We start from the raw sequence: 57,671 nt of genomic DNA on the forward strand, positions 1-57,671 counted from the left end.
TGGTTGAAATATTATTTTGATTATTAATGCTTTTGAATAGTTTGAATGCATGATTTGCACGCTCTTTACCATACATGCTAACAAATTGCTGACGCACAAAATCCAATTCTCTTTGATCTTGTACACCATCAGCTTTTATGACGATAGATGCCAATATAAGTAAACTCACTTCAAAATCACCAGATTGTGTTTGCTGATGTTGTCTCGTTTGTCTTGTAGAGTTTACTCTTCTATTTTGTTGTCGCTGGCCTTCTTCTAAAAAAGGGCTGCCTTTACCCTTAGATAAGGAATCAACAAAACTCCCTAATGCCACTCCAATAATAGCCCCTATTGGGCCTCCTAAAGACCAACCTAAAGCACCACCTATCCATTTTGAAACACTCATGTAAGTATATAGATTTTAATTATGACCAAATATAATATTTGTTAGTTGATTGATTCATAATTTTGTTACACAATTGGTATCTTTGCAGTCTAAAATTGTTAATTATTAAAATTTAAAAATATGTATCCAGCAGAATTAGTAAAACCAATGCGCGAAGATTTAACAAATGTTGGTTTTGAAGAATTACATACTTCTGAAGCTGTTGATGCTGCTTTAGCAAAAGAAGGTACAACTTTAGTAGTTGTAAATTCGGTTTGTGGTTGTGCAGCAGCTAATGCACGTCCAGGAGCGAGAATGAGTTTACAAAATGATAAGCGCCCTACAAATATAGTAACTGTGTTTGCAGGTGTAGATAAAGAAGCTGTAGATACAGCTCGCGGTTATATGATTCCGTTTCCTCCAAGTTCTCCATGCATGGCTTTATTTAAAGACGGTGAATTAGTACATATGCTAGAGCGTCACCATATTGAAGGACGTCCTGCAGAGCTTATTGCAGAAAACTTAATAGATGCTTATAACGAGCATTGTTAAAATAGATTCTTAATAAGGAAAATTTAAACCACGAATAATCGTGGTTTTTTTGTGCATATTACGCGCAACCTATTCATCAATTTTCCATCTTATAAAAAAAGACTTATGAAACTGTATTTAAAAACTGCATTCGTTTTTACCTATCTTATTTTGTTGGTTATTGCTGGCTGTTCTTCTAACGATAATAATGCACCAACTTACGAAAGTGAATTAGCTCAACTTAGTTTGCTAAAGGCAGATATTGAAACTTTAGCCAATGCTTCGGTTTGTAATGAAAATTTCGAATGTAAATTCATTGCCTTAGGAAGCAAACCTTGTGGAGGACCATGGTCTTATTTAATATATACCACCTCAATTGATGTAGAACAATTACAAGCTGCTATCAAAGACTACAACCAAAAAGAATCCGATTTCAATGTAAAATGGGGTATAGCTTCAGATTGTGCACTTACTATACAGCCAACTGGTGTGACCTGCGAAAATAACACCTGCGTCCTTGTGTATTAAGTCTTAGTTTTACTTATTTTTGCGCATGCAAAAATTGTTATCATACCCTTTAACCTTTATTTATGCGCTGTGTTTCTTAATAACATTGCTCATATTTCATCCTATTCAATGGATAGGGTTTAATGTTTTTGGCTATAAAGGACATAAAAAGTGTGCAGATTTAATGAACATCTGCTTAATGCGTTGCCTTCATATTTTAGGCACCCGATTTACATTTAACAATGTACACCATATTGAAACAAACCAGCCTCTTATTGTCGTTTGCAATCACCAAAGCATGTACGATATCTCACCACTGTCTGTTTTCTTAAGAAAATATCATCCAAAATTTATTAGTAAAATAGAATTAGGTAAAGGTATTCCTAGCGTTTCATATAATTTACGTCATGGAGGTTCTGCTTTAATTGACAGGAAAAATCCGCGACAATCCTTACCTGCTATTATGAAATTTGGCGAATATATTGAAAAAAATAAACGCGCTGCGGTTATTTTCCCAGAAGGAACAAGAAGTAAAGATGGGCATCCAAAACCATTTCAAACAAAAGGTTTAGAAATTCTATTTAAGAAAGCACCATCAGCTTTAGTGGTTCCTATCTCTATAAATAACTCCTGGAAAACAGTTCGTTACGGAAAATTCCCTATGGGTTTAGGAACTCATATTACTTTTACTGTACACAAGCCTTTAAAAGTTAGTACCTTTGCTAATAAGCAAGAACTTATAAATAATATTGAAACCACTATTAAAAAACATATACACCCTTAAAAAAATTATAGATGTCGTTAAAGAATGTTAGATTAGAAGTGATGAAGTTTTTGGAAAAAGACGTCGAATCTTTAATTGAAAAATACTTAATTCCTATTGAAAAAATTTGGCAACCAACCGATTTTTTACCAAACTCTGAAGGAGATACTTTTTTTGAGGAAGTCCGCGAAATAAAGGAGCTCTCTAAAGAATTACCTTATGATTTTTGGGTTGTTTTAGTTGGTGATATGATTACAGAAGAAGCATTACCAACCTACGAATCATGGTTAATGGATGTTGAAGGTGTTAATCAGGTAGACAGAGAAAATCCTTGGGCCAAATGGGTACGCCATTGGACAGCTGAAGAAAATCGTCATGGTGATGTACTTAACAAATACTTATATCTTTCCGGACGAGTAAACATGCGCGAAATTGAAAAAACCACACAATATCTTATTGCTGATGGTTTCGATATAGGGACAGATAGGGATCCTTACAAAAACTTTGTTTATACCAGCTTTCAAGAGTTAGCGACCTACGTTTCTCACAATCGTGTTGCTAAAATTGCAAAAGAAAAAGGCAACAAACAGCTCTCTAAAATGTGTAAAATTGTTGCTGGAGACGAAATGAGACACCACAATGCGTATTCTGAATTTGTTGAGCGTATTTTTAAAGTAGATCCTAGCCAAATGATGATGGCATTTCACTACATGATGAAACAAAAAATAACGATGCCTGCTGTTTTCTTAAGGGAATCCGGAAATAAAATTAGTACAGCTTTTGACGAATTTTCTAATACTGCACAACGTATAGGTGTTTATACATCGAATGATTATGTGGAAATTCTAGAAAAATTAATTGCTCGTTGGGAAATTGACAAAATTACAAATCTTACCGACGAAGCAGAAAAAGCTAGAGATTACCTTATGAAGCTTCCTGCTAGAATGTATCGTTTAGCAGAACGTATTAAAATACCAGAAAATTCGTTTCAATTTAAATGGGTTGAGCCAGCAATTATAAAATAGCCAAATAATCATTTCGCGAGAATATTGATTTCTAAGAATAGCATAGAGAAAGATTATATCAGTCGGATAAATCTGATTTTAAAACATATAGAAAATAATCTTGATTCTGAATTGTCATTAGATTCTCTTTCTGGTTTAGCACTCTATTCGCCATTTCATTTTCATAGAATTTTTAAAGCCATTATTGGAGAAACACTTCGTGCTTATATTATTAGAAAACGCATTGAAAAAACAGTCTCTGTATTACTTCATAAAAGACATGTAAGTATCACAGAGCTTTCACTACAATATGGTTTTAACAGCAATTCTTCTTTTACTCGAGCATTTAAAAAGTTTTATGGCATGAGTCCTTCTGAATTTCAGAAAAAGAACCCAAATAAATTTAGCAAGATACGTAAAGCTGAAAGCAAGAATGGGCAAGAAAATTTAATTTCGGAAAAATACATTTGCAACATTAATAATCATTTAAATTGGATTAAAATGAATGCAAATATCGAAATTAAAGAAATTCCTGAACTAAAATTTGCCAGTATCACTCATTTTGGAATACATGGTGTAGAAGATGTATTTAACAGATTAGTAAAATGGGCAAATGCAGAAGGTTTGATAAAAAATCCTGAAACCAAAATGGCAAGAATTTTTCACGACAGCTTTAAAATAACAGACCCAGACAAAGTTCGTATGAGTATTTGTGTTTTAACAAATAAGTCTTTTTCTTTAAAAGAAGATATAGATACTGGAACCATTAAAAGTAGTAAGTGTATCGTTGGTCGTTTTGAAATAACGACTAACGATTTCGAAAAGTCCTGGAGCAGTCTCTTTATCTGGATGAATGAAAATAGTTATAAAAAAGCCGAAGAGCCTCCTTTTGAAATATATCATAATGACTTTCGCGAACACATAGAGAACAAATGTATTGTTGATTTACATATCCCCATTGAATAAAACAATTCGGTTTGTGAATTTAATTCCTTTCATAATCGAAAGGAATTTTTATTTTTAACTCATTATGACTTCAGAAAAAATTATACAAAAAACCATAGCCTTTGTTAAAACACAATTAACAGATGCAGAAGGCGGACATGATTGGTTTCATATAGAGCGTGTTTATAAAAATGCTCTGTTAATTTCTAAAAGTGAACATGTAGACATTTTCATAGTATCTCTTGGAGCCTTATTACATGATATTGCCGACAGTAAATTTCATAATGGAGATGAAACCATTGGTCCAAAAATAGCTCGTGAATTTTTATTTAAATTAAATGTAGATTCCATTGTGATTGAAAACGTTATAAAGATCATTGAAAATATTTCCTTTAAGGGAGGTCATGAAACTCAAAAATTTCGTTCTCCAGAACTAGACGTTGTACAAGATGCAGATAGACTAGACGCAATAGGAGCCATAGGCATAGCACGTTGTTTTAACTATGGAGGTTATAAAAACAGAGCGCTTTATAACCCTGATGTCAAACCCAACCTTAACATGAGCAAAGCAGAATACAAGGCTTCAACCGCACCAACTATAAACCATTTTTACGAAAAGTTACTTCGCTTAAAAGATAAAATGAATACCAAAACTGGAAGACAAATAGCTTTAAACAGACATACATTCATGGAACAATATCTTAAACAGTTTTATGATGAATGGAATGGAAATGTTTAACTTATTACTGGATGATATGTTTTATTTCCTTTCTGTATTGTGATGCGCTTTTACCTGTTATTTCGTTAAACTGTTTGTTAAAATGTGAAAAGTTATTAAATCCACATTCAAAACAAACATCCGAAATACTCATTTGACTCTCATTCAATAGTTTTGTTGCATGCACGACTCTATATTCATTTACTAATTTGGTAAATGTTTTTCCTGTAATACGCTTGAAGTATCTACAAAATGCAGGAACTGTCATACTTACTTTATCTGCGATTTCGTCTAAACTAATATGATTTTGAAAATTCCTATTAACATGTTTATAAATCAAACCTATTTTACCACTATCCTGTGGTTCAGCTTCAAAAGCAAACCCATCGGCATTTAAAATAATATAATCGTCTGTTTTTGCTAAATAATTCAATATTTCTAAAAATTTTAAAACCCTATCAAAACCTTCATAATCTAAGAGCCTTTCAATTTTTGGCCCTATAATCTTTTTTGTTTCCACATTAAATCGAATTCCCTTTTTTGCCCTATCAAATAATGATACTATTAATGACATCTCTGGAATATCTACAAAATCATTTCCTAAAAAGTTAGATTTAAACTGAACTGTTGTTTCTGTACCATTTGCTGTTAATCGGTCTGTAAAACCATTGTGCGGCAAATTAGACCCTATTAATATAAGTTGACTGTTATTAAAGTAAGACAAATGAGTACCTATATGTGTTTTTCCTTGTCCTTTATTTATATAAACTAGTTCCAATTCTGGATGAAAATGCCAAAAGGCATTATACTTGTCAACCTTAACCAAGTGTTGTTTAACTAATATGGAACTTCCAAAACTAGGGCTAAGTTTTTCTAAAGTAGGTTTTTTATTAATCATAGTATAGAGCGATTATGAAGCAAAATTACTACATATAATTTTTAAAAACCTATATTCAATTATCATAATTATATGCTATTTTAACTTTACATAGATTTAACATAGTCTTAACAGATAAAATAGCATACAAATTGGTCAAATATGATGTTTTACACCTTCTTCTTCCGACATACCTTTGTGGTGTTAAACGATGTAAAATTCAAATTATGAAAAACGTAATTAAAACAATCGAAAAAAACCTATTATTAGTAACAATGATATTGTTTGCTGTAATGATAGGTAACGCAACTGAAATTTCTTCTTTTAATGTTGAAGGAGATCTTAAAGGAACTGCATTAACAATTAATAATGTAAAAAAAGGAAATCTTTTATCTATTAAAAATCATAACGGTATCATAGTATATAAAGAACTTATTCAATCAACTGGTTCTTATACAAAAGGATTTGATTTAACTGAATTACCTAATGGAAATTATTTTTTCGAGGTAGATAAAGACCTTCAAATTGAAACAATTCCTTTTAGTGTAGAAAATAACAAAGTAGTTTTCGATAAAACTAAAGAAGCCGTTATTTTTAAACCTTATGTAAGAGAAAAGGACGACTTAGTTTACATATCAAAACTTGCCTTAAACTTGGAACCATTAAAAATAAGAGTTTACATACAATATGATGGTGCATTTCAATTAATACGTACAGAAGAAATTGAAGGTCTTAAAATTGTAAAAAAAGTATATAAACTTAAAAAAGGAAATTACAAAATAGTACTCAATGCAAATGACAAGGAGTATACGAAATTCATTAACAATTAGTAAGTTAATGTCTTATTTAGTTTGTTTAGTTTAAATTGGTAAAAAGTGAGCTAGCAACGGCTCACTTTTACTTTTTTTAACAATTAATTCACAAAATATATGAAGTCCCTTATTCTATCTGTGATAAAACGTTTAAAAACAAAATCTAATTTGAGCATCAAAAAATATTTTTTTAATATTGTTTGGAGCACAGTACACGCAACGATTTTATCAATAATCATCGCAAAAATAATAGGAACACCTGTAATATCCTGGCTCACAGTAATTTTAATTTACGTCTCTTTTTATTGGATTACTACAGACATATTAATAAAAAGGATTATCAATGAACAATGAGGTTGATTGATGGTATTGACTACTAATTAATTTAAAATAGTTTTAATTGTCCATCTTTAAATTCTTCGTGTAAATTCAGATTAAGCTTAGGCATAGTTTTATTCTTAAAATGCTTTAGTCTTGCTAGTTTAACAAGGTTATTAATTTGTTCTGCAATTTTTCCTTCGCCTCGCATTCTTGTTCTGTATCGAGAATCGTTTAAACTACCGCCATGGCAACTTTCTATTTGGTGTAATACTTTTTCGGCACGATCTGGCATAGTTTTATAAATCCAATCTTTAAAAATTTCGCCAATAGCACCATTTAATCTTACAATAGTATGAGCAATTGACAGAGCACCATGCTCTGATGCTGCTTTTGCTAAAGGCAATATTTCATGACTATTTATAGACGGAATAATGGGAGCTAACATCACATTTACAGGAATTCCATTTTCACTCAAAACCTTGACTGTTTCTAAACGCTTTTTAATACTTGCTGTTCGCGGTTCTAAAACACGCCTTGTATCTTCTGATAGTGAGGTAATTGACATATTTACACCTATCAAGTTATCTTCAGCCAGAGCTTTTAAAAGATCTAAATCCCTAAGAATCAATGCGTTTTTTGTGATAATACCTACTGGGTGTCTGTATTTTAAAAACACCTCTAAACATTGTTTGGTAATTTCAAATTTTTTTTCTGCTGGTTGATAACAATCTGTATTTCCAGACATAACAATAGGATGTGCTTTCCAGTTTTTCTTCTTTAATTGTACTTCTAATAGTTTGGGGGCGTCCTTTTTAACCAAAATTCGGCGCTCAAAATCTAAGCCAGCACTATAACCCCAATATTCATGACTATTGCGAGCATAACAATAAATACAACCATGTTCGCAACCTTGATACGAATTCATTGAATACGTCATACCAACATCTGGACTCTCAACTTTATTGACTATCGTTTTAGGAAATACTTCCAGATATAGTGTTTTATTTTTATCGCTTATCTCACCTTCTTTATGGCAAAATTCAAGAAAGTCGTCGCGCATTTCGTGGCTCAATTCGAAGAAACGATTAGGGACATTGAGCTGCGCACCACGTCCTTTTATGGCAGATTTTAGGTTCATTACAGTAAAATTAAAGGTTGAATGCGCTTTGAGTAGCTCTTTAAAATTACTTATAAATTCTATTCAAAAGTGTTAAAGCAAAAATAGGTTATTAACAAACTCGATACGTAGAGATTCGATTGTTAAAAAGGTATAAATCACGCTTGATTTTTTGAAAAAATCGGCTAACTTCGTTTAACGTTGCATATAAATCATTAAAATGGATTCATATACTTGATAACATTAGCAACAATTTGAGAAATGTCATAACTTACTGAATTGCAATGATTATTAAAACATAAATGAAAGAAGGTTTAATAAAAGATACTTACGAATTAATCATAAAGGAAATACAAACAGTTATAACCGCTTCTTATATTATTTCTGTTGGAATAGGTATGCTTTTTAATTACCAAAAATATTCAGAATTTGATATAAACATATTTGATTATTCAGACGTATTTGACTTTCTGATTGCACCTTTTTCTGATTTTTATATACTCTTATTCGCTACAGCTTCAATTTTAATTGTTTCTATATTAATTAAATTGGACACGTTATGGAAAAACAAGTGGCCGAAATCTTACTCGAAATTGAATTTTGGATGTGATAAAAAATCTTGGTTTAAAACATACAGAATCGTTCTATTTATAATAAGTTTTGTCCTTTATTTATATCTCTCAGCTGATTATTACGGAAGGTATGCAAAGAATAAAATAATTAATAAGAATGACATTTCAATAAAATTAGCAGACAATGAAATTAAATTAGGAAAATTAATTGGAAAGACGAAAGATGTGATTTTCATACTTAATGACGATAGCGTTTATGCATTACCTATTTCTTCATTAGTTAAGGAAATAAAAATAAAATAAAACTTTTTTAAAGATAAAACTCCTATTCCCCAGGAAAATTAGCCTTTCGTTTTTCTAAAAATGCCGTTGTTCCTTCTGCAAAATCCTCGCTACCAAAACAATTACCAAACTCCTGAATTTCCGTATCGAAACCATTAATACCATCTTTAAAATTCGCATTTATAGCTCTTATAGCAGCACTAATAGCAACAGATGAATTACGCGATATTTTACCAGCTATTTTTTCGCATAAAGGAAGTAATTCTTCTAAGGTCGTTACATGATTTACCAAGCCATCATTTAACGCTTTATTAGCGTCAATCATTCCTGCGGTCATGATAAGCTCCATGGCTTTCCCTTTTCCTATCAATTGTGGTAAACGTTGAGTTCCACCATAACCAGGAATAACGCCAAGAGACACTTCTGGCAATCCCATTTTGGCATTATCGCTTGCCGCTCTAAAATGACACGCCATGGCCAATTCCAATCCACCCCCAAGAGCAAAACCATTTATTGCTGCAATAACTGGCGTAGATAAATTTTCAATAAAATTGAACAGCAATTCTTGCCCTTTAGCTGCTAACATTTTGCCTTCTTCAATGTTGTAATTCGCAAACTCACTAATATCAGCACCTGCAACAAAAGCCTTTTCTCCACTACCAGTAACAATAATAACTTTTACATTTTTATCTAAATCAGCTTCTCTAAAAGCTTCATGCAACTCGCTAATTGTTTCTTTATTAAGCGCATTTAACTTCTTAGGACGGTTAATAGTTATAGTCGTAATACCGTTATTCTCTTCAGATAGTATATTATTGTAACTCATAGTTTTGTTTTAAGTTTATTGAATAGCAATTTCAAAATCATCATATCCGGGAACGCAACTCGTATCATTACAAGTCATAAATTCAATTTCACCTGTAACCTTCAATGCCTTTTTAGTTTTTAGCTTAATACGTTGTTTAAATTTCGCAGAATTTTCAAAATATTTAATCTTCAACTCAAAAACGGGATCGAAAGCAGTATGCCCTTTGTCTTCCGTCATAGCTCCTACCAACTCATAATCATCACTGTCTTCAAAAATAAAAACCGTTGGTAATGGCCCGCCTTTAGGTACTTTCAACGAATACAGATGATAATTCGGTTTTATGGTTGCATCTATAATTAAATCATATTCTAGATTAGACACTTTTTTTAGACTAGTTGACCATTTTACAGGATCCAAAATTTGAGAATATCCTACTGACGATATTAAAAAAACTAATACAAATACTTTTTTCATTTTATAAAATTTATATACAAACTATTCTTTAGGAAAAGTCACTGTAAACGTAGTGCCTTTATCCCTTTCTGATTTAAATGCTATGGTACCTTTATAAGTTTCCACAATGTTTTTTACCATCGCTAAGCCAAGCCCCATCCCGCTCGTTTTTGTTGTAAACTTAGGCTCAAAAACTTTATCCTTATTTTCTTCAGATACCCCCGAACCGTTATCTGCAACTGTAATAATCACATCATTATCTCTTGTCGCTACGTTAATAACAATCCTTGGTAGTTGATTTTCAGGCATCGCTTGAATACCATTTTTAACCAAGTTAGTAACCACTCTAATTAACTGTGTTCTATCAAATTTCGCAATGATTTTTTCGGATTCGGCAGTAAAGAAAATATAATCTTCATTAAAAATATCTAGAGCAAGCTTTACAATTTCTACAACATTTAAAGTTTCATTTTGTTGTGCCGGCATTTTTGCAAAGTTTGAAAAAGCCGATGCGATAGAACTCATGGTATCTATTTGCTGAATCAATGTTTTACTGTACTCATCTAACTTTGAGTGAATATTTTCATCATTGGAATCAAATTTACGTTGAAAATTTTGCACCGTTAAACGCATGGGCGTTAATGGGTTTTTAATTTCATGCGCCACTTGTTTTGCCATTTCCCTCCAAGCTTGTTCACGCTCACTTCTAGCTAATTGCACAGCACTATCTTCAAGTTCGTCAATCATACTATTATACGAATTCACCAAAATAGAGATTTCCTCACTCGTATCATTAACCTCTATTTTCTTATTACGCTTTTCTAATCTTGTCGTATTAATTTTATCACTAATTGCTTTTAATGACTTTGTAATGTATTTAGAGAGTACAAAGGCAATACCAATTGCCATAAGCAATACAAACATAAAGGCAAACCCTATACGCTGTAAAAACTCGCTTAGCTCTTCTGCAAGAAAGTCATCTTTTTCTAAATAAGGTAAATTTAATATGGCTATGGGCTTAGATTTCTGATCCGTAATATAAGTATAAGACGATTGGTATGTCTGCCCATTTTCCTTATGTTTATCTACATGTCTATGTGATGCCCTATGTGAAATCGCATTTAAAATTTCTGCATTAATACATGTATCTGCAATATTATTTAAATCTCCTTTAGATGATATTAATAAAGTCCCATCTAAATCATACAAATTAATCTGAAGCTTATGTATATCAGCGATATTATAAATTTCTTCTTTGAAAATTAATGGAATGTTTTCAGTCTTTACCTCCCAAGTATTCTGCTTACCATTTAAAACTCTTTTATGGTGTTTCTGAATGTTTTGCTCTTTACGTTCTAATCGTCCTTTATGATAATCTGCACTTTGTTCCTTGTATTGATAAATAGCTACAGCTGCAATAAGTATAGATGCTAATAGCACCAATAAAATCATAGCAATAAAAATACGGGTACGTAAAGAAAGTTTTTTTAATTTCATTAAAAATATTGTGCCTTTTAAAAGTTCAATAAATATAGCAATAATCGAACCAAAAAAAGAGTGACAATTCCTTTTTGGAATTTGATTATTTGAGTTTTAAAGTTAAGCGTTAGGGTTTTTAGTTCTAATATTTTTATAAACCTTAAAACCTACCATGATAAGAACTCCTAAAACAAGAATACCTACAATACCCCAAATCCAATTTATGGCACTTTTTAAAATAGCTAAAAAAACAACGGCGAAAAGAATAAACGTTGCACCTTCATTCCAGATTCGCATAAAACTTGATGTTTTCTTGACGACATCATTTTGAAGCTGCTTATAAAACAGATGTGTTTTAAGATGATATATAATTAACAGTACGATAAAAGCTAGTTTTACCTGCATCCAATCTTGATAAACAAGTGTTGGGTTTAAATAAAATAGTAATAACCCAAATAGTAAAGCAAGAACAGCTGATGGCCATGTAATTATGAACCACAGACGTTTAGCCATTAGTTTTAGTTGTTTTCCTAGTATTTCTTTTTCTGGTGATGGCTTATGAAATGCTTCTATTTGATACACAAATAGTCTGGGAATATAAAATAACCCCGCAAACCAAGTAATAACAAAAATAAGATGAAACGCTTTTATATAATAGTAATATTCCATAATCAAATAACTTCAACAGGTGTTTTTGTCCATTCGGTAATCCAATTTGAAAGCAAATCAACAAATTCATCATCATCGTTTAAACAAGGAACAGTTGTAAAATCTTTACCTCCCATTTCATGAAAAATCTCCTGACCTTCCATTGCTATTTCTTCAAGGGTTTCTAAACAATCACTAACAAACGCAGGCGTTACGATGGCCATGTTTTTTATGCCTTGCTTACCCAAACGCTCAATAGTCCTATCTGTATAAGGCTGCAGCCAAGGATCGAAGCCTAATCGTGACTGAAAAGACGTAGAGTAAGTCCCTTCTTTAAACTTTAATTTTTCAGCAACCAGTCTGGTTACTTCATAACATTGATGCCTGTAGCAGAACTCATGTGCTTTTGATGGTGTTGCACAACAACTGCCATCTATTTTACAATGTGACTTGGTAATGTCGCTCTTTCTTATATGACGTTCTGGAACACCATGATACGAAAACAATAAATGCTCATAATTTTTGCCTTCCAAATGATGTTTTATTGAATTAGAAAGCACCTCAATATAATCAGATTTATTATAAAATGCAGGAACCGATTCTATTTTTAAATTCGGAAAATATTGCTGACGAAGCTCTTCGGCTAACACTGTAATAGTTTCGGTAGTTGCCATAGCAAACTGAGGATACAAAGGAAACAACAGAACTTCATTTACGCCTTTATTCACTAATTCCTGAAGTCCTTTTTTTATAGTCATACTCCCATAACGCATGGCTAATGCAACAGGAATATCTATTTGCTTTTGTATTTTACTCTGGAGTCTTTCCGAGAGTACTATTAAAGGAGAACCCACATCCCACCATATTTTTTTATAAGCTGCCGCCGATGCCTTAGGACGTGTCTTTAAAATAATACCCTTAACTAATAATGCTCTGGCTACAAACGGAATATCAATTACCCGTTCGTCCATTAAAAACTCGCCCAAATATTTTTTTACATCTTTTGGTTCTGGGCTGTCTGGAGAACCAAGGTTGACTAATAAAACTCCTTTTTTCATTAAATAAGCTTCTTTTTTACGAAGATAATGACATTACATATTTTTTTGGCGTTGTACCGTATTTCTTTTTAAAAGCAGCAATAAAATGACTAGAGGTGCTATACCCAACTTTATGCCCCACTTCATTCACATTATCATCTCCAGATTCTAGTAACTTTCTAGCAACTTCCATTTTGTAGTCAAATAAAAAACTAAATACGGAATCACCATAAATTTGTTTGAATCCTTCTTTTAACTTTTTAAGGTTCAATCCTATTTCATCAGCCAATTCCTGTAAGCTAGGTGGTTCTGCCATGCGGGCAATAACAATCTCTTTAGCTTTCCTTATTTTAATGACATTTGTTTCATCCACTAAAAATGGACACTGCTCAATATCAGCATCTTCACTTCTATTAAAATATAAACTTAAAAGCTCGAGTGCCTTTCCTTTATAATAGAGGTTTTTAATGGACTGATTTAGGTTATAATTTATCAATTGATTTAAAACAATGGCCATTGATGGTGAAATAACGCCATCTTTATAATATTTTTTATCCTTATTATCATCACTTAAAAACGTAATATAGTCGGCTTCCTGAGAAAACAGTCCGTGAAAGTTTTTGATAGATATTAAAATCGAAACGATCCATGAGTTTGGATCCACTTGCAAATTTATCGGTAAATCACGTTGAGGGTTATATAATAATAATGAATTCTCTTCCAGAATGTTTAATATGTACTTCCCTTCATTAAAAACAAACCTACTTGACCCTTTTACACAAAAATGAAACTGAATATAATCACTATCTATTTCTTTAGCAAGAGATTGTACCTCACTAGATTCATTCTTATAAGTAAGAACCAAAGCTCCATCATCTACTTTTGTCTCGTCAAAAGTACTTTGAGCGACACTTTTATTATTGTTCATTTCATCTTTCATAGCAATTTTATTTAGATTCATTCTAAATTAATTAAGTAAAACATGCCTAATTCTCTACAAAAATATGACATTTATCATATTATTAGAAAAAACATCGATAAAAAACCACAAACGATACTAAAAGTTCTTTGAGCGTTATTTTTTTATACCCATCCATTATACATTTGTTTTCAAATATCAGGTATCAGCATGCAAAAATATAATATATCAAGAAGTAACTACTTTTATGCCATTGGTTTAAGTTATAAAAAAGCCGATGCAGATATAAGAGGTCGCTTTAGTTTAGATAACGATGGTAAACTAGCTTTACTTAATCAGGCTAAAGAAAATGATATTGAAAGTTTGGTGGTAACATCTACCTGTAATCGAACCGAAATTTACGGATTTGCGCAACACCCTTTTCAATTAATTCAATTACTTTGTGATAATACAAGAGGCACCGTTGAAGAATTTCAAGAAGTAGCCTATATATACAAAAATAAAGACGCTATTGCGCATATGTTTCGTGTAGGTTCTGGTTTAGATAGTCAGATTCTTGGAGATTTTGAAATTATTAGCCAGTTAAAATCCAGTGCCCGTTCATCAAAAAAACACAGATTACTTAATCATTTTTCAGAACGATTGGTAAATGCGGTCATTCAAGCCAGTAAACGCATTAAGACAGAAACCAATATTTCATCTGGAGCAACTTCAGTGTCTTTTGCGTCTGTTCAATATATATTTAACTCGGTTGAAGACGTTTCTAATAAAAATATTTTACTTTTCGGAACAGGAAAAATTGGCAGAAACACTTGTGAAAACCTTGTAAAGCATACCAAAAATGATCAAATTACTTTAATCAACAGAACAAAAGATAAAGCGGAATTAATTGCTGGAAAATTTGATTTGATTGTTAAAGATTATGCCAATTTACAAGAAGAGATTAGTAACTCTGATATTTTAATTGTTGCTACTGGAGCTCAAAGACCTACTATAGACAAGCACATTATTCAATCTAAAAAACCGCTTTTAATTTTAGATTTATCTATTCCAAAAAACGTTGATGCTAACGTTGAAGAGTTAGATAATGTAACCTTGGTTCACTTAGATCATTTATCAAAAATTACAGATAAAACTTTAGAAGAAAGAAAAAAACATATTCCTATAGCTGAATCTATTATAGAAGAAGTAAAAACAGAGTTTAATCAATGGTTAGAAACCAGGAAATTTGCTCCAACTATTAAAGCATTAAAACATAAACTTTCTAATTTTGCTGCTGCGGAATTAGAAACACAACGCAAGAAAAATGCTGATTTCAATGAAGCACAAGCAGAATTAATTAGCAGCAATATCATTCAAAAAATCACCAACCATTTTGCGCATCATTTAAAAGATGACAATATCTCTACTGATGAGAGTCTGGAACTTATAAAAAAAGTGTTTCAGTTAGAACCAACAACGCATGTCTAAAACCATTAGAATTGGCACGCGCGATAGTGAATTAGCACTATGGCAAGCCAAAATAGTACAACAACAACTCGAAAACTTAGGTCATAAAACACAATTAGTTCCTGTAAAATCTACTGGCGACTTAGTTTTAGACAAGCCTTTATATGAATTAGGAATCACAGGTATTTTTACCAGAACCCTAGACATTGCCATGTTAAACCATGACATAGATATTGCCGTGCATTCACTAAAAGATGTACCAACCGTTTTACCTAAAGGCATCATACAAGTCGCTGTTTTAAAACGAGGTAACGTAAATGACACTTTGGTTTTTAAAAATAATGAAGAATTTTTAGGATCAAAAGAAGCCGTCATTGCTACTGGAAGTTTACGCAGACGTGCCCAATGGTTAAATAGATTTCCAACACATGAAATTGTTAATCTACGTGGTAATGTGAATTCACGTTTACAAAAACTGGAAGATAATGCCGATTGGAATGGTGCTATATTTGCTGCTGCTGGTATTGGTCGTATTGGTATAAGACCAGAAGAAGCCATTAATTTAGATTGGATGATTCCTGCACCGGCACAAGGTGCTATTATGATTACAGCTTTAGAGGAGGACGACTTTGTTAAAACAGCTTGTGCTGAATTAAATCATGAAGAAACTGAAATTTGCACTACAATTGAACGTGAATTTTTAAAAAAATTAGAAGGCGGTTGTACAGCACCTATTGGCGCACTTGCCTATATTAAAAACGAAGAAATCAATTTTAAAGGTGTTTTATTAAGTGAAGATGGTACAAAAAGAATTGATGTTACTCGTGTAAAAAAATTAGGTGAGCATAACGACATGGCTTCATTTTGTGCCGATTTTGTTATAGAACGAGGTGGCAAACGTTTAATGGATAGAATTAAACAGGCTAATAAAAAAACAAATGTTTATTCAACAAAATCATTCACAGAAGACCAACGACTCCTCTTTCATGAAAAAGTTGTTTCAGAAAGTACCGATTTTATAAAGATAAGTTTGAATAGAATTCATCCCAGATTCTTAAAAAACAACATTCAAAATGTCATTATCACTAGTAAAAATGCTGTAGAGTCTTTAATTACTAATTATAATTCCACAGAATTACAGTTTAAAAACATTTACTGTGTTGGCAGACGTACAAAGCGTTTGGTAGAAAACAGAATTGGAAAAGTAACTCATTTTGAAAAAAGCGCAAAAAAACTGGCAGAGTACTTAGTTGAATATATAGAAGGGGCAGAAGTCACTTACTTTTGCAGTGATTTAAGGCTAGATGATTTACCAATTATTTTAACCGAAAATAACATAAAGGTAAATGAAGTAGAGGCCTATCAAACGAAGTTTGATGGTATAAAAGTAGATGAGTCTGTTGAATGTGTTATGTTTTACAGCCCCTCTACCGTACAAAGTTTTGTACAAAAAAATGATGCAGATGTTATTGCCTTTTGTATTGGAGAAACTACTGCAAAAGAAGCAAAAAAACATTTTAAAGATGTTAGAGTTGCTAAAGTACCAACCGTAGAAAGTGTGATTGAGTTGGTTAATGAACATTATGTTTAATGATCTATCTAACAGCCTTATTATTTATAAAAGAAGGAAAAGAGAACGTCTTTAATGAATATGAATCTTTAGTGCTTCCAATAATAAATAACTATAACGGAAAACTAATTTATAGAATTAGACCAACACAAGATAGTTTTATTAATTCTGAAGACCAATTACCTTATGAAATACATTTTATTTCATTTGAAACTGATGAAGATTTTACGAATTTTATAAATGATGACAAAAGAAAAAGTTTTGAAAAATTAAAAGTAGATTCTATAAAATCTACTTTTATAACAAAAGGTGAAAAATTATAATACTAATATCCCTGTTTGTCACACTGAGCGCAGTCGAAGTGTCTATATAGGAATACATTATATAACTATTTAAGTTTCAATTAAAAAGATTCCTGCCTTCGCAGGAATTACAAGAATATGATAAAGAACGATTTATTTTTAAGAGCTTTAAAAGGTGAAACCGTTAATCGCCCTCCGGTTTGGATGATGCGTCAAGCTGGACGTTACTTACCTGAGTTCATAGCGATTCGTGAGAAATACGATTTCTTTACACGTTGTAGAACGCCAGAACTAGCTAGTGAAATTACCGTACAACCTATTAGACGCTACGGAATGGATGCCGCTATTTTATTTAGTGATATTTTGGTTATTCCTCAAGCTATGAATATTGAGGTGCAAATGAAACCTAATTTTGGTCCGTATTTACCAAACCCTGTACGCACTCAAAAAGACGTTGACAATGTTATCGTTCCAGACGTAAAAGTAGAACTTGATTATGTATATCAAGCCATAAAAGCAACGAAAGAATTACTTAATGATGATATTCCGCTAATTGGGTTTGCTGGTTCACCATGGACCATTTTATGCTATTGTGTACAAGGCCAGGGAAGCAAAACTTTTGATAAAGCCAAAGAATTTTGTTTTACCAACCCAATTGCAGCGCACCAATTACTTCAAAAAATAACAGATACAACCATTGCTTATTTAAAAGAAAAAGTTAAAGCAGGTGTTAATGCCGTACAAGTATTCGATTCTTGGGGAGGTATGCTATCACCAGTCGATTATCAAGAATTCTCCTGGCAATATATCAATCAAATTATTGAAGCTTTAAAAGACGATGCTCCAGTAATAGCTTTCGGAAAAGGTTGTTGGTTTGCTCTTGGAGACATGGCAAAAAGTAATGCATCTGCTTTAGGTGTGGACTGGACGTGTTCACCAAGAAATGCGCGTTATTTAACAGGTGGAAACATCACCCTTCAAGGAAATTTCGATCCATCTCGTTTACTATCGCCACCTTCAGAAATAAAGAAAATGGTACACCAAATGATTAATGATTTTGGTAAAGACAAATACATTGTAAATCTAGGTCATGGTATTTTACCTAACATTCCATTAGACCATGCCAAGGCATTTATAGATGCGGTAAAAGAATATAGCCCCTCTTATCTCCCCAAAGAAGGGAAACTACGATATAAATAGATAACCTTAAATTTTTATAAATTAGATAAATTTTTATAGTTTAACGTAATTAACTACCTCTCCTTCGGATAGGGCTAGCGAGAAGTTTTATGATTAAAAATATAATATTAGGAATCAAAGCTTATTTCGGGGCTTTTAGTTTAATCTCTAAGCTAAAGCTTTGGAAATATTTTGCAATTCCTATGCTTATAAGTTTTATAACCGCTATTGCTATTTTCACCTCAGCTTATGGATTATCTGATAATGTAGGAGCTTTTATTTCAAAAATATGGATTTGGGATTGGGGGAAAGAAGCCTTTACAACAATCAGTTCTTTTATTGGCGGACTCTTTATTATTGTTATCGGGTTAATCCTTTTCAAACATATCATCATGGCGTTATCAGCGCCATTTATGAGTCCTGTATCCGAAAAAATAGAAGCGCATCTAACAGGTAACACAGCATACACACATAGAAACACAACATTTCTAGAACAACTTTGGCGTGGTATAAGAATTAATGGAAGAAACTTACTCATGGAACTCGTATTAACCATTCCGATACTACTTTTAAAGTTTATACCGTTTGTTAATATCTTTTCTACCATACTACTCTTTTTAGTTCAGGCTTATTATGCTGGTTTTGGTAATATGGATTACACACTAGAGCGTCATTTTAAACATAAGCAAAGCACAGCTTTTGTTAGAAGAAATCGTGGTTTGGCCATTGGTAATGGTATTATATTTATCTTGTTTTTATTAATCCCTGTTATTGGTGTCATATTAGTATTGCCACTATCTGTAACAGCCGCAACGATAAAAACAGTAGAGGCTCTTCAATTAAAAACCATTCCAAAAAATGCTTAGTTTTAATGGGTATCATATAGAACCTATTCAATTACAAGACGCTTGGAGTTTATGCAATTTTATTACCGCAAATGAAGATCGATTAAAACGGTATTTTCCTAAAACATTAGAGCAAAATTTAACACCCGATTTATCCAAGTTCTTTGTAGAGAAAAAAGTAAAACAATTTAGCTTAAAAGAAGAGTTTCTATTTACTATTAAAGAGAAAGCATCAAAGAAATTAGTTGGCTTGATTTACATAAAAGAACTTGACTGGAATAAAAAGCAAGGTGAGTTTGCCTATTGTATAGGTTATCCTTTTGAAGAACAAGGAATCATGACTAAAGCTATTAGTTACTTATCAGATTTCGCTTTTTCTGACTTAGATATAAAAACACTTCAAATCATTGTCCATAAAGACAATATAGCTAGTGTAAAAGTTGCTAAAAACTGCAATTTCACATGGATTAAGACACTTAAAAATGAATATACCCCTCCTGGAGAAGCTTCTTTAAATATGGAGCTATATGAACTGTATAAAGAAATAGAAACCTAATATGCCACACTTTGTAATAGATTGCTCAAAAAATATTTTAACATTACAACAACCTGACACCATTATGCAGGAAGTTCATAAGGCAGCTACAGATACCGGTTTATTTGATGAAACAGATATTAAAGTACGATTAAACCCTTTTAAAGAATATTATTTAGTGGGCGGTAAAAAAGGAGACTTTATTCATGTTTTTGCAAATATCATGGAAGGCAGAACGACAGAACAGAAAGCAATCCTTTCGAAACAAATTGTTTCCCAATTAAAGGCCTTGTTTCTTACGATTCCTTTTATAGCGATTAACATAAGAGATTTTGAAAAAGCTACATATTGCAATAAAGATATGATCTGAATATGAAAGACAAATTTTATCAATATATACAAGGTTTACAAGACCGTATTACTTCAAAACTCGAAGCTATTGATGGCAAAACAACGTTTCAAGAAGATATTTGGAAACGGCCAGAAGGTGGCGGTGGACGTACCCGAGTTATTGAAAACGGGAATGTTTTTGAAAAAGGCGGCGTGAATATTTCTGGTGTTCATGGCAAACTTCCAAAATCGATGCAAGCCTATTTTAAAGTAGGCGATGTCGATTTTTTCGCCTGCGGATTAAGTTTGGTTTTGCATCCTTCAAACCCCATGGTTCCAACTGTCCATGCTAACTGGCGTTATTTTGAAATGTATAATAAGCAAGGGGAGATTATTGATAGTTGGTTTGGTGGTGGACAAGATTTAACGCCTTATTATTTGTTTGAAGACGATGCCACACATTTTCATCAAACCTGTAAAACAGCTTGCGATAATCATAATCCAGAATTTTATACAAAATATAAAGCCCGTTGCGATGAATACTTTTACAATACGCATCGTAATGAAGGTAGAGGGATAGGAGGTTTGTTTTTCGATTATTGTAAAGCTTCAGAAACCATGACCATGGAAAATTGGTATGACTTTGTAACCGAAGTTGGTGATAGTTTCTTAGAAGCCTACGTACCCATTGTTGAAAAACGAAAAGCATTAAAATACACAGAAGCCCAACGAAATTGGCAAGAAATTCGTCGCGGACGCTATGTAGAATTCAATTTAGTGCATGATAAAGGCACTCTTTTTGGGCTAAAAACCAATGGACGCATAGAAAGTATCCTAATGAGCTTACCTCCTCATGTACAGTGGGTTTACAATCATCAACCTGAAGCTGGAAGTGAAGAAGAAAAATTAATAAATATTTTAAAAAACCCAATAGATTGGGTAAACAAATAAACCCATTAACGAATAAACGTTTTAAAATATGTATCCATTAAAAAGAAATAGAAGGCTAAGAACAGGTGAAGCCATTCGTTCTTTAGTTCGCGAAACTATTATTACTCCAAATGATTTTTTAGTACCCCTATTTGTTGTAGAAGGGAAAGGCATTAAAGACGAAATTCCGTCTATGCCAAATTACTTTCGCTATAGCTTAGATTTACTTGAGGGTGAAGTAAAAGAATTATGGAAATTAGGTTTAAAATCGGTATTACTTTTTGTAAAAGTTCCAGACAATTTAAAAGATAATAAAGGCACAGAAGCTTTAAATTCTAACGGACTCATGCAACGCGCTATTAAAACGGTTAAAAATGTATGTCCTGATATGTTAGTCATGACTGATGTTGCACTTGATCCTTATTCGGCTTACGGACATGATGGTATTATTGAAAACGGACAAGTTTTGAATGATGAAACTGTTGACGTTTTAAGTGAAATGAGTGTATCTCATGCGGAAGCTGGTGCCAATTTTGTTGCTCCCAGCGATATGATGGATGGTCGCGTTCTATCTATCCGTGAAGCTTTAGAAGATGAAGGTTTTATAAATACTGGTATTATGAGCTACTCGGCAAAATATGCTTCAGCGTTTTACGGACCTTTTCGTGATGCATTAGACTCTGCTCCTGTGGATTTAGCGGATATTCCAAAAGACAAAAAAACCTATCAAATAGATTACGCTAATCGTTTTGAAGCTATTAGAGAAACCGAAATGGATATAGATGAAGGTGCCGATATTGTTATGGTAAAGCCAGGTATTTCGTATTTAGATATTTTAAGAGAAATTAAAAATGGCGTTGATGTTCCTGTTGCAGTATATCAAGTTTCCGGAGAATATGCTATGATCAAAGCAGCGGCAGAAAAAGGGTGGTTGGACCACGACCAAATCATGATGGAAACAACTACCGCATTTAAACGTGCAGGTGCCGATATTATAGCGAGCTATTTCGCAAAAGATGTTGTAAAACTATTATCCTAAAGTTAAAGAGGCTGTCTAAAAAGTGTCATTCTGAATGGAATGAAGAATCTCTTTAAAATATATGGATCTGATTATGAGTGAAATAAGATTCTTCGAGTTGCTCTGAATGACAAGATTAACCACTTTTCAGACAGCCTCTTCAAATATTTATTTAGTAAAAGGAGACTCCCCAAGATCCAACCCCCAATTAATTCCCAATATGGTAATTAGGTTATCATCTTCAGGAAAATCTTTACCAAACCCTCCTATAATACTTATCTTCTTATTAATTTGATAGACTATATTCCCAACAGATCTATATTGATCGCCATCTCCATCTCGATTTAAATACTCGTACGACAACTTAAATTTATTAAGTTCTAACTCCAACTTACCTCCAACATCCCAAAAGCTTGTATCAAAGTAATTCTGTGTTGCATCTATATTAAATCCATTATCTATATATCTAGTTATACCATATACATGAAAATAATTTTTATCATTAAACTTTAGTGCTACATCTAAAGTTAACCAGCTTCCAACTCTACTAGCCGTATTGGCATTAATTTCATTCTCCTTAAAAAGTAAACTATAAGCTAAGGCACCATCTAAACGAATTAAAGGTTTAATATTCTTAGGATTAAAATAAAAGTCCAACACCTTTTTACTGGTTTCTTCAAAATAATCTTTTACTAAACTAGCGCCATCTGTATATACTGAAGCATATTCTGTAAATCTTTGCAAAAACTTTACTGCGGCATCAGTATATGCTTGTGGTATAACTTTGTTATCAACATAATCCTGAGATTTTTTTCTATCAGGAGTTGTTAAGCTAAACCCCCTAATATACTTGTCGAATTTAGTTATGGCCTCATTAGAGTATTCTTTATCTACAACATTAATAACGTTTAAAACCTTCTTAGTTCTTTTCTTTCCATAAAGTTCCAGTAGGGTAGTTCTTATACCAATAGCAATAGTTTTTTTATCATCTTCAAACCCTTGAAATTTCTTACTAATATATCCTAACGAAAAAGAGGTGTTTGTTTGAATAGATTTAAAAGGATCTATAATATATTCAGAGTTTTTATTCTTTTTTATGCCTCTATAATCCTTATAAGACTTGTCTTTGGTATTTGTAATTAGCCAATAAGGATTCGTCTCTAACGCGATGTTACCATCTGAAAATCCATTAGACACATACAATGCCAAGCTTTTTAAATTTTCAGGAGTGTTTATTACTGTTGGTGTTTCCTCTAAAATTGAAAAGGCAGGATTTGTTGTGCTTTCAAAATTAAAATCGTTTATTGATTTCGTTTTCTCATCTTCTTGAGCTGATAAATTAACAACACAAAAAAGTATAAATAAAAGGGGCAGCCTCATAATTATTATTGGTTAAGTGATTCAACAAAAACTCTGTGGTTATTAATTAAGTTCTCCTTTAATACAATTTCAATGTTTTTTTTGACTGTAAATTGTTCATCTCCATGATCTATATACTCGTCCTCAAAATCAACAAAAGTCGAGTAAAAAGTATTTCTTGTATCTTGATCATACAAACTATACCTAATAATCGTTTCTTTCATAATTTTAACTTTATTGGGTTCTTGATTAGAGTCTACCATAAAAGTAATATTAGCTTCTAAAACCACACGATCTTTGGCTTGTTCTTTAGAGAAAGACGTTGATCGAGGTGTATTATTATCTAAAATATCAAAATCATCTAAATCTTCTTTTTTTCTGAGAAAAAAAGCAATCTCATTTAATTGTTGTGCTTTGGTCTCAATATTAGTAACATTGAATGTGATTTTTTGATTATTGTAGTAAGTTTCAAATGTTTCCATCATGGTTTTAGATTTGTTCTTTTTTACTTCTATTTAACTGTAGTTTCTATAAGCTCTTCTATATTTTCAACGTCAAGCTTATAATCACAAAGTTTAGGTACATCTATAATCTTTATAACTGTATCCTTTTTTAAATTTACGAATTTTAGAGCTATTTTCTTATCTTCTGAAAACTTAGCTGCAATACTTATCGTATTTTCTTTAATATTTCGTGTAAGATTAATTTTTTGAGCCTTCTTATACTCTTTTAAATTCTCATCTTCATAATTTAAAATTTTATCTTTTCGTTTATCAATTTTTTCACGTTTTTCTCGCTCTTCTTTTTCTATATTAATAGAATACAAAGCTACAGAACCTCCAATTAAAATAGCTATAGTTGCCAAAGCAACCCACTTTTTAGCTTGAGTTATATCTTTTTTTAAACCTAAAACTAACTTTCCATAAGCATCGTTAATTTGCAACGGACTTCTCAAGTCCAGCTTTTCTAACTGCACACTTTGTCCTACCGAAATTTTAAACATTGCTAAAAACAGAATGATGTAAGGTAAAACAAAAGCTAAATACACCTTCACATCGGTAGTGGAAGTAATTAAATTAGCTGTCAAACCAATTAGGGTATAAAACCCTAACAATGCTTTTAAATAATTATTGTAATTTGTTAAATGTTTGTTGAGATTAACAAATGTACCATTAACTGTTTCTTGACCTTTGGCAAGCCAATAGCTATCAAAATCTTTTAATTCCCTCATTTTTGTTTTATTTTTAAGTATACTCTTTGACTATGCCCACAAGCACATTTAATAACGAGATAATCGTCAAATGTGTTTGTTTTTACTATTTCATTATGTCTTGAGGAATTAAGTTCTACTTCTACAACTGGTCTGCTAATAACCGTATATATTGAAGAAATAATTACACTGAATGTTTCATTACATTCTTTTTTTGCACAAGTAACTTCTGCAAGCTCATAGGATGGTTTTTTGGTTGTCATAAATTTGCTTTTTTAAATTATGCTACTAAACTAAGAAACTCGAAAGAGAGAAAATCCATACCAACCAACAGTATTTACTTACACAATTTACAAAATAAATTTTAACTATTTTAGCCATAAATCAATTTTTAATGAGTGCATTAATTTTTTGGGCAACCATTTCCATTTTCTTTTCTTTTTTATGTTCTATTCTTGAGGCTGTCCTGTTAACTATTACGCCAACATTTATAAACGTTAAAAAGCAGGAAGGCAAAGACTATGCATTTATATTAGAACGCTTAAAAAAAGATGTAGATAAGCCACTAATTGCAATACTTACTTTAAACACGATAGCACATACTCTGGGAGCTATGATGGTTGGTATTCAAGCCGAAAAACTACCCTATAAAATAGAACTAGCTGGAATTAATACAGTTGGAGTTATTTCGGCCATTATGACCTTATTAATTTTGATTGCTTCAGAAATCATTCCAAAAACTATCGGTGCAACTTATTGGAAAAGCTTAGCTAATTTCACATCTAAAGCATTAACCGTTTTAATTTTTCCTTTAAAATGGACGGGGATATTATGGCTTTTACAACTAACAACTAAACTTATTGGAGGTAATGGCCATAGAAGTGTATTAAGCCGTGAAGATTTTCATGCTATGACGGAGATCGCTCAGGAAAAAGGTGTATTTCAGGAAAATGAAAGTAAAATCATTAAAAATTTATTGACCTTTAAAGAGGTTTTAGCAAAAGATATTATGACTCCCAGAACCGTTATGTTGACAGTTGATCAAAATACCACTGTTGAAGATTTTTTTAATAAAAATATGAATCTTCGTTTTTCAAGAATCCCTATATATTCAAATGATCCAGACAACATAAAAGGATTGGTACTTAAAGATGAAGTCTTTAAAGAAATGGCGCTTCATCATGGAGATAAAAAGTTATCTGATTTAAAGAGACATATTATTATTGTTAATCGTAATTTACCTATTCCAAATCTATTCGAACAATTAGTTGAAAGTAGAAATCATATGGCTTTGGTTGTTGATGAATATGGTTCTGTAAGTGGTTTAGTAAGCATGGAAGATGTTATTGAAACACTTTTAGGCTTAGAAATTATGGATGAGAGTGATAATGTATCTGATCTCCAACACCTAGCACGTAAAAGTTGGGAAGCAAGAGCTAAAAAATTAGGTATTTTAGATGAATAAACCTTTAATACAATGGAAACTTGCATCATTCAATCTCCTTTAGGATATACCAGAATAAGTGGAGACAGTAACGGGGTCACTTCCGTTAATGTTTTAAATTCTGAAGAGAAAACAACCGATATTATTCCTGTAGAATTAGAAGATTGTGCGCGCCAGCTTAAAGAATATTTTGAAGGAAAGCGCAATCAATTCAATCTAAAATTAAACCCTCAGGGAACCGATTTTCAAAAAAAAGTTTGGAAACTGCTTGAGCAAATTCCTTATGGAAAAACACTTTCTTATTTAGAGTTATCTAAACAACTAGGCGATGTAAAAGCAATTCGTGCTGTAGCAAATGCAAATGGGAAAAACCCTTTATGGATTATTGTCCCTTGCCACCGTGTTATTGGTAGTGATGGTAGTTTAACGGGTTATGCTGGTGGTTTACATCGTAAAAAATGGTTGTTAGAACATGAGAGTCCCTATAAACAACAAGCTCTTTTTTAAAAATGTACAGAATACTTACTAAAATCTTGAAACGCTTTTTATCTGATAAACAGATATACAAATATGGGTTTAACTTATCACCAATGTATAGACGATCAACAGGAAAAGTTATTGAAGTCAGTGACAATTTGCATTATGTTAAAATAAAAATTCCCTTAAGTTTTAAAAATAGAAATTTTGTTGGATCTATATTTGGTGGCAGTTTATTTTCGGCTACAGACCCTATTTACATGATTCAACTTATGAATATTTTAGGTGAAGATTACATTGTTTGGGATAAAGCTGCATCTATAAAATACAAACGTCCAGGAAAAGATACTCTATATTGTGAATTCGAGTTTAGTACAGATGAAATTAACGCTATTAAAAAGAATATATCTAGCAAAGGCGAAATAGATATTGTAAAGACCCCAACGATAGTAGATAAAGAAGATAACACCATAGCAGAGTTGAGTAAAACTATTTATATTGCCAATAAAGCATTCTATAAAGAAAAACGCAAACAGAAAGAAAGCTATAAATCTTCATTATAAATTATTATATTTAGTCGACTAAAAATTTTATAATGAAATTCCTCAAAAAACTTTTAAAATGGATCACTATAGTCATCGGTGTTATTATTCTATTACTTTACATTTTTGACTATGGCTATATTTTAAGGGGTGTCCGTATCGTTTACTTAACTGGCCACAAAACGGTTTTTATAGATGACTATCCTTACTTTGAAAATGATACTATTAAAAGCGGAAATAATTTTCAACCTTGGTTATTACATAAAAAATATAATAGCGTTAAGCCCTCCGAAAAATTAAAGAACATTAATCGTGAATTAGAAACCGTAGCCTATTTAATTATTAAAAATGATAGTATTTATTACGAGTGGTATGCTCCTAATTATGGAAAAGATTCTAAGACAAATTCTTTTTCTGTAACAAAAAGTATTACTACATCTATGCTTGGTAAAGCTATTATGGATGGTTATATTGAAGGTTTAGATCAACCCGTTACTGACTTTTACCCAGAATATGGTGATATAAAAACAACTGTTGGTGATTTAGCATCCATGGCTTCTGGTTTAAATTGGGTGGAACATTATACGAGCCCTTTTTCACTAACGGCAAGAGCCAATTATGATGATAATTTAGCCGAAACCATTTTAAATCTTAAAGAAGTTAAAACACCAGGTAAAGAATTTGAGTATTTAAGTGGAAATACCCAATTATTAGGAATGATAATTCAAAAAGCTACGGGGAAAACTCTAGCTAATTACCTTTCTGAAAGTTTTTGGAAACCAATGGGAGCATCCCAAGACGCATTATGGCAGGTAGATGACGACGAAAACAGATTAGCAAAAACGTTTTGTTGTATCTCTAGTAATGCCAGGGATTTCGCGCGTTTTGGTAAGCTTTATAAAGATTACGGAAAATGGAATGGCAAACAAATTTTAGATTCTGCTTTTGTAGCAAAATCGGTGTCGCCCCGATTTGCGAATAGCCCAGAATATGGTTACGGATGGTGGATTAAAAAAACGAAAGATAAAGGCTTTTTTATAATGAGAGGGCATCACAGTCAATATATAATTGTTGAACCAAATGACAATGTAATTATTGTAAGATTAGGACACCATACCTCAGCTGATGAAGGTAAAAAACCTTTTACCATAGATACTGATATCTACATTGAAGAAGCCTATAAGATGTTAAATCAATGATTTCAAAACTAAATTTAGAAAATATCTTATTTCTAGACATTGAAACTGTTCCTGAAACACAGTATTTTTCAGAGTTAGATGAAGATAAACAAGCACTTTGGGACAAAAAATCCCAATACCAGCGTAAAGACGAATTTACCGCCGAAGAATTTTATGACCGTGCTGGGATTTGGGCTGAATTTGGAAAAATAGTCTGTATCTCAGTTGGGTATTTTAATATTTTAAATGATGTACGCACCTTTAGAGTGACCTCATTTTATGGCGATGAAATTAAAATTTTAAAAGATTTTAAAAATTTATTGATATCACATTTTAGCGAAACAAAACATCTTCTCTGTGCTCATAATGGTAAAGAATTTGACTTTCCCTACATTGCACGTCGTATGATAATTAATAACATTGAGTTACCTTATAAACTAAATCTCTTTGGAAAAAAGCCATGGGAAGTACCTCATTTGGATACTTTAGAATTATGGAAATTTGGAGATTATAAAAGTTATACATCATTAAAATTATTGACTAATGTTCTAGGGATTCCTTCACCAAAAGATGATATTGATGGTAGTGAAGTATATCGCGTATATTATGAAGAAAAAGAAGTTGATAGAATTATTATTTATTGTGAAAAAGATACCATCGCTGTGGCTCAAATATTTTTAAGATTGCGCGGTGATGACCTTTTAATTGATGATGAAATTATTCACATTTAATGCAAGAAAACATTATTTTAAAAATTAAAAACCTTGCCATTTCATTTGGGAAAAATGACGTGATTCACAATATTTCATATCATCTAAATAAAAATGAAATATTGGGCATTGTGGGAGAATCTGGTTCAGGAAAATCAGTATCCTCTCTGGCCATTTTGGGTTTGCTTCCAAAAAAGATTTCAAAAATCACCTCTGGTAGTATTATTTATAATAAGAAAGATTTAACTAACCTTGCTCCAAAAGCATTTCAAAATATTCGAGGGAAAAAAATTGCCATGATTTTCCAGGAACCTATGAGTTCTTTAAATCCTTCAATGACCTGCGGAAAACAGGTTCAGGAAATATTATTACAACACACTAAGCTTTCTAAACAAAAGTCAAAAGATGAAACTATATTATTATTTGAAAAAGTAAAACTTCCAGACGCAGTAAGAGTCTATAACTCTTATCCACATGAAATTTCCGGTGGACAGAAACAACGTGTTATGATTGCCATGGCCATTGCTTGTAAACCAGATATTTTAATTGCTGATGAACCAACTACAGCACTTGATGTTACAGTTCAAAAGGAAATTATTAAACTACTAAAGACTTTACAAGTCGATACAAAAATGAGTGTTATTTTCATTACTCACGATTTGGCTTTAATTTCCGAAATAGCCGATAGGGTTTTAGTTATGTATAAAGGTGAAATTGTTGAACAGGGCAATGTTTCAACTATTTTCAAAGCTCCAAAACATGTTTATACTAAAGCGCTTATTAACTCACGTCCCTCTTTAGATACACGATTAAAAACATTACCAACCATAGACGATTATTTAAATAATACGACTTCGAATGACGTTATAACGACTGAGCAACGTAAACTTCAACATAAAAAACTATACAACAAAGCCCCTCTGCTAGAGGTTATAAATGTTGAAAAAGAATATATATCTAAATCAGGTTGGTTTACTAAACCAGAATCATTTAAGGCTGTAAACGATGTTAGTTTCAAGTTATACGAAGGCGAAACATTAGGATTAGTAGGAGAATCTGGCTGCGGCAAATCTACATTGGGGAATGCTATCCTTCAATTAGACAAGGCAACTGCTGGACAAATATTATATAATGGAACTGATATTACTAAATTGCCTAATTCTGAAATTAAAAAGCTTCGAAAAGATATCCAAATTATTTTTCAGGACCCATATTCCTCATTAAATCCCAGAATTCCTGTTGGCGAGGCTATTATTGAACCGATGAAGGTTCATAATCTTTTTAATTCGGATAGCGAACGAAAAGAAAAGGCTATTGATATTTTAAACCGTGTTGGCTTACCTGAAGATTATTTTGATCGTTACCCTCATGAATTTTCAGGAGGACAAAGGCAGCGTATTGGAATTGCAAGAACCATTGCTTTACAACCCAAATTAATTGTGTGTGATGAATCCGTTTCGGCATTAGACATATCGGTTCAAGCTCAAGTTTTAAACCTCTTGAATGAGCTTAAAGAAACCTTTGGCTTTACATATATTTTCATTTCACACGACTTGGCCGTTGTAAAATATATGTCTGATCAATTACTAGTAATGAACAAAGGCAAGATTGAAGAACTAGACGATGCAGATGTTATCTATAGCACACCGAAAAAAGAATATACTAAGAAGTTAATTGAAGCCATCCCTAAGGGATTATAACATAAATATCTTTTTTGTTAGATATAGTAGGCTTTTTAAAAATCGTAAATTCTCTTTAATAGTTTCTTTGAATCTACTTTCATTTAATGTAGGTTGTTCAGGTAGATTTGTTGCAAATTTCATAAGTTTTCAATTTATGGTAGATTTGGGGGGAAATCTATTATAATATTTGGTTTTTTTGGGATAACAAATATGAAACATTTTTTCAATAAATCAGATTAAAAACATAAAAAATCGATAAAATGCATTTATTTTTAACATCTTTCATCGATTAAATAATAATTTATACGCTTTTAAAGATACTTTAATTAGAAATTTCTAATTAAAGAAGAGGCTGTCTGAAAAGTGGTTAATCTTGTCATTCAGAGCAACGCGAAGAATCTTATTTCACTCATAATCAGAGCCATCTATTTTAAAGAGATTCTTCATTCCATTCAGAATGACACTTTTTAGACAGCCTCTTTTAATTTTTTAGTTTAAGAATATATTACAATGCCATTTCTGGAATATCTCCATCAACAATTAAGTTACCCTCGGTGGCCTTTTTTATATCTTCCACAGATACTCCAGGAGCACGTTCTAAAAGTTTAAAACCTTTTTCTGTAACTTCAATAACTGCCATATTAGTGACTATCTTTTTTACACAGCCTACTCCTGTTAATGGTAATGAGCATTGTTTTAGCAGTTTAGATTCACCTCTTTTATTTGTATGCATCATAGCAACTATAATATTTTCTGCACTAGCAACTAAATCCATAGCACCTCCCATACCCTTTACCATTTTACCAGGTATTTTCCAATTAGCTATATCGCCATTTTCTGCAACTTCCATAGCCCCCAAAATGGTTAGGTCTACATGTTGTCCTCGTATCATAGAGAAACTCATAGCCGAATCAAAAAAACTAGCTCCTGGCAATGTCGTTATGGTTTGCTTTCCTGCATTTATAATATCAGCATCTTCTTCTCCTTCAAACGGAAATGGTCCCATGCCTAAAACACCATTTTCACTTTGAAATTCTACTTCTATATCACGTCGCACATAATTTGCAACCAAAGTAGGTATACCTATTCCTAGGTTAACATAATAACCGTCTTTTACTTCTTTTGCAATTCGCTTTGCTATTCCAGTTTTATCTAACATAATTTTTGTCATTCCTGCAAAGGCAGGAATCTTTTTAATTGAAACTTAATATTCTAAAGTGGCCCATTCATCACTTCGACTGCGCTCAGTGTGACACATAGCAATGACAAATACTTTAATCTCTTTGCCTTACAGTTCGTTGTTCAATACGTTTTTCATAATGAGCTCCTTGAAAAATACGTTGCACAAAAATTCCAGGAATATGAATTTGATTGGGATCTAATGTTCCTAAAGGTACTAACTCTTCAACCTCAGCAACTGTTATTTTTGCAGCGCCACACATATTAGGGTTAAAGTTCCTAGAGGTCCCTTTAAACATTAAATTTCCCGCAGCATCTCCCTTCCAAGCTTTTACAAATGCAAAATCGGCTTTAAAAGCATGCTCCAACACATACATTTTTCCATCAAAATCTCTAGTTTCTTTACCTTCACCTACTTCAGTCCCAAAACCTGCTGGTGTATAAACCGCTGGGAAGCCGGCTTGAGCAGCGCGACAACGTTCCGCTAAAGTTCCCTGAGGAATAAGTTCTACATCTAATTCGCCTGAAAGCATTTGGCGTTCAAACTCATCATTCTCTCCCACATAAGATGAAACCATTTTTTTTATTTGTTTTTTTTGAAGAAGTAAACCCAGTCCGAAATCATCAACACCTGCATTATTAGAAATACATGTCAACCCTTTAACACCAAGTTTAACCAATTCAGAAATAGCATTTTCTGGAATACCACTAAGTCCAAACCCTCCAAGCATGAGTGTCATGTTATCCGACATACCTTTTAAGGCATCATGAACATTAGCAACTTTTTTATTAATCATTTTTATTAAATTTTTACTGTATAAATTTACGTATAATTGAATTATTTTTAAAATAATTACCCAATAAGTTATTTATCAATAAAATTAAACGATTAATATAGAATTTTGTTCGTCGAAAAAACCAACAAAAAAACCATCCGAAACGAATGGTTTTTTATTTGTATTAAGAAAGTATCTATTAAAAGCCACCTAAATCATCAGGGATATCATCATTGGTATCATCATCAATAGTCTCTGAGGCTTTAGAGCAATCTACATTAATAGATAAGTTTGCTGGTTCTTCAAACGGTTCTTTAGAAACATTTAATGTTCCATCTGCATAACAGCTTTTCATATATAAGCCCCAAATAGGTAATGCCATAGAAGCCCCTTGACCATAAGTTATCGATCTAAAATGCGCAAATCTGTCTTCTGCACCAACCCAAACACCAGTAACCAAATTAGGCACCATTCCCATAAACCAACCATCACTCTGATTTTGAGTCGTTCCTGTCTTTCCTGCTATTGGGTTTTTAAACTCATATGGATAGCCTGTAATGATTTCTTTGTATTCTCTACTAGCTGCATACTTATGTCTTAATCTGGTTCCTGAACCTCCTTGTGTAACGCCTTCCATAAGTTTCACCGCAACATAAGCGGTTTCTTCGTTTAAAACATCTCGTGTCTCTGGCTTAAACTGATATAAAATAGTGCCATTTTTGTCTTCAATAGTAGTAACCATTACAGGTTTAGTATACACCCCTTTGTTTGCAAACGCAGCATACGCTCCCACCATTTCATACACACTTATCTCAGAAACTCCTAAAGCTATGGATGGTACTGCAAGTATTTCAGATTCTATTCCCAAGTTTTTTGCTAAATCAACAACTGGTTGCGGGCCAACTTTATCAATTAATCTTGCAGTAATGGTATTTACAGAATTTGCTAAAGCATTTTTTAAAGTTCGGGTACCTCCATAATCATTCTCTCCTCCAGAATTTTTAGGACACCATTCTTCTGGATTGCCGTGTTTATCTTTTTCTATACAAAAAGGCGTGTCCGGGAATTCATCGCATGGCGAATAATGCAATTGATCTATTGCAGTTGCATAAACAAAAGGTTTAAATGTAGAGCCTACTTGGCGTTTTCCTTGTTTTACCATATCGTACTGAAAATGCCTATAATTCATACCACCTACCCATGCTTTTACATGACCAGTCAAAGGGTCCATAGACATCATACCCGGTTTTAAAAACGATTTATAGTATCGCATAGAATCCATAGGTTTCATAATAGTATCTACTTCTGAAGGTTTACCGTCTTCCCATTTAAAAACAGTCATTTTAGTGGGCTTATCAAATGATGCTTCAATCTCGGCATCAGACTTTCCTGCTTTCTTTAGTACCCTCCATCGTTCACCTTGTCTCATTGAGCGTTTCATTAAGGCTTTAATTTCTTCTCTATCTAGCTCTAAAAATGGGGCTGTAGGATTCCTTTTAGGTGTATTTTGATTAAAAAACTTAGCTTGCAATCTAGGCATGTGTTGTTGTACCGCAGCCTCAGCATATCTTTGCATGCGTGAATCTATGGTGGTATAGATTTTTAAACCATCATTGTATAAATTATAATTTGTACCATCTGGTTTCGGATTCTCTTTAATCCAATCTTTCATGAACCCATCTAAATAGCCTCTAAAATAAGTCGCAATACCATCACGATGTGATTGAGGTGTGTAACGTAAATCCAACTCTGTTTTTTGAAGTGAATCTTTTACAGTTTCATTAATATAATCGTAGTATTCCAGTTGGTGTAAAACAACATTACGCCTATTTTTAACTCCTACAGGGTTTCTCCTTGGATTATATAACGAAGAATTTTTAAACATTCCAACCAACATAGCAGACTCCTTCATGTCCAATTCACCAGGCTCTTTATCAAAATAAATTGCTGCCGCACTACGAATACCGTCAGCATTGTTACCAAAATCGTAAATATTAAAATATTGTGCTATAATTTCTTCTTTAGTATACTGACGCTCTAAACGAATGGCTATAATCCATTCTCTAAGCTTTTGAGAAAGCTTTTCTATTATATTAGCTTTTTCTCTTCTATGAAATAATTGTTTTGCTAGTTGTTGAGAAATTGTACTAGCACCACCTTTTGTTCCTAAAAAAACAGCTGCTCTTATGGTTCCACGTGCATCAATACCAGAATGATCATGAAAACGAGCATCTTCCGTAGCTATTAATGCATCTACTAGATTTTGTGATAACTCATCATAACCTACTGGTGTTCTATTATCATTAAAATAAAATTTACCTAAGGTTTTTCCATCCGAAGAAATAATCTCAGTAGCTAAATGTGTTTTTGGATTTTCTAGCTGTGTATGGTCTGGCATTTCTCCAAACGCTCCCCAAGAGGCTAGCAAAAACATTAACAATACTATAAGCACACCGCCTAAAAACAACATCCAAAACCAACGGATGTATTTTGAAAAATCTTGACTTGTTGTTGTTTGCTTTTTTTTTGCCATTAAACTTTATAATATTAATATTTTACTAGATACTATTCTGAAAAAAATTCAGGATTATTAGACATTCTATTTATTTGTTTTGAGGTTTTTCAATTCTAAAACCTATATCTGTGATCCCTTCAAGTTCTATAACACCATTAACCTTGCCATTTTCTCGCATGGCATGCTGTATGTTAACTGTATAGTCTCCTTTTTCTTTAAAAATGACTTGCTCTTTGTACCAAAGCTTATTTTCTTTAACATCTGTAAGTCCTGTACCTAAGAGTTTTCCGCTGGGATCTGCCATTCTATATTCTAATGTGTCTTTGATGGTTTTCCCATGAGGGAAACTCATTTCAACAATTAAAAACAAGTTATTATATCTATACGCATTTGTATTTCTTAAGTTAACGAACAAATTATACGCGTTTGTAGAATCTGGAGGTGTTACTTTAAAACTAATTATAGAGTCTTTATGCCACTTGTTAGGTACCGATTTATAGGTATCGAAAACACGATTAGAATCGCAAGACACAAATACTAAAGAATACATTAAAAGAAATAAGAATACATTATTTTGCTGCATTTTTACTGTTTTGAGGTTTTCTTTTCTTTTTATTATTCCTACTGTTTTTATTGTTTCTTCTCTTATTATTTTTACGTTTATTATTGGACTTTGGACTATCAAAACGCGTTAAACTATCTTGACCCACAACGTTTTCAAACTCAGCCTTAGCATCTTCTACCAATTCTGAAGCATATTCTTCAAGGCTTGCTATTTTTTCGTTTTTCTTGTTTAAATCAATAATTTCATTGGCTTGAGTAGTTGTTATTTTGTGCCAATGATTCCATTCTCCTTCATAGGCATACCACATGTGTCCTTTAAAAATATCTGTTTTTTGACATACCGCAGTACCTTTTTCAGTATGTATTTTTGTATCTGTTTTAGGAAAGTTTTTTAAAGCATCTAGATACGTGTCTAACTCATAGTTTAAACAGCATTTTAATTTACCACATTGTCCTGCTAATTTTTGAGGGTTTAATGATAATTGTTGGTATCTCGCTGCCGATGTGCTTACTGATCGGAAATCTGTTAACCAAGTCGAGCAGCATAATTCACGACCACAAGACCCAATACCACCAAGTCTTGAAGCTTCTTGACGAAACCCTACTTGTTTCATTTCTATCCGCGTTCTAAACTCGCGAGCAAACACTTTTATAAGCTCTCTAAAATCAACACGTTCTTCGGCTGTATAATAAAAAGTGGCTTTACTGGCATCACCTTGAAATTCAATGTCGGAAATTTTCATTTGCAATTTCAAATCGATTGCAAACTGACGCGCCCTTACCTTCATAGGTTCTTCCTTATCACGTGCAGACGACCAAATATCAATATCTTTTTGACTTGCTTTTCGGTAAACTTTTAATGCTTCTTCTTCATTATCAGATATGTTTTTACGCTTCATTTGAACACGTACTAACTCCCCTGTAAGAGTAACCATACCAATGTCATGCCCAGCTTTTGCTTGTGTAGCTACAATATCTCCAATGCTTAATGTTAAGTTTTCAGCATTCTTATAATATTCTTTTCTTCCATTTTTATAACGTACCTCAACCCAGTTGTATGGTTTTTCTCCATTAGGTAATGACATATTTGCTAACCAATCAAAGACCGTTAATTTATTGCAACTGTCTGTACCACAAGTACCATTATTTTTGCAGCCTTTAGGTTGACCGTCTTTAGTTGAGCAGCTTGAGCAAGCCATATACTTTATATATTGAATTCGCTAATAATTAAATTATTACGAATGAAGATTAATAATTCTTTTTGAAATGTAAAGATATGATTATTATGTTGACTTTAAAAAGCCAAAAAATTATTTAAATATTCTTAACACTAATTATATTTACAGGACAGGCTTTAGAAGCTTTTTCACAGGCATCAAAAATAATATCATCATTAGATTTTACGGTAAAAAACCCTTTTTTATCTTTTGAATGTAAAAGAATCGATTTACCATCTTTTTTTGACATTTGAAATTGATTTGGAGCCAACTCTACACAATAATTACAACCAATACACTTGTTTCTTTGTAAGGTAATAACAACCATTAAACCTCTACTTTATTTTCAACAATTTTATATAATTTATCCGAAGGTCTTATTCTAAACTCTAGTGGTATTGTTATTGTATCTCCTTTAGAACCTGTTAGTAATTTCTCGTCATTTACCAACATCTCATTGACCTCCATCTCTTTTGCTCCTGTTGTTGGCCCGGTTACTAAAATAGTGTCTCCTATAGAAACATCGTAAGCATCAATTTTAAACTCACCTATTTTAGCTTTGGTATAAAAGTGTACGCCTTTACCAATATATACCTTTTTTTGAGTAGCATGAGACCCAGAACCGTTACTCCATTCTCCTAGTTTTTGTCCTAAATAATACCCATTCCAAAACCCTCGGTTATAAACCTTTTCTAACTCTTGCATCCATGAAACAATCTTTTCTTTATCATAAGTTTTATTCTCAAGACTATCAATAGCATCTCTATAACATTTTATAACGCTGGCTACATATTCAGGAGCTCGACCTCGTCCTTCAATTTTCAATACTTTAATACCAGATTCAGCTACCTGATCTAAAATATCTATGGTACATAAGTCTTTAGGAGACATGATATATTCATTATCTAATTCCATTTCGAAACCAGTTTCCTGATCGATAACCGTGTATTTTTTTCTACAATTTTGTTTGCAAGCCCCTCTGTTTGCTGATGAGTTTTGAGAATGCAAACTCATATAACATTTCCCCGAAACAGCCATACAAAGTGCGCCATGCCCAAACACCTCAATTTCAACCAGATTCCCAGAAGGTCCCTTGATTTGTTCTTTTTCAATGGCTTCAGTGATTTTTTTTATCTGACGTAAGCTCAATTCTCTACTTAACACCATCGTATCTGCAAACATCGCATAAAACTTAACCGTTTCTATATTGGTAATGTTAATTTGTGTTGAAATATGCACTTCCAAACCGAGCGCTCTCGCACAGGCTATTACTGCTTGGTCCATAGCTATTACAGCAGTAATATTAGCTTCTTTTGCTTTTCTTACAAGTGTTTTTACTATGGATAGATCATGATCGTAAATGATGGTATTTAAGGTTAAATACGTTCTTACATGTTTTGCTTTGCAACGTTTTGAAATTTCAGGTAAATCATCTAAAGTGAAGTTTATAGATGCCCTTGCTCTCATATTTAACTGCTCGACACCAAAATATACAGAGTCTGCTCCGTTATCTAGGGCAGCCTGAAGCGACTCAAAGTTTCCTGCAGGAGCCATTAATTCTATTTGCTGCATCTTATTTAAATTTTAAAGCTTTAGACCTTCCTTTTTTGAAAATATCATTACTATTTCCTTGCCCTTTACGCAATTCTTTTTGCGCTTCGTAAGGCAACCTATTTATTTCCATACACTCATTAGAACAGCAGTTTTCCATCGCTTCTTTGCAAGTATCACATTGAATAAATAGTAAGTGACAAGCGGCATTAGCACAATTGGTATGTACATCAAACGGATTTCCACATTGATGACAATTAGCTATAACATCATCACTAATACGCTCTGCTCTTCGGTCATCAAAAACAAAATTTTGACCTAAAAATTTATTCTCTAGGTTATCTTCTTTTACTTGTCTTGTATATTCAATAATTCCCCCTTCTAATTGATATACATTTTTAAATCCTTTATGCTTAAAATAAGCACTTGCTTTTTCGCAACGAATCCCTCCTGTACAATACATAACAAGGTTTTTATCTTCCTTATGCGTTTTTAAATCGTCTTCAATAATATCTAAAGATTCTCTAAAAGTATCTACATCTGGCGTCATGGCATTTTTAAAATGTCCTATCTCACTTTCGTAGTGGTTACGCATATCTACCAAAACTGTTTTTTCATCTTCTATAAGATTATTAAACTGTTCTGCCCCTACATGAACACCTTTATTGGTGACATCGAACGTATCATCATTTAAACCGTCGGCAACAATTTTGTTGCGCACCTTTACTTTTAGCTTTAAAAACGATTTATTGTCTTGTCCTACCGCTATATTTAATCGGATATCCTTCAAAAAAGTAATCGTGTCTAAATGTGTTTTAAATTCGTTAAAGCGGTCTGCTGGTAATGATAATTGACCATTAATACCTTCGTGAGCGACATAGATTCTGCCAAGAACATCTAATGCGTTCCAAGTAATAAACAAATGATCTCTAAAAACTTGTGGGTTGCCAATTTTGGCATATTGGTAGAAAGAAAGTGTTAATCGATTTTTTCCTGCTTTATCGATTAATTCTGCTCTTTCTTTTGCGCTTAATTTATTGTACAGTTGCATGCTATACTAATTTATAAGGTTAAAGAATTCCCATCCTAACCTTCCCAAAGGGAAGAAAAATGAAACTTAAGCGCAAAAGTACAATTTTATACAGAAGTGAGAAAGTAAATTCCCAATGGCAGGTTTTATGGCATTTATATCTAAAAAACCTTCTCTTATAACTACCATAAGCACACAAAAATTGATAGATGTAATAACTAATAAAAGAGTTAGATACGAATTACACTAATTTACACGAATCTATTGTCTTATCGTATCGAAACTAAACAATAAAACAACACAGGCTCAAACCTTGTCAACGAACAGGCATATTTTCTTTATAAATATGTAAACATGGTAACCGCAGGCAAGAAGGTTCTACTTATTTGAGATGTCAATTTTAAGATTCCGCTTTTTCAGCGGAATTAGTTCAACTTACAAGTTTCACTAATAAAAAAAAACACTTTATGTTTAACAAAGTGCTTTTTCTTGACTAATCCGTGGTTAAAATATTAATTTATTTTTTCTAACTAATATACCACGGTTTTAGCCACCATCGGCTTTACAGTTACTATTTACAATAACGGTAACTGAAACACCCAATGCGTTTATTAAAATTGTTTGTTTGAAAAATTTCATTTAATTCTTTTTCATAGCAAAATTTCCCACTTTACTAAATAGATGTAAAATGTTCAAAAAGGTTGCGTTGTGTTACGAATCTTTATTTTTTTAAATTAATAATCGATCTTTTTATTTCTAAATTTATGTTGAAAACTATTATTGTATCATCATAAAAGATGTAGTATTTTAGCAAGCATAATCAGAGAAAAAAAATTATAAATGAGCAGCGAAAAAGAAGCCAAATTAAAAGCACTTAAACTTACATTAGATAAATTAGATAAAGCTTACGGAAAGGGAACAGTAATGAAAATGAGCGATGCGGCTGTACAGGATGTAGAAGCTATTTCATCAGGCTCTTTAGGTTTAGATATTGCTTTAGGCGTTGGAGGGTATCCACGCGGACGTGTTATAGAAATTTATGGCCCGGAATCTTCTGGTAAAACCACATTGACTTTACATGCTATCGCAGAAGCTCAAAAAGCAGGTGGTATTGCTGCCTTTATAGATGCTGAGCATGCCTTTGACAGATTTTATGCTGAAAAACTTGGAGTAGACATTGAGAACTTAATTATATCACAGCCAGATAATGGTGAACAAGCCTTAGAGATTACCGATAATTTAATTCGCTCAGGAGCTATTGATATTGTGGTAATCGACTCTGTGGCTGCATTAACACCTAAAAGTGAAATAGAAGGTGAAATGGGAGACTCTAAGATGGGCTTACATGCTCGCTTAATGTCTCAAGCTTTAAGAAAGCTTACAGCATCTATTAGTAAAACCAATTGTACTGTTATATTCATTAACCAATTACGTGAAAAAATTGGTGTTATGTTTGGCAACCCAGAAACAACTACAGGTGGTAATGCCTTAAAATTCTATGCCTCTGTTAGATTGGATATTAGACGTTCAACTCAAATTAAAGAAACCGATGGAAGTGTTGCTGGTAATAAAACCCGAGTAAAAGTGGTTAAAAATAAAGTAGCACCTCCTTTCAAAATGGCAGAATTTGATATTATGTATGGCGAAGGTGTCTCTAAAGTTGGTGAAGTATTAGACCTTGCTGTAGAGCTTGAAATTGTAAAGAAAAGCGGTTCTTGGTTTAGCTATGAAGACACTAAGCTAGGGCAAGGGAGGGATGCTGTGAAAGCACTCATTAAAGATAACCCCGAACTCATGGACGAACTCGAAGGAAAAGTTAGAAAATTAGTAACAGAATAGTTAAAAAAATCCCGTTAATTCGGGATTTTTTATTTTTATACGCAACCTTTTTATTCATTGTGCATCTACATAGTGCGAACATGTATAATACCCTAAATTTTTTATTGCTATGAAAAAGTTTTTTGTTTTTTGTTTTATGGCGCTATTATTTGTCTCATGTAGTATTGATGATGATGGTCCAAATTTTAGCTTTGAAATTTTACCCGTTGAAAGTGTTGAGATTCCTGATGAGTTTACATTAGGAGAAACATATCCGATTACTGTTTCTTATCTTAGACCCACAACTTGTCATACATTCAAAGAGTTTTATTATTTAAAAGAGAATAATCAACGCACCGTTGCTCCTATAAATTATCTTTTTGAGAAGGATGATTGTGAAACCTTAGACAATGAATTAGTAGAATCGACTTTCAACTTTATAGTTACAGGAAATGGTTCTTATATTTTTAAATTTTGGCAAGGTGAAGACACCGATGGAGAAGATCAGTTTTTAACAATTGAGGTGCCTGTAGTTGAATAACGCTTTTAATTTAATACATGTTTAATTTTGAGTTTAAACCAACTCATAGAAAATTGTAAAATTAATGATACTAAAGCCCAAGGAGAATTATACAAACTCTTTTCGAGTAAACTATTCTCTGTATGTTTAAAGTATTCGCGAAATCGTGCCGAAGCAGAAGATAATCTGCAAGATGCATTTTTAACAATTTTTTTAAAAATTGAACAGTACAAAAATAAAGGCTCTTTTGAAGGTTGGTTAAAACGTATTGCTATAAATACTGTATTGCAACGATACAGAAACGAAAAGGTTTTTGATATAATAAATGAAAATATAATTGAAGATGTTGAATTAGAAGTTGATGAAGATACAGTATCCATCGATTATCTTTTACAAATTATTCAAGAATTACCAGACAGATATAGATTGGTTTTTAACCTATATGTATTAGATGGTTATTCACATAAAGATATAGCAGAAATGCTAGACATAAATATAGGAACCTCAAAATCTAATTTGGCTCGTGCCAGACTTAGCTTAAAGGAAACTATAGAGAATTACAAGACGATGCAAAGTTTACAATCATTATAATAATGAGTGATAAAAAACATATTGACAGATTGTTTCAGGAGGGTTTTAAAGATTTTGAAGCCATACCTAGTGACGCTGTTTGGGAACATATAGAAGCTAAGCTTAACCAGAAAAAGAAAAAACGTCGTGTCATTCCTATTTGGTGGCGTTATGCTGGTGTTGCTGCACTATTATTACTTTTATTAACTATTGGCGGTGTTTATTTTAATGATTCTGATAAAACCCAAGCCGATCAAATAGTCGATACAAAAGATACGCCTCCTTTAGATTCTAAAAAAGATAATTCTATTGACTTGAATGATGCCAATGATGCTATTGTTAATACTGACTCTAACGAAAACAAAAGTTCTAATAGTAATAATACTCCACAACAAACAAATTTTTCACCTAAGGGAATAATTACTTCAGAAGAGTCATCAATTGTAGAAACACCTGCATCAAGAAATGGTAACGAGGAAAAAAAAGAGGCTAACGTTATAACTAATAAAGAAGAGCATGCTATCAACAAGTTATTAAATGCTGAAAGAAACAATGCCGTTGCAAATAATTCTAGAGAAAAAAACAATACTAATAAAATTGCTAACAAACCTAAAAGCCATGTTACTCTTGCAGATAATTCTGAAGAAAATAAAAATACAGACAAACTCCAAAAAGCCTTAAAGAGCAATACTGTCATTGCTTCAGGTTCTGAAAAAAATAATCAAGGATTTCAACAAGATAAAGAATTATTAATTGGTAAAAAGCGGGCAAAAGAAATCGTTAACAATGCTTCAAAAAGTAACAATGCGATAGCAAAGACCGAAGAAAATAATACGGAAATCGTAACTAGTGAAGAAGAAAAAAGTAGCCTTACCATAGAAGAGGCAATAGACAAAACTAAAGACATTATTGAAGAAGATGATAACGTAAATAGGTGGAGTATCTCCCCAAATGCTGCGCCTGTTTATTTTAATACTCTTAGTAAAGGTTCTTCCATAGACCCTCAATTCAATGATAATTCTAAAAGTGGTGAACTTAATATGAGTTATGGTATTTCTGCCAGTTATGCTATTAACGAAAAACTAAGTATTCGTTCTGGTATTAATAAAGTTAATTTAGGTTATAGCACCAATGATATTGTTTCTTTTCAAGTTGTAGGTGTATCTTCAAGTAGTCGTTCATTACAAAATGTTAACGCTATAAAAACGGAAAACGTTAGTAGTGATGCTCCAACAGATAACACTGTCTCCCTTTTTAGTGAAGAGAGCCTCAATTCAAGTGATATTCCTGAAGCATTTCCAACATCTAATAGCTCTATTAATCAAAATTTAGGTTATATAGAAATCCCTTTAGAGATTCAATACGCACTTTCAGATAAAAAATTAGGGGTTAATCTTATTGGAGGATTTAGTTCGTTCTTTTTAAGTAATAACAAGATTTTTTCAGAATCACAAGAAGGTGGCAGGACCCTTTTAGGTAAGGCTAACAATATAAATAAAGTAAGTTATAGTGCTAATTTAGGACTAGGATTAAATTATAAAGTATCTAAAAAAATAGACTTGAATTTAGAACCTATGTTCAAATATCAAATTAACACCTTTAATAATACATCTGGCGACTTTAAACCTTTCTTTATAGGGGTTTATACTGGATTCGCCATTAAATTCTAGGTTTTTGGTTAGATCTGGATATTGATTTTTATTAAGCTCAAAAATCAATATCGAAAAAAAACTGCTCTTCCCCTGAGCAGTTTTTTATTTATTAAAGCTTTGTAATTGTTTCAATATAATATTTCTAGCCGTGTCGTTTAAAGACTTGGTATCATCAATGCTTAAATTTTCTGTAGATAAAAATTTATGAATCTTAGCACGCATTTTTCCTGGGCTACCGCTAAAAAATGTATACGAAAACCGTTTTTTATTATCTGCAAAAGTTAATGGCACAATAGGTATTTGATGGTTTATTGCTAATCTGAAAGCGCCATTTTTAAATTGATCTAAATCTATATGCTCTTCTGGCACGCCACCTTCAGGAAAAATACAAATACTTAAGCCAGATCGTAACCTACGTTGTGCTCTTAAAAAAACAGCTTGTCTACTTTTAGGGGAGCTTCTGTCTACTAAAATACACGTACGCTTATAAAAGAAACCAAACAGTGGGATTTTAGCAAGTTCTTTTTTTCCAACAAATACAAATGGGTTTTTAACAGAGACTAGCATAAGCATAATATCTGCCATTGAAGTGTGATTAGCTATAAACATATAGCTCTTACCTTTCTCGGGTATTTGCTCCCTATCAATACGATATCTAAAACCCATACCAATTAAAATCATCTTTGCCCAAACTCTGGCAATTTTAAAAAAGAACGGATACCACGATTCTTTTGAAATAGAAATTAAAAGTATTGGAAACAATATTAATATAGGCAATCCTACAAGTATATAAAACCAAATACGATATAATACCCAGAAAATGTATTTAAAAACTATCATAAGTTCCAAAAATAACTATTATAAATTGATTATATTTAAATCATATTAACTTTAAAACAATTAAAATTATGTCTTTACTTTATTCACTTTTAATTGGAGGTATTGCTGGTTGGTTAGCTGGAAAGCTAATGAAAGGTGGTGGTTTCGGAGTTCTTTTTAATATTGTAATTGGTATTATTGGCGGTTTTGTTGGTAACTGGCTTTTTGCAAAACTTGGTATTTCTATAATGAATGGTATTGTTGGTGATATTTTAACTGGAGCTATCGGGGCTTCAATAATTCTCTTTATTGCTGGCTTATTAAAAAAATGACATAAACATAAATTATATACTAAAAAGTGGCCAATGCCACTTTTTTTATTGTGTAACAAATACGTATTTTCGCAGCATTATTTAATTAAAACACATTCCTACTTTAGCAGGAAATATTATGGCAAGAATACTTACAGGTATACAAAGTACAGGAACACCGCATTTAGGAAATATTTTAGGAGCTATTATGCCAGCTATTGAAATGGCTAATAACCCTGAAAACGATTCCTATTTATTTATTGCAAACCTGCATACTTTAACTCAGATTAAAGATGCTGAAACATTACGCACAAACACGTATTCTACAGCAGCTACCTGGTTAGCTTTTGGTTTGGATATAGAAAAGACAGTGTTTTACAGACAAAGTGATATTCCACAAGTTACTGAACTATCTTGGTATTTAAGCTGTTTCTTTCCTTACCAACGTTTAACATTAGCGCATAGCTTTAAAGATAAAGCGGATAGACTAGAAGATGTAAACTCTGGATTATTTACATATCCCATGCTTATGGCTGCCGATATTTTATTGTATGATGCCGAAATTATTCCTGTTGGAAAAGACCAGCTACAGCATATTGAAATGACACGCGATGTGGTGTCTCGTTTTCATGCTAAAGTTGGTGACACTTTTGTATTACCTGAAGGAAAAATACAAGAACACACAAAGCTCATTCCAGGAACCGATGGTGAAAAAATGAGTAAGAGTAGAAATAATATCATCAATATATTTTTAGCCGATAAAAAACTACTTAAACAAATAATGGGTATTCAAACGGATAGTACACCATTAGAAGCCCCAAAAGACTGGAAAACCTGTAATTGTTTTGCTATTTATAGTTTATTGGCTAATGACGAGCAAATTGAAACAATGAAAGCTAATTATGAAAATGGCGGTTATGGTTATGGACATGCAAAACAGGCTTTGTTTGAATTGGTAATTGAAAAATTTTCGACACAACGCGAACGCTATAACTACTATATGGATAATCTTAATGAGATTGATAAAGCCTTAGCTTTAGGTGCTGATAAAGCAAAAGTAGTAGCTGATACTGTTTTGAGTAGAGTGCGCGAAAAGGTTGGATATTAACATATTCACGTGCATCTTGTCAAACTTATTTAACTTGCATTTGTCATTCCTGCGAAAGCTAGAATCCACTCAGAAAAAATAAGTTCAATTATTTAAGATTCCTAACTTCATCTTGAGGGAAGACTAAAGGCAGGGATTAAACAACTTCAAATAATTTCCCAGGCAGTGGTCTTATAACTCCCTTTAACTCCATGTTAAGCAATACACTCGCTATTTTAAAAATAGGCATATTACAATTAATAGCAATCACATCCAGTTGTTGTTTTTCGTTTTCTTTTAAATACGAATAGATTGTTTTTTCTGTAGTATCCAACTCTACAAACAATTGCTTTTGTATGGCTGGTTTCTTGTCTTTTTCTAATTGCCAATTTAGAATATAAGGCACATCTATAGGTGTTGTAAGCATGTGTGCCTTTTGATGCTTTATTAAATTATTACATCCTATGCTCTGACTATCTGTAGTTCTTCCTGGAACAGCTAATACGTCTCTATTATAAGAATTTGCAATATCTGCAGTAACCAGACTTCCTCCTTTTTCAGCAGATTCTATAACAATAGTTGCTTCACTTAAGCCCGCAATAACTCTATTTCTTTTCAAGAAATTATTTCTATCAAATGTATCACTACTCCAAAAATCGGTAAAAAAGCCTCCATTTTTCTCTATATCGACCATATATTTTTTATGTGCTTTAGGATAAATTTGATTCAAACCATGTGCTAAACAGCCAACAGTTTGTAAACTGTTTTTAATGGCTGCTTTATGCGCCGTAATATCTGTTCCATAAGCAAAACCAGAAACTATTATAGGGTTATAGGGTGCTAAAGTTTCCACCAATGTTTCACAAAATGCGATACCATTAGTTGTTATTTTGCGGGTTCCAACTATACTAATAATATGTTGTTGTTTTAAATCAATATGTCCTGATTGAAACAATAAAATAGGGCCATCAATGCAATGTTTTAGTTTTTCAGGATAACTTTCTTCCTTAAAATAGGATACTTTAATGCCGTTAGTCTTTATAAAGTCTATTTCTTTTTCTGCAGCTTTTAAATGATATGTTTCAAATAAATCTCCTAAAATAACACTGCCTATGCCATCAATTTTAAGTAGATTATGCTTCTTTTCCTTTAAAACGGCTTCGGCAGTACCACAATGTGAGATAAGCCGCTTGGCTGTTATATCCCCAATATTTGGTACATGTTGCAAAGCCAAAGTATAAAACAAATCATTTTCTGTCATGCTATATCATTGATTTTAAAGCTGCAATAAAAGAATTTTTATACTGTTAATAAATACTTCTGTCTAAATTTTATATGAAAGCATAATTTTTTAACTTTGTTTCTATGCAACTAGAGACCTACATAAGCGATTTATTATATAGATATGAGTGTGTTACCATTCCTGAGTTTGGTGCTTTTTTAACACAACGTGTATCTGCAACCATTCACGGAACTACCAATGCTTTTTATCCACCTAGTAAGACGGTGTCATTTAATGAGCAGATTCAAAAAAATGATGGCTTATTAGCACATTATATTGCTGATGTAGAAAAAATTCCTTTTGAGGTTGCCAGTAAAAAAATTGAAAAGCGAGTACACACATTAAAGAATTATTTAACACAAGGCGAGACACTCACTTTCAAAAATATTGGAGACATTGTTTTTAATAGCGAAGGTAAAATTGTATTTGAACCATCGAACCATCTTAACTATTTAACTGATTCTTTTGGGTTGTCTCAATTTGTATCACCAAAAGTAACTCGTGAGGTTTACAAAGAAGAGGTTAAAAACATTGAAAAAGTAATTCCTATTACTGTTACTCCTGAAAAGCGTAAAACAGCACCATCATATTTAAAATATGCTGCAATTGCTTTAGTGGCCTTAACACTTGGTGGTCTTGGAGGAGCTAATTATTATGTAAATCAAATTGAGCAACATAACCAATTAGCGCAGGAGGAAGCGACACAACAATTGGATACTAAAATACAACAGGCAACATTTAATTTAAATCCGTTTCCTGCCATTACTTTGAATGTAACCAAACAGGCTGGTAATTATCATATTATTGCAGGTGCATTTAGGTTTGAAGAAAACTGCGATAAAAAGGTACAACAACTTAAAGCGGAAGGTTTTAGTGCTAGAAAAATTGGCGTTAACAGATATGGTTTACATCAGGTCGTTTATGCAAGCTACGAAGATAGGCTTGAGGCTTTAAAGGCTTTAAGAAACATCAAGAACACTCATAACAGAGACGCTTGGTTGGATGTTAGAAAACTAGATTAGTTTTTACAAATTCACTAATATTTTACTGCTTTAATACTTAACTTTGCTGCATTATTAAATTCATGTAATGAAAGCAAAGACTCCTGAACAATCAAAAACGATACTTACCGACATGGTTTTACCTGGTGAAACCAACCCTTTAAACAATTTATTTGGAGGGGAATTACTAGCAAGAATGGATCGTGCTGCAAGTATTGCTGCAAGACGCCACTCAAGACGTATTGTAGTAACGGCTTCTGTGAATCATGTGGCCTTTAATAGAGCTGTTCCCTTAGGAAGTGTTGTAACTGTAGAGGCTAAAGTATCTCGTGCTTTTAAAACCTCTATGGAGGTGTTTATAGATGTCTGGATAGAGGACAGAGAGTCTGGTGATAGAACAAAAGCTAATGAAGCCATTTACACCTTTGTGGCGGTAGATGAAACCGGTCGTCCTATAGCCATTCCAGAAATAAGCCCAGAAACTGTTTTAGAAAAAGAACGCTATGATGCCGCATTACGCCGTAAACAATTAAGTTTATTGTTGGCAGGAAAAATAAAACCAAATGAGGCTACAGAACTAAAGGCTTTATTTGAGTAAATTTCAACCGAAACTCTGAGGCAAACCTCAGGAAATGCTTCTCGATTAAACCTTTTACTTTTTAGTAAGTCTTATAGCAGAACCAAATCTAAAAAAAGCTATGAGACATTTTATTATTTTGTTTTTCGTTTTATGCTCAATGAGTTTATCTTCTTGTGTTACTCGTACTCGTGTAGTTACTAAACCAGCAACTCAGGTTACTGTTGTAAAAAAAGCCCCTAGACATTACAAAATTGTAAAAGTTAAAGGGAAACGTTATTACTTTTGGAATGGGAATCATTATAAGAAAACAAGAAGCGGGTATGTGGTTGTGAGAGTGTAAATTAATTGAGATCAATACTTTGGTTATTCTGAGGAGTACCAAAATGCAACATAAGAATCTATTCAATTTAGGTTTTGAGTTATTAATAAAACAGATTGTTACGGTCGTTCCTCCCTCACAATGACATTTTATTATTTTTGGCACAAACAAAAACGGATTAAAAACTCCCTAATTAGGAAGTTTTTAAAGCAACAATAGAGCCTACACCCAAAAAGACGCGAGCATCTTACTTATCACCTAGTTGCAAAAATTACCAGTTTTCAAAAGTCGAGATTGAAAGCGAATGCATCAATACTTTTTTGAAGAAGTTGAGAAATGGAAAAAATCTATTAAGAGATGAGGCCCCATTACTATGCAAGTCTTGAAACTTCGCAAATAGCACATAAAATCACATCTAAGTTTTACTTAAATACATTTTATTCTTCGTTACTTTTATTGATTTGAAGTTACACCCTTTTAAGGGTTGATATTTCTTATATTTGGTTTGTATAATAGAAATAAACGCACCTTTATTACGTATATCCAAAAATATTAGGGAATAAACTCCATAAAGTGCGTTTATACAATTGTTGTATGCCATTAGACTAAAATGACCGAAGAAGAAGTTAAAAATAAAATACTTGAGATTTTTAAATCAGAAAGGAGTAATCCTTCATCTGACTTTAATGAAAATCATTTTATGGACTTCTTAACTAATCCAGCTCATCAAAAAAATACAATTAAGAATTCATTTAGAGGAGTACGAAAGTACTACAGGTTTATGGATAAACTTGAATTGGAATTTGGAATCTGTTTTAGCCTCTCTGATTTGGACAAATACTACAGTGTTGACAAACTGACAAAAAAAGTACTCGAGAGAATTAAAAAGGGGAAAGGGAATAAAATGATTCTACAAAGAAGGAATGAAGAAAAAGAAAAATACATCTTTGAAACTGTCCTTTTATTGATTCTTATTGGAATGTTTTACTGGCAAGGACTAAATTGGATTTCAATTTTGACAACTATTCTGTTTGGATTAGTAATCTATTGGATTTTAAGCAGTAAAATTTACAATAAAGCGCACATAAAAAAAATGAATCAACGATTAATGATGAACAAATAACCACATATAATATTATGTACGTGGTTACTCAGGAATTGATTGCATTAGATTTTCGGTTTTGGATTTCTCCTTGTTGGATACATCACTTGTTGTTTTTTGAATTGACCTATTTCCTCCCTTAACGTTTGATTGATATTGTAAATCAAATCATTTTGGTATTTCATAATTCCCAATAAATCGTGCATTGCGTTTAAATTTTCTAATTGCTTATAAACAATTTGTTCTAAATCGGCTTTGGTATATCTTTTGCTCATATCATTACACTTATTAAATATTTCTTTAGAATTTCTAAACAAATCTATTGATTATCTATTTAAATTCAAAATAAATTTATAGACTTTCTAAAGTTTTATATAATAAGGCTAAATTTATCTTAACAAATTCGAAAGATTATATGACTTCTTTAGGACTATATTTAACTAAGAAATCTGTGAATAGAGCTATGGTTTCCAGAAGAACTGGAATCAGTCAGGCTAGGTTATCGCAATTGACTTCAAATGAATCGACTAAATTAAGAGCTGATGAGCTGTTCTTAATTGCATTAGCTATTGACATAGACCCTGGAGAAATGTTTAAAGAAATTTTTGAGGATTTGAAATTAAAACAATAAAACGGCATACAACAGGGTATAAAATTAATTGCTAGTGCGTGCCTACTTACGAAAATCCCTGCGGATTTTCTATTCAGTTTGTACTTGCTAAGGTTGTTGCTTAAAACACGCAACTAATCTTATACTAGACGTTACCTGCAAGCTGAAAAGCCAACGCACAGTCAAGCACATTTCATTTTGTTCGTGCCTCACAAAACAAAAAGAGCTTGTCTTTTTCCAGAGCTCATAGGGTTTACGATTTTGAATTTCTTCTTGTCGGATACATTACTTGTTGCTTTTTAAATTGACCTATTTCCTCTCTTAATGTCTGATTAATATTTTGAATCAAATCATTTTGAATTTTCATAATGCTCAATAAATCGTGCATTGCATTTAGGTTTTCTAATTGCTTGTAAACAATCTCTTCTAAATCAGATTTGGTATATCTTTTGCTCATATCCTTATGTTTATATATTGTAATACAATACAAATATATACTATTTTATCATATTTTACAATACATTTTTATATTGTAATTTCGTATAATAATATAATGCACTTGAAATACAGTACTGAATTATATTAGAATACTGTATAAAAATGCTTTACAATGACTTATAAATGGTCGAAATGAATCGAATAAAGGAAGTATTAAAAGAACAAGGAAGGACTCAAACCTGGCTCTCTGAAAAGATTGAAAAAAGTTATGTAATAGTAACAAATTACTGCAATAATAATGCACAGCCAAGCATTGAAGTTCTCCGAAAGATTGCAAATATATTGGATGTTGATGTTAGAATATTATTACACTCTACAAAAGACAATTTATAAATATGGAGAGCCAAAAGACATATATTGATTTGTTCTCTGGTTGTGGAGGACTTTCTCTAGGATTGCATAATGCAGGTTGGAAAGGAGCTTTTGCTATTGAAAAAAGCGAAGATGCTTTTAAAACACTCGAACATAATTTAATCAAAAAGAAAAAACATTTTGACTGGCCAAATTGGTTAGACCAAAAACATCACGACATCAATCAAGTTTTAGAAGACCATTCTGAAAACCTAATAGCTCTAAGAGGTAAAATTGATTTAGTTGCAGGTGGACCACCCTGTCAAGGATTTTCAATGGCAGGAAGAAGAATTGAAAATGATTCGAGAAATGATTTAATTAATTCTTACATTAAATTCATTGATTTAGTAAAGCCCAAATTAATATTTTTTGAAAATGTAAAAGGGTTTACGCAAGGTTTTAAAAAAAATGATAAAAAAGGAAGAGCATATTCATTATATGTAATTGACGAACTGAAAAAGAATGGATATACTGTTCAAGGACATCTCATAAACTTTGCAGATTATGGAGTTCCTCAAAAAAGAACACGTTTTATTTTAGTAGGAATTCAAAATGAATTTGTAGAAAATAATTCAAACATAAATAAAGAAACTTTCTTTGAAGAAATTAAAAACAATAAAGACTCTTTCTTAATCAATAAAAACCTTACTGTAAATCCATCTTTAGAAAATGCAATATCTGATTTGCTTCAATCTAATGGTCAAGTAGTATCGGAAACACCAAATTTTAAAGCTGGTGTTTATGGAGAAATTGAATCAAAATATCAAAAGCACTTACGAAAATACAAAAGACAAGAAAGCAAAGTCGATAGTCATCGATTTGCAAAACATACAGACATAGTTAAGAATAGATTTCAAGTTGCTTTAGATGAAAAACTAACTAGTTCAACATATAGAGAGCGTTTCAAATTAAAAAAGAGTAGTACAAAGATATTAGAAGCAAATAAACCTACTCCTACTATTACAACATTACCAGATGATTACATCCATTATTGCGAACCAAGAATAATGACAGTTCGTGAATATGCACGTATTCAATCATTTCCAGACACTTATCAGTTTAAAGGAAAATATACAACTGGCGGAAAAAGAAGAACACAAGAAGTGCCAAGATATTCACAAATTGGAAATGCTATTCCTCCTTTATTTGGGGAACAAGCAGGTTTAGTTTTAAAACAACTAATTCAATAATGGGGAATGAATTAGAATTTAAAATAAGCACAGGCTTAAAAGATATCATTGGTAAGGATTTAATTACTGATGAATTTATTGCTGTTTTTGAATTAGTCAAAAATTCCTATGACGCATTTGCTAAAAATGTAGTTATTACCATTGAAGATAATAAACTAATTATTTCAGATGATGGTAAAGGAATGTCCCTAGAAGATTTAAAAAACAAATGGTTATTTGTTGCGTATTCAGCAAAAAAAGATGACTCAGAAGACAAGAATGACTCTGATAAAAATGAATCTTATAGAGATATAATTCAAGAAAGAAAACATTATGCTGGTGCAAAAGGAATTGGAAGGTTTTCTAGTGATAGGTTAGGAAAACTACTTACTATAAAAACAAAAAATGATAGCTCATCAAAATTAGAAGAGTTGGAAATTGATTGGTCTAAATTCGAAACAGACCAAAAAAACACATTTGAGACTGTAAAAGTTAATCACAATAAAATTACTGATTATAAAGTAAAATTTCCAAATAACTCTAACTCTGGAACAATTCTAGAAATATCAAAACTTCATAATGTTTGGGATAGAAAAAGAATATTAGCATTAAAATACTCTCTTGAAAAACTTATAAATCCTTTTTCAGAAAAAAACGATTTCAATATTGAAATTATTTGTAAAAGAGAATTAGATGAAGATAAAAATGGTTTTTACAAAACAGGACTAAAAGAAAATAAAGGGAAAAAGTATTTTGAGAGGGATAAAGTAAATGGTTCTATAAAAAATGCAATTCTTGATATTTTAGAATTGAAAACATCTCAAATTACTTTCAAAATTAAAAATAGTGAGATTGAAACTAAAATAATTGACAGAGGAGAATTAATCTATCATATCAAAGAACCAGCAAAGGACTTTCAAATTATTAAAAATTTACAAATAGACTTATACTTTTTAAATACTTCTGCTAAAAGTAATTTTACAAGAAAAATGGGCATTCAGGTTGTGAATTTTGGCTCTGTTTTTTTATTTAAAAATGACTTTAGAGTTCAGCCATATGGAGAGTTTGGAGACGATAGCTGGGGGATTGACCAAAGAAAACAACAAGGTTACAATAGATTTCTAGGAACTAGGGATTTATTTGGTAGAGTTTCAATTTCTACAAACAATACAGAACAATTTAAAGAAGTATCTAGTAGAGATGGTGGGTTAATAGAAACACCTGGTTATTATGAATTGTTAAATGCTTTTGAATTAGCACATAGAAGATTGGAAAGGTATGTCGTTGGAGTACTTTGGGGTGAAGGATTTAAAAGGAGGAAATATTTTGGTGATGATGACCATAAAGCGCAAGAATACAGAGATAAACTATCCACAGATAAAGATTCTGAAAACCTTGAAATTGCTAAATCAAATTTAGGGAGTAAGCTAGATTTCATTCAAATTATTAAAAGTTTAACATCCAACAAGAATGTAGAAATTATTGATTTCAATAAAGGTTTCATTGATTTAATAAATGAAAAAATTGATGATACACAAATTAAGTTTATTTCTGATTTAAAAGACATTGCTGATAAAACAAGTGATTCAAAGCTTTTAAATAAAGTAACTGATATAGAGGAAACTTTTGAAAGATTAAAAAAAGAAAAAGAAGAAGCTGAAAAGAAAGCCTTGGAAGAAGAAAGAAAAAAGGAAAAGGCTTTATTTGAATTAAAAAAATCAGAAATAAGAGCTCAAGAGGAGGTTCAAAAAAGAAGAAAAGAAGAAGAAAAAAGAAGACAAGCTGAATTTCAAACGGAAAAAAAAGAGAAAGAGAGAGCTCAAGCAGAATTAGCTAAAGTAAAAGCACAACTAAAAGCTAAAGAGGAAGAAGAAAAAAGAAAAATTGAAGAAGAAGCTAGAAAAAAAGCCGAAAAGGAAGCTACAATAAGAAAAAAACAATTAACACAATATAAATCCGCAGAAACAATAGAGTATAAGGATTTAAGAGATTCTAACCATATAGTAGGCGTATATTCAGATACTATTTCAAAAAAAATACTCCGATTTAAAAGAAAAATTGAGAAGGGTAAAAAAATTGAGAATAAAGAATTATTAGAATTTATAAGTGGTATCAATCTAGCAAATGAAAAAATTGCAACTATCACACGATTTACAACTAAAGCTAACTACTTAAAAGCTTCATTAGAATCAACTGAAGATATAGTTAATTTCATTTGTAATTATATTGAAAAAACATATAAAGTTCTGTATAGATTAAATGTAGAATACATAAATAAAGAAACAACGTTCATAAAAAAATTCAAACCAATTGAACTGACTGTTGTAATTGATAATATTCTAAGTAATTCTCGTAGAAAAAGTGCTGACAAAGTAATATTGGAATTTAATATCGTAAAAAGTAATCTTGAAATCGCTATCAGAGATATCGGTCAACAATTATCTGTAAAAATGGATAGTACTATGATTTTTGAGGAAGGAATCACAACCACAAGAGGTTCTGGTTTAGGACTAAGTCACGTAAAACGAATTATTGAAGATGAATTAAATGGAGATATTCATCACAATCCAGAGTATACAAAAGGATTCGAATTAAAAATCAAGTTAAAAAAATGAGAATAGAATACAAAATATTATGGGTTGAAGATGTGACGACTTGGTATGAAGATAGCAAAGGATTAATTGGTGATTATTTAGAGGACTTAGGATTTGTAATTGAATCAAAACACTGTAAAACTTTTGAAGAAGTTAAGTCTGAACATTCTATAAATCAACTTAAAGATTATGACTTACTTTTAGTTGATTTTTCACTTGCTGGTTCTCCTGATGGTGATGAAATAATCAAATTTATTAGAGAACAGAAAAAAAATCCTATCCTAACAGATGTAATTTTTTATTCAAATGATATAGAATCTGTTCGTGACAGTATAAAAAAGTACGAGTTTGAGGGAATTTATACATCTCAAAGAAAAGATTTTATAACTAAAGCTGAACAAGTAATAGACACTACTATAAAAAAAGTACAAGAAGTAAACTCTATGAGAGGCTTAATTATGGCTGAAACAAGTGATTTGGATGACCTTATGAGAGAGATTATCCATAAACTTCTTAAATCTGATGTTTCTGAACAAATTGAAACATATATAAACGAATTATTAGCAGAGATTAATGGGAATCTTGAAAATTATCAATCAAAAGATATACAATCGAAAGTAGATAATAGCGGATATTTCAACTCTTTAAAAAAAGCAAAAACCATTAACAAACTCTATAAATTAAAAAAGATTGGTATAGATAAATTTGCTCACTCATATGATTCTAAAGTAATCGCTACGCGAAATTTATTTGCTCACGTTACTGAATCAATTAAAGATGGAGAAAAAGTTCTTATTAGTCACGTAACTGGAAAAGAAGAAGTGTTTAATGAGGTGAGATGCGCTGAAATAAGAAAAGATTTAATAAAATTCAGAGAAGTTCTGGAAAATATCAATGGCCAATTAGAATAGCCAACGCAAGTTCAAGCACATTTAAAGTTTGCTCGTACCTCACAAATTTAAAAGAGCTTTCACGCCAACGCTAGCAAGTTTATGGAAAAAAAGCCAGCCAGGTAACAATGTATAAAAAACATAGGGCGTTTGTGCTAAACCGAAAGGTCTGTGCATATTAACAAAGTCCGCTAAATATAAAATTTGGCATTTATAGTAGAAAAGATAAAAGCAAAATATTTATATTTAGCTAAGTAATAAACCGAAACGAAAGTGCTTATCACCTGTCCTACGTTTCTTATACTGAACGTTGTAAGCAATTTGAGCTAAACCTAAAGCACCATTTATAAATGAAAAATCTAATATTGATTCTTTTGACACTATTGTGTCTTGTTGGTTGTAAAAAAGATGTCAATCAGTCTTTTGTTATAAATGGAAAAATTAATGGAGATATTCCAAAGTACATTTATTTGAAGTACGGAAATATAAAAGATAGCTCTCTCATTGAAAATAATGAATTCAAATTTTATGGAGTAATAAAAAACCCAACAAAAGCAGATTTTGTTATTCATCCAATATCTTCAATAAATAAATCATTTTATATAGAAAATTCAAGTTTTGATATTGAAATCACTTCAGAGAAAAAAAAATATAAAGACATTGAATTGAACTTTATCAACATAGACACAATTTTTAATAACAATACGTCCAAAATTCAATATGATTTTGAAAACTTCATAAAAGAATTT

At 32.0% G+C, this 57,671-nt stretch carries 64 protein-coding genes (2 of these 64 cut by a window edge); 39 read left to right on the top strand and 25 right to left on the bottom strand.

All coding sequences use genetic code 11. The features are described 5' to 3' along the window. Window positions 1-385 carry the beginning of a TerB family tellurite resistance protein gene (locus EM932_RS04790; protein WP_135876038.1) on the bottom strand. The gene continues 395 nt to the left of window position 1, outside the view, so 385 of the gene's 780 nt are visible here — the first part of the coding sequence; its start codon is at window positions 383-385; its stop codon lies off the left edge, out of view. Window positions 386-505: 120 nt separating this feature from the next. Here EM932_RS04790 and EM932_RS04795 point away from each other — a divergent pair, with 120 nt between their 5' ends. The 6 genes from EM932_RS04795 (at window position 506) to EM932_RS04820 (ending at window position 4,853) form a co-directional block, all read left to right on the top strand. Continuing rightward, on the top strand, window positions 506-916 hold the full coding sequence (locus EM932_RS04795; RefSeq protein ID WP_135876039.1) for a BrxA/BrxB family bacilliredoxin: 411 nt from the start codon (window positions 506-508) through the stop codon (window positions 914-916). A gap of 105 nt (window positions 917-1,021) precedes the next feature. Continuing rightward, on the top strand, window positions 1,022-1,423 hold the full coding sequence (locus EM932_RS04800; protein WP_135876040.1) for a hypothetical protein: 402 nt from the start codon (window positions 1,022-1,024) through the stop codon (window positions 1,421-1,423). A 25-nt stretch (window positions 1,424-1,448) separates the two neighbouring features. After that, window positions 1,449-2,186, top strand: a complete 738-nt coding sequence (locus EM932_RS04805; protein WP_135876041.1) for a lysophospholipid acyltransferase family protein — start codon at window positions 1,449-1,451, stop codon at window positions 2,184-2,186. An 11-nt stretch (window positions 2,187-2,197) separates the two neighbouring features. Then, window positions 2,198-3,190, top strand: a complete 993-nt coding sequence (locus EM932_RS04810) for an acyl-ACP desaturase (protein WP_135876042.1) — start codon at window positions 2,198-2,200, stop codon at window positions 3,188-3,190. A gap of 24 nt (window positions 3,191-3,214) precedes the next feature. Further along, window positions 3,215-4,135: an AraC family transcriptional regulator gene (locus EM932_RS04815; RefSeq protein ID WP_211344256.1), complete on the top strand. Its 921-nt coding sequence runs from the start codon at window positions 3,215-3,217 to the stop codon at window positions 4,133-4,135. Window positions 4,136-4,199: 64 nt separating this feature from the next. Next, the gene (locus EM932_RS04820) at window positions 4,200-4,853 is read left to right on the top strand and encodes an HD domain-containing protein (RefSeq protein ID WP_135876044.1); all 654 of its coding nucleotides are present in this window, start codon (window positions 4,200-4,202) and stop codon (window positions 4,851-4,853) included. A 4-nt stretch (window positions 4,854-4,857) separates the two neighbouring features. On the opposite strand, the gene EM932_RS04825 is transcribed toward EM932_RS04820, so the two are convergent. Further along, window positions 4,858-5,730, bottom strand: a complete 873-nt coding sequence (locus tag EM932_RS04825) for an AraC family transcriptional regulator (protein WP_135876045.1) — start codon at window positions 5,728-5,730, stop codon at window positions 4,858-4,860. A 206-nt stretch (window positions 5,731-5,936) separates the two neighbouring features. On the opposite strand from EM932_RS04825, the gene EM932_RS04830 reads away from it, so the two are divergent. Next, window positions 5,937-6,539, top strand: coding sequence for a hypothetical protein (locus tag EM932_RS04830; RefSeq protein WP_135876046.1), 603 nt, complete (start codon window positions 5,937-5,939; stop codon window positions 6,537-6,539). Between the two features lie 367 nt (window positions 6,540-6,906). Here EM932_RS04830 and EM932_RS04835 read toward each other — a convergent pair whose 3' ends face one another. Next, window positions 6,907-7,980, bottom strand: a complete 1,074-nt coding sequence (locus EM932_RS04835) for a PA0069 family radical SAM protein (RefSeq protein ID WP_135876047.1) — start codon at window positions 7,978-7,980, stop codon at window positions 6,907-6,909. 281 nt (window positions 7,981-8,261) lie between these two features. On the opposite strand from EM932_RS04835, the gene EM932_RS21060 reads away from it, so the two are divergent. Next, on the top strand, window positions 8,262-8,834 hold the full coding sequence (locus EM932_RS21060) for a hypothetical protein (RefSeq protein WP_211344257.1): 573 nt from the start codon (window positions 8,262-8,264) through the stop codon (window positions 8,832-8,834). Between the two features lie 22 nt (window positions 8,835-8,856). Here the strand turns inward: EM932_RS21060 and EM932_RS04845 are convergent, their stop codons facing one another. From EM932_RS04845 to EM932_RS04870, 6 genes are all read right to left on the bottom strand, one after another. Further along, the gene (locus tag EM932_RS04845; RefSeq protein WP_135876048.1) at window positions 8,857-9,639 is read right to left on the bottom strand and encodes an enoyl-CoA hydratase/isomerase family protein; all 783 of its coding nucleotides are present in this window, start codon (window positions 9,637-9,639) and stop codon (window positions 8,857-8,859) included. Between the two features lie 15 nt (window positions 9,640-9,654). Then, entirely contained in the window at window positions 9,655-10,095 is a 441-nt protein-coding gene (locus tag EM932_RS04850; RefSeq protein WP_135876049.1) for a protein-disulfide reductase DsbD domain-containing protein, read from the bottom strand. Window positions 10,096-10,116: 21 nt separating this feature from the next. Then, window positions 10,117-11,571 (bottom strand): sensor histidine kinase, encoded by a 1,455-nt coding sequence (locus EM932_RS04855; protein ID WP_135876050.1) that lies wholly within the window; start codon window positions 11,569-11,571, stop codon window positions 10,117-10,119. A 102-nt stretch (window positions 11,572-11,673) separates the two neighbouring features. Further along, window positions 11,674-12,222, bottom strand: a complete 549-nt coding sequence (locus EM932_RS04860; RefSeq protein ID WP_135876051.1) for a CopD family protein — start codon at window positions 12,220-12,222, stop codon at window positions 11,674-11,676. 2 nt (window positions 12,223-12,224) lie between these two features. Then, window positions 12,225-13,259 carry a ferrochelatase gene (hemH, locus tag EM932_RS04865; RefSeq protein WP_135876052.1) on the bottom strand — a complete coding sequence of 345 codons (1,035 nt, stop codon included), beginning with the start codon at window positions 13,257-13,259 and terminating at the stop codon, window positions 12,225-12,227. A 16-nt stretch (window positions 13,260-13,275) separates the two neighbouring features. Next, window positions 13,276-14,199 (bottom strand): AraC family transcriptional regulator, encoded by a 924-nt coding sequence (locus tag EM932_RS04870; protein ID WP_407925212.1) that lies wholly within the window; start codon window positions 14,197-14,199, stop codon window positions 13,276-13,278. Window positions 14,200-14,367: 168 nt separating this feature from the next. Between EM932_RS04870 and hemA the strand changes: the two genes are divergently transcribed. From hemA to hemB, 9 genes are all read left to right on the top strand, one after another. Beyond that, the gene (gene hemA, locus EM932_RS04875; RefSeq protein ID WP_135876053.1) at window positions 14,368-15,627 is read left to right on the top strand and encodes a glutamyl-tRNA reductase; all 1,260 of its coding nucleotides are present in this window, start codon (window positions 14,368-14,370) and stop codon (window positions 15,625-15,627) included. After that, entirely contained in the window at window positions 15,620-17,197 is a 1,578-nt protein-coding gene (gene hemC / locus EM932_RS04880; protein WP_135876054.1) for a hydroxymethylbilane synthase, read from the top strand. The genes hemA and hemC overlap by 8 nt, the downstream gene beginning before the upstream one ends. Next, the gene (locus tag EM932_RS04885) at window positions 17,197-17,499 is read left to right on the top strand and encodes a DUF1330 domain-containing protein (protein ID WP_135876055.1); all 303 of its coding nucleotides are present in this window, start codon (window positions 17,197-17,199) and stop codon (window positions 17,497-17,499) included. Before hemC ends, EM932_RS04885 begins: the two co-directional genes overlap by 1 nt. 117 nt (window positions 17,500-17,616) lie before the next feature. Beyond that, complete coding sequence (gene hemE / locus EM932_RS04890) at window positions 17,617-18,678, top strand: uroporphyrinogen decarboxylase (protein ID WP_135876056.1); 1,062 nt, start codon at window positions 17,617-17,619, stop codon at window positions 18,676-18,678. Window positions 18,679-18,767: 89 nt separating this feature from the next. Continuing rightward, window positions 18,768-19,523 (top strand): EI24 domain-containing protein, encoded by a 756-nt coding sequence (locus EM932_RS04895; RefSeq protein ID WP_135876057.1) that lies wholly within the window; start codon window positions 18,768-18,770, stop codon window positions 19,521-19,523. Continuing rightward, window positions 19,516-20,058 (top strand): GNAT family N-acetyltransferase, encoded by a 543-nt coding sequence (locus EM932_RS04900; RefSeq protein ID WP_135876058.1) that lies wholly within the window; start codon window positions 19,516-19,518, stop codon window positions 20,056-20,058. Before EM932_RS04895 ends, EM932_RS04900 begins: the two co-directional genes overlap by 8 nt. Before the next feature lies 1 nt (window position 20,059). Beyond that, the gene (locus EM932_RS04905; protein WP_135876059.1) at window positions 20,060-20,407 is read left to right on the top strand and encodes a 5-carboxymethyl-2-hydroxymuconate Delta-isomerase; all 348 of its coding nucleotides are present in this window, start codon (window positions 20,060-20,062) and stop codon (window positions 20,405-20,407) included. Window positions 20,408-20,409: 2 nt separating this feature from the next. Further along, on the top strand, window positions 20,410-21,318 hold the full coding sequence (hemF, locus tag EM932_RS04910; protein ID WP_135876060.1) for an oxygen-dependent coproporphyrinogen oxidase: 909 nt from the start codon (window positions 20,410-20,412) through the stop codon (window positions 21,316-21,318). Window positions 21,319-21,346: 28 nt separating this feature from the next. After that, window positions 21,347-22,336 carry a porphobilinogen synthase gene (gene hemB / locus EM932_RS04915; protein WP_135876061.1) on the top strand — a complete coding sequence of 330 codons (990 nt, stop codon included), beginning with the start codon at window positions 21,347-21,349 and terminating at the stop codon, window positions 22,334-22,336. A gap of 147 nt (window positions 22,337-22,483) precedes the next feature. Here the strand turns inward: hemB and EM932_RS04920 are convergent, their stop codons facing one another. The 4 genes from EM932_RS04920 to EM932_RS04935 are packed head-to-tail and all read right to left on the bottom strand — an operon-like array spanning window position 22,484 to window position 25,147. Then, complete coding sequence (locus EM932_RS04920; protein WP_135876062.1) at window positions 22,484-23,695, bottom strand: hypothetical protein; 1,212 nt, start codon at window positions 23,693-23,695, stop codon at window positions 22,484-22,486. Window positions 23,696-23,700: 5 nt separating this feature from the next. Beyond that, on the bottom strand, window positions 23,701-24,159 hold the full coding sequence (locus EM932_RS04925; RefSeq protein ID WP_135876063.1) for a hypothetical protein: 459 nt from the start codon (window positions 24,157-24,159) through the stop codon (window positions 23,701-23,703). A gap of 26 nt (window positions 24,160-24,185) precedes the next feature. Next, window positions 24,186-24,905, bottom strand: coding sequence for a hypothetical protein (locus EM932_RS04930; protein WP_135876064.1), 720 nt, complete (start codon window positions 24,903-24,905; stop codon window positions 24,186-24,188). Continuing rightward, window positions 24,902-25,147, bottom strand: coding sequence for a hypothetical protein (locus tag EM932_RS04935; RefSeq protein ID WP_135876065.1), 246 nt, complete (start codon window positions 25,145-25,147; stop codon window positions 24,902-24,904). The genes EM932_RS04930 and EM932_RS04935 overlap by 4 nt, the downstream gene beginning before the upstream one ends. Before the next feature lie 131 nt (window positions 25,148-25,278). Between EM932_RS04935 and EM932_RS04940 the strand changes: the two genes are divergently transcribed. Genes EM932_RS04940 through EM932_RS04965 form a run of 6 tightly spaced genes read left to right on the top strand, consistent with a single transcriptional unit; the run spans window position 25,279 to window position 30,935 of the window. Next, window positions 25,279-26,349 carry a CNNM domain-containing protein gene (locus tag EM932_RS04940; RefSeq protein WP_135876066.1) on the top strand — a complete coding sequence of 357 codons (1,071 nt, stop codon included), beginning with the start codon at window positions 25,279-25,281 and terminating at the stop codon, window positions 26,347-26,349. Window positions 26,350-26,361: 12 nt separating this feature from the next. Continuing rightward, window positions 26,362-26,835 carry a methylated-DNA--[protein]-cysteine S-methyltransferase gene (locus EM932_RS04945; protein WP_135876067.1) on the top strand — a complete coding sequence of 158 codons (474 nt, stop codon included), beginning with the start codon at window positions 26,362-26,364 and terminating at the stop codon, window positions 26,833-26,835. Between the two features lie 26 nt (window positions 26,836-26,861). Continuing rightward, entirely contained in the window at window positions 26,862-27,368 is a 507-nt protein-coding gene (locus EM932_RS04950; protein WP_317129356.1) for a DUF4442 domain-containing protein, read from the top strand. A 32-nt stretch (window positions 27,369-27,400) separates the two neighbouring features. Continuing rightward, window positions 27,401-28,546 (top strand): serine hydrolase domain-containing protein, encoded by a 1,146-nt coding sequence (locus EM932_RS04955; protein WP_135876069.1) that lies wholly within the window; start codon window positions 27,401-27,403, stop codon window positions 28,544-28,546. Then, window positions 28,543-29,256 carry a 3'-5' exonuclease gene (locus EM932_RS04960; protein WP_135876070.1) on the top strand — a complete coding sequence of 238 codons (714 nt, stop codon included), beginning with the start codon at window positions 28,543-28,545 and terminating at the stop codon, window positions 29,254-29,256. Before EM932_RS04955 ends, EM932_RS04960 begins: the two co-directional genes overlap by 4 nt. Continuing rightward, a complete protein-coding gene (locus EM932_RS04965) occupies window positions 29,256-30,935 on the top strand; it encodes an ABC transporter ATP-binding protein (protein ID WP_135876071.1) in 1,680 nt (559 codons plus the stop codon). The genes EM932_RS04960 and EM932_RS04965 overlap by 1 nt, the downstream gene beginning before the upstream one ends. 487 nt (window positions 30,936-31,422) lie before the next feature. On the opposite strand, the gene EM932_RS04970 is transcribed toward EM932_RS04965, so the two are convergent. The 8 genes from EM932_RS04970 to trhO form a co-directional block, all read right to left on the bottom strand. Next, window positions 31,423-32,076 (bottom strand): CoA transferase subunit B, encoded by a 654-nt coding sequence (locus EM932_RS04970; RefSeq protein WP_135876072.1) that lies wholly within the window; start codon window positions 32,074-32,076, stop codon window positions 31,423-31,425. Window positions 32,077-32,191: 115 nt separating this feature from the next. Continuing rightward, window positions 32,192-32,893, bottom strand: coding sequence for a CoA transferase subunit A (locus EM932_RS04975; protein ID WP_135876073.1), 702 nt, complete (start codon window positions 32,891-32,893; stop codon window positions 32,192-32,194). A 178-nt stretch (window positions 32,894-33,071) separates the two neighbouring features. Next, window positions 33,072-35,405, bottom strand: coding sequence for a penicillin-binding protein 1A (locus EM932_RS04980; protein WP_135876074.1), 2,334 nt, complete (start codon window positions 35,403-35,405; stop codon window positions 33,072-33,074). A gap of 70 nt (window positions 35,406-35,475) precedes the next feature. Continuing rightward, the gene (locus EM932_RS04985; RefSeq protein ID WP_135876075.1) at window positions 35,476-35,970 is read right to left on the bottom strand and encodes a gliding motility lipoprotein GldH; all 495 of its coding nucleotides are present in this window, start codon (window positions 35,968-35,970) and stop codon (window positions 35,476-35,478) included. Next, the gene (locus tag EM932_RS04990) at window positions 35,957-37,150 is read right to left on the bottom strand and encodes a PSP1 domain-containing protein (protein ID WP_135876076.1); all 1,194 of its coding nucleotides are present in this window, start codon (window positions 37,148-37,150) and stop codon (window positions 35,957-35,959) included. Before EM932_RS04990 ends, EM932_RS04985 begins: the two co-directional genes overlap by 14 nt. A 115-nt stretch (window positions 37,151-37,265) precedes the next feature. Next, entirely contained in the window at window positions 37,266-37,496 is a 231-nt protein-coding gene (locus tag EM932_RS04995; protein WP_135876077.1) for a ferredoxin, read from the bottom strand. Next, entirely contained in the window at window positions 37,496-38,740 is a 1,245-nt protein-coding gene (locus EM932_RS05000; RefSeq protein WP_135876078.1) for a peptidase U32 family protein, read from the bottom strand. The genes EM932_RS04995 and EM932_RS05000 overlap by 1 nt, the downstream gene beginning before the upstream one ends. A gap of 1 nt (window position 38,741) precedes the next feature. Beyond that, window positions 38,742-39,770 carry an oxygen-dependent tRNA uridine(34) hydroxylase TrhO gene (gene trhO, locus EM932_RS05005; RefSeq protein WP_135876079.1) on the bottom strand — a complete coding sequence of 343 codons (1,029 nt, stop codon included), beginning with the start codon at window positions 39,768-39,770 and terminating at the stop codon, window positions 38,742-38,744. Between the two features lie 819 nt (window positions 39,771-40,589). Here trhO and recA point away from each other — a divergent pair. From recA to EM932_RS05025, 4 genes are all read left to right on the top strand, one after another. Beyond that, window positions 40,590-41,588: a recombinase RecA gene (gene recA / locus EM932_RS05010; protein ID WP_135876080.1), complete on the top strand. Its 999-nt coding sequence runs from the start codon at window positions 40,590-40,592 to the stop codon at window positions 41,586-41,588. A 136-nt stretch (window positions 41,589-41,724) separates the two neighbouring features. Then, window positions 41,725-42,108: a hypothetical protein gene (locus tag EM932_RS05015; protein WP_246040907.1), complete on the top strand. Its 384-nt coding sequence runs from the start codon at window positions 41,725-41,727 to the stop codon at window positions 42,106-42,108. Between the two features lie 27 nt (window positions 42,109-42,135). Next, window positions 42,136-42,678, top strand: a complete 543-nt coding sequence (locus EM932_RS05020) for an RNA polymerase sigma factor (protein ID WP_135876082.1) — start codon at window positions 42,136-42,138, stop codon at window positions 42,676-42,678. Between the two features lie 2 nt (window positions 42,679-42,680). Further along, on the top strand, window positions 42,681-44,327 hold the full coding sequence (locus tag EM932_RS05025) for a porin family protein (protein ID WP_135876083.1): 1,647 nt from the start codon (window positions 42,681-42,683) through the stop codon (window positions 44,325-44,327). An 84-nt stretch (window positions 44,328-44,411) separates the two neighbouring features. On the opposite strand, the gene EM932_RS05030 is transcribed toward EM932_RS05025, so the two are convergent. Continuing rightward, window positions 44,412-45,149 (bottom strand): lysophospholipid acyltransferase family protein, encoded by a 738-nt coding sequence (locus EM932_RS05030; protein WP_135876084.1) that lies wholly within the window; start codon window positions 45,147-45,149, stop codon window positions 44,412-44,414. 68 nt (window positions 45,150-45,217) lie between these two features. Between EM932_RS05030 and EM932_RS05035 the strand changes: the two genes are divergently transcribed. Together EM932_RS05035 and trpS are read left to right on the top strand one after the other, a co-directional pair. Beyond that, complete coding sequence (locus EM932_RS05035) at window positions 45,218-45,460, top strand: GlsB/YeaQ/YmgE family stress response membrane protein (protein ID WP_135876085.1); 243 nt, start codon at window positions 45,218-45,220, stop codon at window positions 45,458-45,460. 118 nt (window positions 45,461-45,578) lie between these two features. Beyond that, complete coding sequence (gene trpS, locus EM932_RS05040) at window positions 45,579-46,547, top strand: tryptophan--tRNA ligase (RefSeq protein ID WP_135876086.1); 969 nt, start codon at window positions 45,579-45,581, stop codon at window positions 46,545-46,547. Between the two features lie 136 nt (window positions 46,548-46,683). Here trpS and dprA read toward each other — a convergent pair whose 3' ends face one another. Continuing rightward, a complete protein-coding gene (gene dprA / locus EM932_RS05045; protein WP_135876087.1) occupies window positions 46,684-47,787 on the bottom strand; it encodes a DNA-processing protein DprA in 1,104 nt (367 codons plus the stop codon). A 104-nt stretch (window positions 47,788-47,891) separates the two neighbouring features. Here dprA and EM932_RS05050 point away from each other — a divergent pair, with 104 nt between their 5' ends. From EM932_RS05050 to EM932_RS05065, 4 genes are all read left to right on the top strand, one after another. After that, the gene (locus EM932_RS05050; RefSeq protein WP_135876088.1) at window positions 47,892-48,830 is read left to right on the top strand and encodes an HU domain-containing protein; all 939 of its coding nucleotides are present in this window, start codon (window positions 47,892-47,894) and stop codon (window positions 48,828-48,830) included. Window positions 48,831-48,897: 67 nt separating this feature from the next. Beyond that, entirely contained in the window at window positions 48,898-49,407 is a 510-nt protein-coding gene (locus EM932_RS05055) for an acyl-CoA thioesterase (protein ID WP_135876089.1), read from the top strand. Window positions 49,408-49,507: 100 nt separating this feature from the next. After that, on the top strand, window positions 49,508-49,729 hold the full coding sequence (locus tag EM932_RS05060) for a DUF6515 family protein (RefSeq protein WP_170179729.1): 222 nt from the start codon (window positions 49,508-49,510) through the stop codon (window positions 49,727-49,729). Window positions 49,730-50,318: 589 nt separating this feature from the next. Further along, on the top strand, window positions 50,319-50,831 hold the full coding sequence (locus EM932_RS05065; protein ID WP_135876090.1) for a DUF3021 domain-containing protein: 513 nt from the start codon (window positions 50,319-50,321) through the stop codon (window positions 50,829-50,831). Window positions 50,832-50,875: 44 nt separating this feature from the next. Here the strand turns inward: EM932_RS05065 and EM932_RS05070 are convergent, their stop codons facing one another. Then, window positions 50,876-51,085 carry a hypothetical protein gene (locus tag EM932_RS05070; RefSeq protein WP_135876091.1) on the bottom strand — a complete coding sequence of 70 codons (210 nt, stop codon included), beginning with the start codon at window positions 51,083-51,085 and terminating at the stop codon, window positions 50,876-50,878. A 140-nt stretch (window positions 51,086-51,225) separates the two neighbouring features. Between EM932_RS05070 and EM932_RS05075 the strand changes: the two genes are divergently transcribed. Beyond that, the gene (locus tag EM932_RS05075; protein WP_135876092.1) at window positions 51,226-51,441 is read left to right on the top strand and encodes a helix-turn-helix domain-containing protein; all 216 of its coding nucleotides are present in this window, start codon (window positions 51,226-51,228) and stop codon (window positions 51,439-51,441) included. A 232-nt stretch (window positions 51,442-51,673) separates the two neighbouring features. Here the strand turns inward: EM932_RS05075 and EM932_RS05080 are convergent, their stop codons facing one another. Beyond that, window positions 51,674-51,877, bottom strand: a complete 204-nt coding sequence (locus EM932_RS05080; protein WP_135876093.1) for a hypothetical protein — start codon at window positions 51,875-51,877, stop codon at window positions 51,674-51,676. Window positions 51,878-52,050: 173 nt separating this feature from the next. On the opposite strand from EM932_RS05080, the gene EM932_RS05085 reads away from it, so the two are divergent. From EM932_RS05085 to EM932_RS05105, 5 genes are all read left to right on the top strand, one after another. Next, window positions 52,051-52,251: a helix-turn-helix domain-containing protein gene (locus tag EM932_RS05085; protein ID WP_135876094.1), complete on the top strand. Its 201-nt coding sequence runs from the start codon at window positions 52,051-52,053 to the stop codon at window positions 52,249-52,251. Window positions 52,252-52,253: 2 nt separating this feature from the next. Continuing rightward, window positions 52,254-53,459, top strand: coding sequence for a DNA cytosine methyltransferase (locus EM932_RS05090; RefSeq protein ID WP_135876095.1), 1,206 nt, complete (start codon window positions 52,254-52,256; stop codon window positions 53,457-53,459). Next, window positions 53,459-56,053 carry an ATP-binding protein gene (locus tag EM932_RS05095; protein ID WP_135876096.1) on the top strand — a complete coding sequence of 865 codons (2,595 nt, stop codon included), beginning with the start codon at window positions 53,459-53,461 and terminating at the stop codon, window positions 56,051-56,053. The genes EM932_RS05090 and EM932_RS05095 overlap by 1 nt, the downstream gene beginning before the upstream one ends. Beyond that, complete coding sequence (locus tag EM932_RS05100) at window positions 56,050-56,943, top strand: hypothetical protein (RefSeq protein WP_135876097.1); 894 nt, start codon at window positions 56,050-56,052, stop codon at window positions 56,941-56,943. Before EM932_RS05095 ends, EM932_RS05100 begins: the two co-directional genes overlap by 4 nt. A 329-nt stretch (window positions 56,944-57,272) precedes the next feature. Further along, window positions 57,273-57,671: the beginning of a TlpA disulfide reductase family protein gene (locus tag EM932_RS05105; protein WP_135876098.1), read on the top strand. 636 nt of this gene lie beyond the right edge of the window; only the first 399 of its 1,035 coding nucleotides appear in the window; the start codon lies at window positions 57,273-57,275; its stop codon lies off the right edge, out of view.

The organism is Flavivirga rizhaonensis (assembly GCF_004791695.1).
GTDB classification, from domain to species: Bacteria; Bacteroidota; Bacteroidia; order Flavobacteriales; family Flavobacteriaceae; genus Flavivirga; species Flavivirga rizhaonensis.

Coding starts and splice junctions, on each gene's coding strand:
- EM932_RS04795 (WP_135876039.1), top strand. CDS start 506: ATGTATCCAGCAGAATTAGTAAAACCAATGCGCGAAGATTTAACAAAT.
- EM932_RS04800 (WP_135876040.1), top strand. CDS start 1,022: ATGAAACTGTATTTAAAAACTGCATTCGTTTTTACCTATCTTATTTTG.
- EM932_RS04805 (WP_135876041.1), top strand. CDS start 1,449: ATGCAAAAATTGTTATCATACCCTTTAACCTTTATTTATGCGCTGTGT.
- EM932_RS04810 (WP_135876042.1), top strand. CDS start 2,198: ATGTCGTTAAAGAATGTTAGATTAGAAGTGATGAAGTTTTTGGAAAAA.
- EM932_RS04820 (WP_135876044.1), top strand. CDS start 4,200: ATGACTTCAGAAAAAATTATACAAAAAACCATAGCCTTTGTTAAAACA.
- EM932_RS04825 (WP_135876045.1), bottom strand. CDS start 5,730: ATGATTAATAAAAAACCTACTTTAGAAAAACTTAGCCCTAGTTTTGGA.
- EM932_RS04830 (WP_135876046.1), top strand. CDS start 5,937: ATGAAAAACGTAATTAAAACAATCGAAAAAAACCTATTATTAGTAACA.
- EM932_RS04835 (WP_135876047.1), bottom strand. CDS start 7,980: ATGAACCTAAAATCTGCCATAAAAGGACGTGGTGCGCAGCTCAATGTC.
- EM932_RS21060 (WP_211344257.1), top strand. CDS start 8,262: ATGAAAGAAGGTTTAATAAAAGATACTTACGAATTAATCATAAAGGAA.
- EM932_RS04845 (WP_135876048.1), bottom strand. CDS start 9,639: ATGAGTTACAATAATATACTATCTGAAGAGAATAACGGTATTACGACT.
- EM932_RS04850 (WP_135876049.1), bottom strand. CDS start 10,095: ATGAAAAAAGTATTTGTATTAGTTTTTTTAATATCGTCAGTAGGATAT.
- EM932_RS04855 (WP_135876050.1), bottom strand. CDS start 11,571: ATGAAATTAAAAAAACTTTCTTTACGTACCCGTATTTTTATTGCTATG.
- EM932_RS04860 (WP_135876051.1), bottom strand. CDS start 12,222: ATGGAATATTACTATTATATAAAAGCGTTTCATCTTATTTTTGTTATT.
- hemH (WP_135876052.1), bottom strand. CDS start 13,259: ATGAAAAAAGGAGTTTTATTAGTCAACCTTGGTTCTCCAGACAGCCCA.
- EM932_RS04870 (WP_407925212.1), bottom strand. CDS start 14,199: ATGAATCTAAATAAAATTGCTATGAAAGATGAAATGAACAATAATAAA.
- hemA (WP_135876053.1), top strand. CDS start 14,368: ATGCAAAAATATAATATATCAAGAAGTAACTACTTTTATGCCATTGGT.
- hemC (WP_135876054.1), top strand. CDS start 15,620: ATGTCTAAAACCATTAGAATTGGCACGCGCGATAGTGAATTAGCACTA.
- EM932_RS04885 (WP_135876055.1), top strand. CDS start 17,197: ATGATCTATCTAACAGCCTTATTATTTATAAAAGAAGGAAAAGAGAAC.
- hemE (WP_135876056.1), top strand. CDS start 17,617: ATGATAAAGAACGATTTATTTTTAAGAGCTTTAAAAGGTGAAACCGTT.
- EM932_RS04895 (WP_135876057.1), top strand. CDS start 18,768: ATGATTAAAAATATAATATTAGGAATCAAAGCTTATTTCGGGGCTTTT.
- EM932_RS04900 (WP_135876058.1), top strand. CDS start 19,516: ATGCTTAGTTTTAATGGGTATCATATAGAACCTATTCAATTACAAGAC.
- EM932_RS04905 (WP_135876059.1), top strand. CDS start 20,060: ATGCCACACTTTGTAATAGATTGCTCAAAAAATATTTTAACATTACAA.
- hemF (WP_135876060.1), top strand. CDS start 20,410: ATGAAAGACAAATTTTATCAATATATACAAGGTTTACAAGACCGTATT.
- hemB (WP_135876061.1), top strand. CDS start 21,347: ATGTATCCATTAAAAAGAAATAGAAGGCTAAGAACAGGTGAAGCCATT.
- EM932_RS04920 (WP_135876062.1), bottom strand. CDS start 23,695: ATGAGGCTGCCCCTTTTATTTATACTTTTTTGTGTTGTTAATTTATCA.
- EM932_RS04925 (WP_135876063.1), bottom strand. CDS start 24,159: ATGATGGAAACATTTGAAACTTACTACAATAATCAAAAAATCACATTC.
- EM932_RS04930 (WP_135876064.1), bottom strand. CDS start 24,905: ATGAGGGAATTAAAAGATTTTGATAGCTATTGGCTTGCCAAAGGTCAA.
- EM932_RS04935 (WP_135876065.1), bottom strand. CDS start 25,147: ATGACAACCAAAAAACCATCCTATGAGCTTGCAGAAGTTACTTGTGCA.
- EM932_RS04940 (WP_135876066.1), top strand. CDS start 25,279: ATGAGTGCATTAATTTTTTGGGCAACCATTTCCATTTTCTTTTCTTTT.
- EM932_RS04945 (WP_135876067.1), top strand. CDS start 26,362: ATGGAAACTTGCATCATTCAATCTCCTTTAGGATATACCAGAATAAGT.
- EM932_RS04955 (WP_135876069.1), top strand. CDS start 27,401: ATGAAATTCCTCAAAAAACTTTTAAAATGGATCACTATAGTCATCGGT.
- EM932_RS04960 (WP_135876070.1), top strand. CDS start 28,543: ATGATTTCAAAACTAAATTTAGAAAATATCTTATTTCTAGACATTGAA.
- EM932_RS04965 (WP_135876071.1), top strand. CDS start 29,256: ATGCAAGAAAACATTATTTTAAAAATTAAAAACCTTGCCATTTCATTT.
- EM932_RS04970 (WP_135876072.1), bottom strand. CDS start 32,076: ATGTTAGATAAAACTGGAATAGCAAAGCGAATTGCAAAAGAAGTAAAA.
- EM932_RS04975 (WP_135876073.1), bottom strand. CDS start 32,893: ATGATTAATAAAAAAGTTGCTAATGTTCATGATGCCTTAAAAGGTATG.
- EM932_RS04980 (WP_135876074.1), bottom strand. CDS start 35,405: ATGGCAAAAAAAAAGCAAACAACAACAAGTCAAGATTTTTCAAAATAC.
- EM932_RS04985 (WP_135876075.1), bottom strand. CDS start 35,970: ATGCAGCAAAATAATGTATTCTTATTTCTTTTAATGTATTCTTTAGTA.
- EM932_RS04990 (WP_135876076.1), bottom strand. CDS start 37,150: ATGGCTTGCTCAAGCTGCTCAACTAAAGACGGTCAACCTAAAGGCTGC.
- EM932_RS04995 (WP_135876077.1), bottom strand. CDS start 37,496: ATGGTTGTTATTACCTTACAAAGAAACAAGTGTATTGGTTGTAATTAT.
- EM932_RS05000 (WP_135876078.1), bottom strand. CDS start 38,740: ATGCAGCAAATAGAATTAATGGCTCCTGCAGGAAACTTTGAGTCGCTT.
- trhO (WP_135876079.1), bottom strand. CDS start 39,770: ATGCAACTGTACAATAAATTAAGCGCAAAAGAAAGAGCAGAATTAATC.
- recA (WP_135876080.1), top strand. CDS start 40,590: ATGAGCAGCGAAAAAGAAGCCAAATTAAAAGCACTTAAACTTACATTA.
- EM932_RS05015 (WP_246040907.1), top strand. CDS start 41,725: ATGGCGCTATTATTTGTCTCATGTAGTATTGATGATGATGGTCCAAAT.
- EM932_RS05025 (WP_135876083.1), top strand. CDS start 42,681: ATGAGTGATAAAAAACATATTGACAGATTGTTTCAGGAGGGTTTTAAA.
- EM932_RS05030 (WP_135876084.1), bottom strand. CDS start 45,149: ATGATAGTTTTTAAATACATTTTCTGGGTATTATATCGTATTTGGTTT.
- EM932_RS05035 (WP_135876085.1), top strand. CDS start 45,218: ATGTCTTTACTTTATTCACTTTTAATTGGAGGTATTGCTGGTTGGTTA.
- trpS (WP_135876086.1), top strand. CDS start 45,579: ATGGCAAGAATACTTACAGGTATACAAAGTACAGGAACACCGCATTTA.
- dprA (WP_135876087.1), bottom strand. CDS start 47,787: ATGACAGAAAATGATTTGTTTTATACTTTGGCTTTGCAACATGTACCA.
- EM932_RS05050 (WP_135876088.1), top strand. CDS start 47,892: ATGCAACTAGAGACCTACATAAGCGATTTATTATATAGATATGAGTGT.
- EM932_RS05055 (WP_135876089.1), top strand. CDS start 48,898: ATGAAAGCAAAGACTCCTGAACAATCAAAAACGATACTTACCGACATG.
- EM932_RS05060 (WP_170179729.1), top strand. CDS start 49,508: ATGAGACATTTTATTATTTTGTTTTTCGTTTTATGCTCAATGAGTTTA.
- EM932_RS05065 (WP_135876090.1), top strand. CDS start 50,319: ATGACCGAAGAAGAAGTTAAAAATAAAATACTTGAGATTTTTAAATCA.
- EM932_RS05070 (WP_135876091.1), bottom strand. CDS start 51,085: ATGAGCAAAAGATATACCAAAGCCGATTTAGAACAAATTGTTTATAAG.
- EM932_RS05075 (WP_135876092.1), top strand. CDS start 51,226: ATGACTTCTTTAGGACTATATTTAACTAAGAAATCTGTGAATAGAGCT.
- EM932_RS05080 (WP_135876093.1), bottom strand. CDS start 51,877: ATGAGCAAAAGATATACCAAATCTGATTTAGAAGAGATTGTTTACAAG.
- EM932_RS05085 (WP_135876094.1), top strand. CDS start 52,051: ATGAATCGAATAAAGGAAGTATTAAAAGAACAAGGAAGGACTCAAACC.
- EM932_RS05090 (WP_135876095.1), top strand. CDS start 52,254: ATGGAGAGCCAAAAGACATATATTGATTTGTTCTCTGGTTGTGGAGGA.
- EM932_RS05095 (WP_135876096.1), top strand. CDS start 53,459: ATGGGGAATGAATTAGAATTTAAAATAAGCACAGGCTTAAAAGATATC.
- EM932_RS05100 (WP_135876097.1), top strand. CDS start 56,050: ATGAGAATAGAATACAAAATATTATGGGTTGAAGATGTGACGACTTGG.